Source organism: Micromonospora sp. CPCC 206060 (assembly GCF_036906895.1).
Taxonomy (GTDB): domain Bacteria; phylum Actinomycetota; class Actinomycetes; order Mycobacteriales; family Micromonosporaceae; genus Micromonospora.
In genome coordinates this window covers 57,672-115,342 of the sequence record NZ_JBAKHU010000014.1, presented here as the reverse complement: position 1 = coordinate 115,342, position 57,671 = coordinate 57,672, and the positions used below count along the sequence as shown (strand labels likewise).

The 57,671-nt window shown below is 71.7% G+C and carries 47 protein-coding genes (2 of these 47 cut by a window edge); 27 read left to right on the top strand and 20 right to left on the bottom strand.

Annotation, left to right across the window (positions count from 1 at the left end; translation table 11 throughout):
* The 3 genes from V6U90_RS12790 to V6U90_RS12780 all read left to right on the top strand — a co-directional run.
* Positions 1 to 201, top strand: partial view of a sodium:solute symporter family protein gene (locus V6U90_RS12790; RefSeq protein WP_334434885.1) — the 3' portion only. Its footprint begins 1,455 nt before the window's first position; 201 of the gene's 1,656 nt are visible here — the last part of the coding sequence; the start codon falls outside the window, past its left edge; it ends in the stop codon at positions 199 to 201.
* 31 nt (positions 202 to 232) lie between these two features.
* Positions 233 to 592, top strand: a complete 360-nt coding sequence (locus V6U90_RS12785) for a hypothetical protein (protein WP_334434883.1) — start codon at positions 233 to 235, stop codon at positions 590 to 592.
* Between the two features lie 69 nt (positions 593 to 661).
* On the top strand, positions 662 to 1,018 hold the full coding sequence (locus V6U90_RS12780) for a hypothetical protein (protein WP_334434881.1): 357 nt from the start codon (positions 662 to 664) through the stop codon (positions 1,016 to 1,018).
* Positions 1,019 to 1,093: 75 nt separating this feature from the next.
* Here V6U90_RS12780 and V6U90_RS12775 read toward each other — a convergent pair whose 3' ends face one another.
* Positions 1,094 to 2,890, bottom strand: a complete 1,797-nt coding sequence (locus V6U90_RS12775) for a glycoside hydrolase family 6 protein (protein WP_334434879.1) — start codon at positions 2,888 to 2,890, stop codon at positions 1,094 to 1,096.
* A 564-nt stretch (positions 2,891 to 3,454) separates the two neighbouring features.
* Between V6U90_RS12775 and V6U90_RS12770 the strand changes: the two genes are divergently transcribed.
* From V6U90_RS12770 to V6U90_RS12755, 4 genes are all read left to right on the top strand, one after another.
* Positions 3,455 to 4,390 carry a hypothetical protein gene (locus V6U90_RS12770; protein WP_334434877.1) on the top strand — a complete coding sequence of 312 codons (936 nt, stop codon included), beginning with the start codon at positions 3,455 to 3,457 and terminating at the stop codon, positions 4,388 to 4,390.
* A 4-nt stretch (positions 4,391 to 4,394) separates the two neighbouring features.
* Entirely contained in the window at positions 4,395 to 5,087 is a 693-nt protein-coding gene (locus tag V6U90_RS12765) for a class F sortase (protein ID WP_334434875.1), read from the top strand.
* Between the two features lie 262 nt (positions 5,088 to 5,349).
* The gene (locus tag V6U90_RS12760; RefSeq protein ID WP_334434873.1) at positions 5,350 to 6,054 is read left to right on the top strand and encodes a hypothetical protein; all 705 of its coding nucleotides are present in this window, start codon (positions 5,350 to 5,352) and stop codon (positions 6,052 to 6,054) included.
* On the top strand, positions 6,038 to 6,766 hold the full coding sequence (locus tag V6U90_RS12755; protein WP_442933576.1) for a class F sortase: 729 nt from the start codon (positions 6,038 to 6,040) through the stop codon (positions 6,764 to 6,766). The genes V6U90_RS12760 and V6U90_RS12755 overlap by 17 nt, the downstream gene beginning before the upstream one ends.
* Positions 6,767 to 7,179: 413 nt before the next feature.
* Here the strand turns inward: V6U90_RS12755 and V6U90_RS12750 are convergent, their stop codons facing one another.
* On the bottom strand, positions 7,180 to 12,231 hold the full coding sequence (locus V6U90_RS12750) for an NAD-glutamate dehydrogenase (protein WP_334434867.1): 5,052 nt from the start codon (positions 12,229 to 12,231) through the stop codon (positions 7,180 to 7,182).
* A 297-nt stretch (positions 12,232 to 12,528) separates the two neighbouring features.
* On the opposite strand from V6U90_RS12750, the gene V6U90_RS12745 reads away from it, so the two are divergent.
* Positions 12,529 to 14,484, top strand: a complete 1,956-nt coding sequence (locus V6U90_RS12745; protein WP_334434864.1) for a penicillin-binding transpeptidase domain-containing protein — start codon at positions 12,529 to 12,531, stop codon at positions 14,482 to 14,484.
* Positions 14,485 to 14,792: 308 nt separating this feature from the next.
* Here V6U90_RS12745 and V6U90_RS12740 read toward each other — a convergent pair whose 3' ends face one another.
* The 5 genes from V6U90_RS12740 to V6U90_RS12720 all read right to left on the bottom strand — a co-directional run bounded on the left by V6U90_RS12740 (position 14,793) and on the right by V6U90_RS12720 (position 20,373).
* Positions 14,793 to 15,911 carry an arginase family protein gene (locus V6U90_RS12740; protein ID WP_334434861.1) on the bottom strand — a complete coding sequence of 373 codons (1,119 nt, stop codon included), beginning with the start codon at positions 15,909 to 15,911 and terminating at the stop codon, positions 14,793 to 14,795.
* Between the two features lie 99 nt (positions 15,912 to 16,010).
* Positions 16,011 to 16,928, bottom strand: coding sequence for a tetratricopeptide repeat protein (locus V6U90_RS12735; protein WP_334434858.1), 918 nt, complete (start codon positions 16,926 to 16,928; stop codon positions 16,011 to 16,013).
* Positions 16,929 to 17,134: 206 nt separating this feature from the next.
* Positions 17,135 to 18,823: an acyl-CoA mutase large subunit family protein gene (locus V6U90_RS12730; RefSeq protein WP_334434856.1), complete on the bottom strand. Its 1,689-nt coding sequence runs from the start codon at positions 18,821 to 18,823 to the stop codon at positions 17,135 to 17,137.
* A gap of 97 nt (positions 18,824 to 18,920) precedes the next feature.
* The gene (locus tag V6U90_RS12725) at positions 18,921 to 19,334 is read right to left on the bottom strand and encodes an Asp23/Gls24 family envelope stress response protein (RefSeq protein WP_334434854.1); all 414 of its coding nucleotides are present in this window, start codon (positions 19,332 to 19,334) and stop codon (positions 18,921 to 18,923) included.
* Positions 19,335 to 19,356: 22 nt separating this feature from the next.
* Complete coding sequence (locus V6U90_RS12720) at positions 19,357 to 20,373, bottom strand: GlxA family transcriptional regulator (RefSeq protein ID WP_334434851.1); 1,017 nt, start codon at positions 20,371 to 20,373, stop codon at positions 19,357 to 19,359.
* Between the two features lie 142 nt (positions 20,374 to 20,515).
* On the opposite strand from V6U90_RS12720, the gene V6U90_RS12715 reads away from it, so the two are divergent.
* Together V6U90_RS12715 and V6U90_RS12710 are read left to right on the top strand one after the other, a co-directional pair.
* Positions 20,516 to 20,947, top strand: a complete 432-nt coding sequence (locus tag V6U90_RS12715) for a nuclear transport factor 2 family protein (protein ID WP_334434848.1) — start codon at positions 20,516 to 20,518, stop codon at positions 20,945 to 20,947.
* Between the two features lie 27 nt (positions 20,948 to 20,974).
* Positions 20,975 to 21,955 carry an NADPH:quinone reductase gene (locus V6U90_RS12710; RefSeq protein ID WP_334434846.1) on the top strand — a complete coding sequence of 327 codons (981 nt, stop codon included), beginning with the start codon at positions 20,975 to 20,977 and terminating at the stop codon, positions 21,953 to 21,955.
* Between the two features lie 88 nt (positions 21,956 to 22,043).
* Here the strand turns inward: V6U90_RS12710 and meaB are convergent, their stop codons facing one another.
* Both meaB and V6U90_RS12700 read right to left on the bottom strand, forming a co-directional pair.
* Positions 22,044 to 22,979, bottom strand: a complete 936-nt coding sequence (meaB, locus tag V6U90_RS12705; protein WP_334434899.1) for a methylmalonyl Co-A mutase-associated GTPase MeaB — start codon at positions 22,977 to 22,979, stop codon at positions 22,044 to 22,046.
* A 146-nt stretch (positions 22,980 to 23,125) separates the two neighbouring features.
* Entirely contained in the window at positions 23,126 to 24,325 is a 1,200-nt protein-coding gene (locus tag V6U90_RS12700; protein WP_334434843.1) for an acetyl-CoA C-acetyltransferase, read from the bottom strand.
* Between the two features lie 62 nt (positions 24,326 to 24,387).
* On the opposite strand from V6U90_RS12700, the gene mce reads away from it, so the two are divergent.
* The 5 genes from mce to V6U90_RS12675 all read left to right on the top strand — a co-directional run bounded on the left by mce (position 24,388) and on the right by V6U90_RS12675 (position 31,389).
* Positions 24,388 to 24,858 carry a methylmalonyl-CoA epimerase gene (mce, locus tag V6U90_RS12695; RefSeq protein WP_334434840.1) on the top strand — a complete coding sequence of 157 codons (471 nt, stop codon included), beginning with the start codon at positions 24,388 to 24,390 and terminating at the stop codon, positions 24,856 to 24,858.
* A gap of 172 nt (positions 24,859 to 25,030) precedes the next feature.
* Complete coding sequence (locus V6U90_RS12690) at positions 25,031 to 26,005, top strand: TIGR03621 family F420-dependent LLM class oxidoreductase (RefSeq protein ID WP_334434838.1); 975 nt, start codon at positions 25,031 to 25,033, stop codon at positions 26,003 to 26,005.
* A gap of 328 nt (positions 26,006 to 26,333) precedes the next feature.
* Positions 26,334 to 27,689, top strand: coding sequence for a crotonyl-CoA carboxylase/reductase (ccrA, locus tag V6U90_RS12685; RefSeq protein ID WP_334434835.1), 1,356 nt, complete (start codon positions 26,334 to 26,336; stop codon positions 27,687 to 27,689).
* 424 nt (positions 27,690 to 28,113) lie between these two features.
* Positions 28,114 to 29,376 carry a cell division protein DivIVA gene (locus V6U90_RS12680; RefSeq protein WP_334434833.1) on the top strand — a complete coding sequence of 421 codons (1,263 nt, stop codon included), beginning with the start codon at positions 28,114 to 28,116 and terminating at the stop codon, positions 29,374 to 29,376.
* 204 nt (positions 29,377 to 29,580) lie between these two features.
* On the top strand, positions 29,581 to 31,389 hold the full coding sequence (locus tag V6U90_RS12675; RefSeq protein ID WP_334434831.1) for a hypothetical protein: 1,809 nt from the start codon (positions 29,581 to 29,583) through the stop codon (positions 31,387 to 31,389).
* Positions 31,390 to 31,614: 225 nt separating this feature from the next.
* Here V6U90_RS12675 and V6U90_RS12670 read toward each other — a convergent pair whose 3' ends face one another.
* On the bottom strand, positions 31,615 to 31,923 hold the full coding sequence (locus V6U90_RS12670) for a transposase (protein WP_334434829.1): 309 nt from the start codon (positions 31,921 to 31,923) through the stop codon (positions 31,615 to 31,617).
* Between the two features lie 208 nt (positions 31,924 to 32,131).
* Between V6U90_RS12670 and V6U90_RS12665 the strand changes: the two genes are divergently transcribed.
* On the top strand, positions 32,132 to 33,484 hold the full coding sequence (locus V6U90_RS12665; protein ID WP_334434826.1) for a hypothetical protein: 1,353 nt from the start codon (positions 32,132 to 32,134) through the stop codon (positions 33,482 to 33,484).
* A gap of 36 nt (positions 33,485 to 33,520) precedes the next feature.
* Here the strand turns inward: V6U90_RS12665 and V6U90_RS12660 are convergent, their stop codons facing one another.
* Genes V6U90_RS12660 through V6U90_RS12645 form a run of 4 tightly spaced genes read right to left on the bottom strand, consistent with a single transcriptional unit; the run spans position 33,521 to position 37,636 of the window.
* Complete coding sequence (locus V6U90_RS12660; RefSeq protein ID WP_334434823.1) at positions 33,521 to 34,819, bottom strand: polysaccharide pyruvyl transferase family protein; 1,299 nt, start codon at positions 34,817 to 34,819, stop codon at positions 33,521 to 33,523.
* 17 nt (positions 34,820 to 34,836) lie between these two features.
* Entirely contained in the window at positions 34,837 to 35,472 is a 636-nt protein-coding gene (locus tag V6U90_RS12655) for a PIG-L family deacetylase (protein ID WP_334434821.1), read from the bottom strand.
* Positions 35,472 to 36,410, bottom strand: coding sequence for a sugar phosphate nucleotidyltransferase (locus V6U90_RS12650; RefSeq protein WP_334434819.1), 939 nt, complete (start codon positions 36,408 to 36,410; stop codon positions 35,472 to 35,474). Before V6U90_RS12650 ends, V6U90_RS12655 begins: the two co-directional genes overlap by 1 nt.
* Entirely contained in the window at positions 36,407 to 37,636 is a 1,230-nt protein-coding gene (locus tag V6U90_RS12645) for a class I SAM-dependent methyltransferase (protein WP_334434817.1), read from the bottom strand. The genes V6U90_RS12650 and V6U90_RS12645 overlap by 4 nt, the downstream gene beginning before the upstream one ends.
* On the opposite strand from V6U90_RS12645, the gene V6U90_RS12640 reads away from it, so the two are divergent.
* From V6U90_RS12640 to V6U90_RS12625, 4 genes are read left to right on the top strand one after another with little or no spacing between them, the layout of a single operon-like run.
* The gene (locus V6U90_RS12640; RefSeq protein WP_334434814.1) at positions 37,630 to 38,886 is read left to right on the top strand and encodes an NAD-dependent epimerase/dehydratase family protein; all 1,257 of its coding nucleotides are present in this window, start codon (positions 37,630 to 37,632) and stop codon (positions 38,884 to 38,886) included. The two genes, V6U90_RS12645 and V6U90_RS12640, sit on opposite strands and share 7 nt — an antisense overlap.
* Positions 38,883 to 40,079: a class I SAM-dependent methyltransferase gene (locus V6U90_RS12635; protein WP_334434812.1), complete on the top strand. Its 1,197-nt coding sequence runs from the start codon at positions 38,883 to 38,885 to the stop codon at positions 40,077 to 40,079. Before V6U90_RS12640 ends, V6U90_RS12635 begins: the two co-directional genes overlap by 4 nt.
* Before the next feature lie 13 nt (positions 40,080 to 40,092).
* The gene (locus V6U90_RS12630; protein WP_334434810.1) at positions 40,093 to 41,007 is read left to right on the top strand and encodes a glycosyltransferase family 2 protein; all 915 of its coding nucleotides are present in this window, start codon (positions 40,093 to 40,095) and stop codon (positions 41,005 to 41,007) included.
* On the top strand, positions 41,004 to 42,608 hold the full coding sequence (locus tag V6U90_RS12625; protein WP_334434808.1) for a lipopolysaccharide biosynthesis protein: 1,605 nt from the start codon (positions 41,004 to 41,006) through the stop codon (positions 42,606 to 42,608). Before V6U90_RS12630 ends, V6U90_RS12625 begins: the two co-directional genes overlap by 4 nt.
* A 21-nt stretch (positions 42,609 to 42,629) precedes the next feature.
* Here the strand turns inward: V6U90_RS12625 and V6U90_RS12620 are convergent, their stop codons facing one another.
* Positions 42,630 to 45,443 (bottom strand): PQQ-dependent sugar dehydrogenase, encoded by a 2,814-nt coding sequence (locus V6U90_RS12620; protein WP_334434805.1) that lies wholly within the window; start codon positions 45,441 to 45,443, stop codon positions 42,630 to 42,632.
* Between the two features lie 478 nt (positions 45,444 to 45,921).
* Between V6U90_RS12620 and V6U90_RS12615 the strand changes: the two genes are divergently transcribed.
* Genes V6U90_RS12615 through V6U90_RS12590 form a run of 6 tightly spaced genes read left to right on the top strand, consistent with a single transcriptional unit; the run spans position 45,922 to position 52,065 of the window.
* Positions 45,922 to 47,223: a glycosyltransferase family 4 protein gene (locus tag V6U90_RS12615; RefSeq protein ID WP_334434802.1), complete on the top strand. Its 1,302-nt coding sequence runs from the start codon at positions 45,922 to 45,924 to the stop codon at positions 47,221 to 47,223.
* Positions 47,202 to 48,047, top strand: coding sequence for a hypothetical protein (locus tag V6U90_RS12610; protein WP_334434799.1), 846 nt, complete (start codon positions 47,202 to 47,204; stop codon positions 48,045 to 48,047). The genes V6U90_RS12615 and V6U90_RS12610 overlap by 22 nt, the downstream gene beginning before the upstream one ends.
* Positions 48,048 to 48,078: 31 nt before the next feature.
* Positions 48,079 to 49,431, top strand: coding sequence for an O-antigen ligase family protein (locus V6U90_RS12605; protein ID WP_334434796.1), 1,353 nt, complete (start codon positions 48,079 to 48,081; stop codon positions 49,429 to 49,431).
* On the top strand, positions 49,428 to 50,264 hold the full coding sequence (locus V6U90_RS12600) for a glycosyltransferase family 2 protein (RefSeq protein WP_334434794.1): 837 nt from the start codon (positions 49,428 to 49,430) through the stop codon (positions 50,262 to 50,264). Before V6U90_RS12605 ends, V6U90_RS12600 begins: the two co-directional genes overlap by 4 nt.
* Positions 50,258 to 51,103, top strand: a complete 846-nt coding sequence (locus V6U90_RS12595; RefSeq protein WP_334434792.1) for a glycosyltransferase family 2 protein — start codon at positions 50,258 to 50,260, stop codon at positions 51,101 to 51,103. Before V6U90_RS12600 ends, V6U90_RS12595 begins: the two co-directional genes overlap by 7 nt.
* Positions 51,100 to 52,065, top strand: a complete 966-nt coding sequence (locus tag V6U90_RS12590) for a glycosyltransferase family 2 protein (protein ID WP_334434790.1) — start codon at positions 51,100 to 51,102, stop codon at positions 52,063 to 52,065. Before V6U90_RS12595 ends, V6U90_RS12590 begins: the two co-directional genes overlap by 4 nt.
* A gap of 62 nt (positions 52,066 to 52,127) precedes the next feature.
* On the opposite strand, the gene V6U90_RS12585 is transcribed toward V6U90_RS12590, so the two are convergent.
* Together V6U90_RS12585 and V6U90_RS12580 are read right to left on the bottom strand one after the other, a co-directional pair.
* The gene (locus V6U90_RS12585; protein ID WP_334434788.1) at positions 52,128 to 52,937 is read right to left on the bottom strand and encodes an alpha/beta hydrolase; all 810 of its coding nucleotides are present in this window, start codon (positions 52,935 to 52,937) and stop codon (positions 52,128 to 52,130) included.
* 77 nt (positions 52,938 to 53,014) lie between these two features.
* Complete coding sequence (locus V6U90_RS12580) at positions 53,015 to 53,338, bottom strand: hypothetical protein (protein ID WP_334434785.1); 324 nt, start codon at positions 53,336 to 53,338, stop codon at positions 53,015 to 53,017.
* Between the two features lie 164 nt (positions 53,339 to 53,502).
* On the opposite strand from V6U90_RS12580, the gene V6U90_RS12575 reads away from it, so the two are divergent.
* Entirely contained in the window at positions 53,503 to 54,387 is an 885-nt protein-coding gene (locus V6U90_RS12575; protein ID WP_334434783.1) for a hypothetical protein, read from the top strand.
* Between the two features lie 62 nt (positions 54,388 to 54,449).
* Here V6U90_RS12575 and V6U90_RS12570 read toward each other — a convergent pair whose 3' ends face one another.
* From V6U90_RS12570 to V6U90_RS12560, 3 genes are all read right to left on the bottom strand, one after another.
* A complete protein-coding gene (locus V6U90_RS12570) occupies positions 54,450 to 56,240 on the bottom strand; it encodes a 3-hydroxyacyl-CoA dehydrogenase family protein (RefSeq protein WP_334434781.1) in 1,791 nt (596 codons plus the stop codon).
* A 47-nt stretch (positions 56,241 to 56,287) separates the two neighbouring features.
* The gene (locus tag V6U90_RS12565) at positions 56,288 to 57,415 is read right to left on the bottom strand and encodes an alpha/beta hydrolase (protein ID WP_334434779.1); all 1,128 of its coding nucleotides are present in this window, start codon (positions 57,413 to 57,415) and stop codon (positions 56,288 to 56,290) included.
* Between the two features lie 140 nt (positions 57,416 to 57,555).
* Positions 57,556 to 57,671: the 3' portion of an FHA domain-containing protein gene (locus V6U90_RS12560; protein ID WP_334434777.1), read on the bottom strand. It continues 400 nt past the right edge of the window; 116 of the gene's 516 nt are visible here — the last part of the coding sequence; its start codon lies beyond the right edge, outside the window — the gene reads right to left on this strand; it ends in the stop codon at positions 57,556 to 57,558.

The following is a 57,671-nucleotide window of genomic DNA, read 5'->3' as shown; positions in this document are numbered from 1 at the left end:
GTGGTGGTGGTCGCGGGGGTGCTCACCCCGTTGACCAGGCCCAAACCCGACCGGGAGTTGCACGGTCTGGTGTACGGGTTGGGTGGGGTGGACCGGGACGGCGACATGCTCACCGGGGACCGGGCCTGGTACCGCTCGCCGGCACTGCTCGGCGGCATCGTGCTGCTGCTCTCCGCACTGCTCTACCTGCCGGTCTTCTGAGACCGGTCGGGTCCGAGGAAGGGGTGGACCGTTGACCGACGAAACCGGGCCGTCGACCGGCAACACCGGGCCGGCACCCGACGAACTCGTCGTCGAGACCGAACAGGAACGCCGGCGGTCGGCTGCGGCCCGGCTGTTCGACATCCGGCGGGTGATCGGTGGGCTCTTCGTGGTGTATGGGCTGATCGTCACCACCGTCGGCTTCCTCGACGGCCGGGCGGCGCTGGACAAGGCCCAGGGGGTACGCATCAACCTCTGGTCCGGTCTCGGGATGCTCGCGCTCGGTCTGCTCTTCCTGCTCTGGCAGTGGCTGCGGCCGGCGGAGCCCCGGTCGGCCGCCCCCGGGGACGGGCCGGACGACGGCGGGCATGGCGCGCCCCATCCCGGGTAGCCAATCCGGAAGGAGAAGCGCGCACCTGCCGGCGCCCGTCGGCGCCCGTACGGACAGGAGGGCGACATCATGACCGAACGTGACCGGCCGCTGGAGGAAAGCCCCGAGGTGGCCGCGGCGGTGGACGACGAGACCACGGTGCCGCAGTTGGTGACCGGCGGCGGGCCGGACGCGGAATCCCCCGCCTTCAGCGAGCCGGGGACGTCGGCCGGTGAGTTCCCGCCCACCGAGGAGATCATCGGCGACCCGTACGGCGCCGGCTCACCGGGCGGCGGGAGCAACATCCGTACCGGCGGGGAGCAGCCCTGGGATCCGGAGGATCTCGCCGCCGCGCGGGGCCAGGACCCCACCCCGGCGAACGTCGAGCGGGCCCGGCAGGACCTGGCCCGGGAGGGGCAGGCCGCGGTGGAGAAGACCGTGCCGTGACCCCGGACGGGACGGGCGCCCCCGGTCCGTGGACCGGGGGCGCCCCTGTGCGGTGCTGGTGGTACGGGGTGCTGCTCAGGAGAGCGGCGGGTACGCGTTCTGCATGAGCTGCGCGAACTGGGCCGGGAACCAGGCGCCGGAGATCGGCGCGTTGGGCAGGGCACCGCTCATGCTGTTGCCGTTACGGGCGTTACCGGTGTAGGTCGGGTCGCACATCCGGTCGAAGCCCTTGCCCTCGTCGTTCGGGATGTACTCGCTGGAGCCGTCCGACTCACCCGGGGGCTTGATCCAGACGTAGGCGTCGATGCCCGGCTCCGGGGCGGCCTTCGGGCGCTCGCCCAGTCCGGCGCCGGACTGGTTGCACCAGTTACCGGCGTGGATCCGCCGGTCGATGCGGCCACCGTTGACGTAGGCGTCCACGCTCGTCAGCGGGCCAGGGCCGGTGGGCCGGGCCGAGCCACCCCAACCGTTGCGGGAGGTGTCGATCAGCATGCCGATCTTGGAGTCGAAGCCCTTGGAGACGAGCTCGTTACGGAACGCCTGGGCGAACGACAGCTCGTCCACGTAGTAGTTCCAGTCGACCCACTTGGACTGACGCACGGTGGTGCCGTTGACGGTGTCGGTGACCTTGAAGTTGGTCTCCTTCAGCGCCGAGTAGTTCGCCGTGTTGACGATGAAGCCGTGCACGTTGTTGACGGTGCTGCCGGAGGCGACAGCGGCGTCCTTCAGGATCTGGGCGGTGGGGCTGAAGTTGCTGTCCCAGCCGATCCAGCCGTGGTGCGCGGCGTCGATGTAGTTGTAGACGTTGCCGATCGCACCGAGCTTGTCCAGCGCGTACCCGATGCCGTTGACGTAGGCACCGTTCGCCTTCACGGTGTCACACATCGCGGTCCCGCCCGGCTGGCCGGAGGTGTTGGTCACCAGGTTCGGCAGCGAGTCGATCTCGATGATGTTGATGATCCGCAGGCTGCGATACTTCGGGTCGCCCTGGATCGCGGCGATCGGGTCGATGTACTCGGCCTTGTAGCGCGGCAGCTCCTCCGGGCGCAGCTCACCGTTGGAGGCCAGCGCGGCGCAGTCCCGGCCGGGCAGGTTGTAGATGACGAACTGGATGTAACCGGCACCCTGGGCCAGGGCCCTGTCCAGGTGGTCCCGGACACCCATCGCGCCGTTGGAGCTGCTGTTGTCGGTGCCGTTGATGGCGGCGATCCGGTCGATCCAGACGGCGGTCGGGTTGTTGGAGACCCGGTTACCGCCGGCCACCGACTCGGCCTTGGCCTTCCACTCCGGGTTCACGTAACCCGGTACCCCGACGTAGGGGTTGTCCACCCGGGTGCCCTGGGTGGGCGTGGGGGTCGGGGTGGTCGGGCTCGGCGTGGGGTCCGTCGGCGTCGGCGTCGGCGTCGGGGTGGTCGGCGTCGGCGACGCGCTGGTCGGCGTGGTGCCACCGTTGCAGACCACACCGTTCAGGGTGAACGAGGCCGGCTTCGGGTTGCTGCCGCTCCACAGGCCGCTGAAACCGATGTTGGTGGAGGCGCCGGAGGCCAACGAACCGTTCCAGCCCAGGTCCTTCGCGGTGACCTGGCTGCCGCTCTGGGCCCAGGTCGCCGACCAGCCACCCTGTACCCGCTGACCGCTGTCGGGGAAGGTGAAGCCGAGGGTCCAGCCGTTGACCGCGTCGCCGAGGTTCTTGATGGTGACGCTGGCGGTGAAGCCGCCCTGCCAGTCGTTCGTCGTGTACTGCACCTCGCAGCCGGCGGCCGCGTGGGCCATGGTGACCGGCAGGGTGACCATACCCCCCGCGACCAGCGCACTCGCGCCGGCGAGCGCGATCGCCCGGCGTCGGCCGGACACGTTTCTCCAGAAACTCATTACCACTGATCTCCTTGGGCGAGACCGGACCCGGAACGGGACCGGCACGACCGCCTGACGGACGTCACTCTGGGGACGGATCCGCGGCGCGTCATCGGGTGTGGTGGGTTGCCCGAGCCCGGACGGGCAGCAGTGATGGGTGGTGCCGGCCGATTGCCCTTCGGCCGTGTGGGACGCCGTCCGGAAGAAACCGGTTGCCCTCGGCGTCGACTGCGCGGTGTGGCTCCCCTACGCAGTGCCCAGATTCTTGCATGGGAGCGCTTCCAAGACAACACCCGATCCGCATCGACCAGGCAGAGATGGCCGTGAACAGCCCAGAAAGGCCTGGTCCGAAGCGAACCGGCAGCCGGGGACCGGGCCGCCCAAAGAGTACCCCGCAGGACGCATTCGACCCGGCCGGTGGGAGACCTCTGCCCCCGGCGCAGAAGGTTCGTACCCGGGCCAAGGTCTTGGACAGGTGAAAACATGGATTAACACGACCGAAACTCACAAAAGCTCTACGCTCGGTGATGGCTCGGCTGCCGTCGAGCCCCACGGCTAGAGGGGATGGAGTGACCCGAAGTCATGTCTAAGAAGTTCCTCAGCAGGGTGATCGCCGGTGCGGCGCTGGGTGGGGTGGCCCTGTTCGCTGCCCCCGCAGCGGCACAGGCGGAGGTAGTACCGCCGCAGACGGATGGCCGGCACCACGAGCACGGCACCCACCAGCGCGGCCACCTCGGTACCTGGCCACCCACGGTCAGCCCCGGTCAACGCGCGAAACTCTTCTTGGTCTGCCACACACCACAGCGGCATCCCTGGGCCTGGTCGTCGGTCACCGGCAAGCTGCGGTTGAAACCACTGCCGACCGGGGGCGACCGGGACTACGAGAACTGGAAGAAGCACTGGCACCCGGACTGGAAGCCGGACTGGAATCCGACGCCCCGACCTCCGGCACCGCCCACCGACGGACCGACCCAGCCACCGGCACCGCCCACCGACGGACCGACCCGACCTCCGGCACCGCCCACCGACGGACCGACCCAGCCACCGGCACCGCCCACCGACTGGCCGACCCAGCCACCGGCACCGCCCACCGACCAGCCCACGGCCCAGCCGGAGCCCACAATCCAGCCGAACGACCAACTGCCGGACACCGAGCAGCCACCCGCACCGGCCGGTGCGGGCGCGGGCGTCATGACGCCCGACCAGCCCACCGCAAACCCGGCTGACTTCGGGCACGACGCGGCGCAGCGGGCCCACGGCGGCTACGTCTACTGGACCAGCTTCGAGGTGCCGAGGCACACGAAGCCGGGGCGCTACGAACTCAAGGGGTCCTGCGGTCGGGGCGAACTGATCGTCGCACCGCTCGGCTGGGTCGACGGCGGTGACGGCGGCTCGACCCGTACCGGGATGGCCAGCGAGACCGGCCTGGCCACGGGTGGGGCCACCCTGCTGGGTGCCGCCGCACTCGGTGGTCTCCTGTTGGTACGTCGCCGCCGTACCGGTGACTACCTCAGCTAACTGGATGACGAGGGGAGCCGGCGGCCGTCACGGATCACCGTGGCGCGCCGCCGGCATCCTGATCGTCATCCTGCTGACCCTGGCCGGGGCGGGCCTCACCGGCCTGGCGCTCACCGCACCCGACCCGGTGACCCCGCCACAGCCGGCCGCCGGAGCCGATCTCGATGCCCCGTTGCCCGCACCGCCGCCGGACGCCGCCGACCCGGACCTCGCCGAGGGCGGGCGATCCGCCGATCCCGGTCTGCCCCGCTCGGCTCCGGTGCTCGTCACCATCGAGCGGATCAAGGTACGGGCCAACGTGCTCCTGCTCGGCGTCCGGGATGACGGCACCGTCGAGGTGCCCCCGATGAGCCAGGCGCACCTGGCCGGCTGGTACGGCCGGGGGCCGAGCCCGGGCGAGATCGGCAATGCGGTGCTGATGGGACACGTCGACTCGGCAGAACTCGGGCCGGCGGTCTTCTTCCGGCTCGGTGAACTGGCCGCCGGGGACCGGATCCTGGTGACCCGCCAGGACCGCAGCGTAGTGGAGTTCCGGGTGGACGCCGTGCGGTCGTACCCGAAGAACGCCTTCCCCACCGCACTGGTGTACGGACCGTCCGACCGGGCGGGGCTTCGCCTGGTCACCTGCGGCGGCACCTTCGACAGACAACAGAACACCTACCTGAACAACGTCATCGTCTTCGCCACCCGGGTCTGACCTGGGCCTTCGCCGGCCGAACCGTGCGGATCCGCCGCACACCGCCGGCAACCCGGCTTACCCGCCAACCGGGCTCGCACCGGCAGATCATCCGCTAACAAACCGCTAAGGGAGGCAACACCCGATATACCCCCTACCACAGCTAACGACCGCCGAGACGAATTCAGGGCAAGTGCCGGAAAAACCTGATGAAAGCTCATGAACTCGTTAACGTCGGTCGTAGCTCGTCAAACGCGAGCAATAGTCACAAGAGGGGGAAGTCATGGCAAAGAAGTTCCTCGGCAAGCTGGTCGTCGGTGCCGCGCTGGGCGGTGCGGCCCTGCTCGTCAGCGCGCCCGGCATCGCGCTCGCCGACCAGGCTCCGGCTCCCCACAAGTGGGGCAAGATCTTCACCGAGCCGGCGACCGTCCACCCGGGCCAGCGCATCGAGATCGTCCAGATCTGCTCCGAGGCGCAGGAGCACGCCAAGGCGTGGTCCAAGGTGACCGGCGAGGTCAAGTTGCACCCGGCACCCCACCACAGGGGGGAGCCGGGCGGCCAGCCCGGTGGCGAGAACGGTGACGACCACAGGGGTGGCCGGCCGGGTAGCGAAAACGGTGACGACCACAAGGGTGGCCGGCCGGGTAGCGAGAACGGTGGCGAGAACGGTCGCGAAAGCGGTGCCGAGAACGGAGACGAGCACAAGGGCGGCAAGGGTGGCAGCGACACCGGGTCCGAGCACCGGAAGTTCGTCTACACCGGTGAGGCCCAGGTCGACCGGCACGCCCGCCCGGGGACGTACGAGCTGAAGGGCTCGTGCGCCGTCGGTGAGATCGTTGTCGCCCCGCGCGGCCACGTCGAGGGTGGTGACGGTGGCGCGACCACCAGCACCGGCATGGCGGCCGGCGGAATCGGCCTGGTGGCGGCGGCTGCGCTCGGCAGCATGCTGGTGCTGCGGCGGCGTCAGGCCGATGGAACTCCGGCCTGATCCGGTGACGAGGGGAGTCGGCGGCCCACGCGGAGTTCCGCGTCGGGCCGTCGGCCTCGCGCTCGTCACCCTCTTCGCGCTGGTGGGGATCTTCGGTGCCGGCCTGGTCGTGGCCGCGTTCACCAGGCCGGCACCCAGACCCCCGCAACCGGTCTCCGAAGCCGCCCCGACCCGGTTCGCGCCGGCACCGGATGCCGGGGGCGCTGGCGCCACGTCGACACCGGCCGTTCCGGCCGCGCCGGCCGCGCCGGTCGGCCTTGATCGGTCCGACCCGACCCGGGTACGGATCCCCCGGATCGGGGTCAACGCCGACATCATGTCGCTCGGGGTGAACCCGGACGGCAGCGTCGAGGTACCGCCGCTCAAGCAGGCGGACCGGGCCGGTTGGTACCAGTTCGGACCGAGCCCGGGCGAGATCGGCAGTGCGGTCATCGTCGGGCACGTCGACTCGAAGGAACTCGGCCCGGCCGTCTTCTTCAAGCTCGGCGCGCTGCGCCCCGGCGACACCATCCAGGTCAGCCGGAAGGACGGAAAGGTGGTGACGTTCACGGTCGACGGGGTGAAGGCGTTCCCGAAGGCGTCCTTCCCCACCGACCTGGTGTACGCCGCCGCACCCAACACGGCACTGCGCCTGGTGACCTGTGGTGGCACCTTCGACAAGAAGAAGCGCACCTACCTCGACAACGTCGTCGTCTTCGCCAGCGTGCGGTGAGCCGCCGCACCGTGAAGCCGCGCACCGTGAGCCGCCGCACGGCGGACCCCGGGCAGGTGCGGGGAAGGGCCCCTTCTTAAGCGCTCGTTGTTAAGAAGGGGCCCTTCCTCTACCGAAAGCGTTAAGCGGGGGCCCTTCCTTACACCCAGTTCGGGTGGTAGAGGTCACTGACCGCCCCGTGGAGCAGGTCGCCCGGTCCTGCGCTTCAGCCCGGCAGCCTGGCGGGCGTTCGTCGCCGCCACCGGGCGCCCCTGACCGACCTCGAGTCCGCTGACGAGCGTGATACCTCCCAGTCATAAAAATGACTGGGAGGTATCACGCTCACCACAACGACACGCCCCCGATCCGGACCGGCCGAGACGGATCCGTGAGCCGGCTGCTATCCGGCGGCCGGATGCGGGTCGGCCGGCCGGTCAGGTGGCGGCGGAGGTCCGGACCAGGGTACGGATCTGTCGCAGCAGCACCGACAGGGCGGCCAGATCAGCCCGGGACTCGTCGAACTCCCCCATCGCCCGGTGCGCCCGGCTGATCGAGGTGGCGTTCGACTGCTCCCACTCGTGCACCCGGTCCGCCGCCGGCAACTCCGCCGGTGTCGAACCGAGCACCTCGGCGGTGAGCGCGGCCAGAGCGGCGTACAGGTCGTACCGCAGGGCCATCCGGGCCAGGGTCTGCCAGCGGTCCTCCCGGGGCAGCAGGGAGATCTTCGACAGCAGGGAGTCCACCCGGAACCGGTCGGAGAGGACGAAGTAGACCGAAGCCACCTCGCCGACGTCCCGCCCGGTCTGAGCTGCGGTCTCCACCACGTCGAGCAGCCCGAAGCTGTACATCAACCGGGTGGACGTCTCGGCCAGCTCCCGGGGCAGCCCCCGCCCGATCATCATCTCGATGTGCTCGGCCAGCGCCTCCCGCTCCGCGCCGTAGAAGAGGTTGCCCAGTTCCGGCAGGAGCCCGGACACACCGTCGCGCAGCCGGGCGATCTCGGCGGGCACGTCGATCGGCGAACGCCGGTTGGTCACCAGCCAGCGCACCGCCCGGTCCAGCAGCCGCCGGCTGTCCAGGTAGACCGTGGTCTGCAACTCCGGCGGCACCCGGTTATCCAGCGCCTCGACCGCGTCCCACAGCTCCCGCAGCCTGAAGACCTCCCGGACCACCACGTACGCCCGGATCACGTCCGCCGCCGAGGCCGCAGTCTCCTCGACCACCCGGTAGATGAAGGTGATCCCGCCCCGGTTGACCGCCTCGTTGACCAGAACCGTGGTCACGATGTCCCGGTTCAACCGGTGCTGGCCCATCCGGCCGGCGTACCGCTCCCGCAGCGGGGTCGGGAAGTAGTTGGTCAGCACCTCCGTCGTCCACGCCTCGTCGGGCAGCCCGTCGGTGAGGATCTCCCGCTCCAGCGCGATCTTGACGTACGCCAACAGCACCGCGAACTCCGGCGCGGTCAGCCCGGTGTCGGTCCGGACCGCCAGCTCCTCGTCCGCCGGCAACGCCTCCAGCTCGCGGTTGAGCACCCCGGACCGTTCCAGATCCGTGATCATCCGCCGGTGCACCGGCAGCAACGACGCCGCCTGGGCCTGCGCGTTGTTGATCGCCCGTGCCTGGTCGTAGTTGTCCCGCAGCACCAGCTCGGCGACCTCGTCGGTCATCTCGGCCAGCAGCTCGTCCCGCTCGGGCACGGTCAGGTCGCCGTCGGCGACCGCCGTACCGAGCAGGATCTTGATGTTGACCTCGTGGTCGGAGCAGTCCACCCCGGCCGCGTTGTCGATGAAGTCGGTGTAGATCCGGCCGCCCGACTGGGCGTACTCGATCCGGCCGACCTGGGTGAAGCCCAGGTTGCCGCCCTCACCGACCACCCGGCAGCGCAGGTCCCGGCCGTCGACCCGGATGGCGTCGTTGGACTTGTCGCCGACCTCGGCGTTCGTCTGGCTGGACGCCTTCACGTAGGTGCCGATGCCGCCGTTCCAGAACAGGTCCACCGGCGCGGTCAGGATGGCCTTCATCAGCTCCGCCGGGGACATGTTCGTCACCCCGTCGTCGAGGCCGAGCACCGCGCGGACCTGCGGCGTGATCGGCACCGACTTGGCGGTACGCGGGAAGACGCCACCCCCGGCGGAGATCAGCTCCTGGTTGTAGTCCCCCCACGACGAGCGCGGCAGGTCGAACAGCCGCTTCCGCTCGGCGTACGAGGTGGCCGCGTCCGGCGACGGGTCCAGGAAGATGTGCCGGTGGTCGAAGGCGGCCACCAGCCGGATGTGCTCCGACAGCAGCATCCCGTTACCGAACACGTCACCGGACATGTCACCCACACCGACCACGGTGAAGTCCTGGGTCTGGGTGTCGTGCCCCAACTCGCGGAAGTGCCGCTTCACCGACTCCCAGGCGCCCCGGGCGGTGATGCCCATCTTCTTGTGGTCGTACCCGGCGGAACCCCCGGAGGCGAACGCGTCCCCCATCCAGAAGTTGTGCGACACCGAGATCTCGTTGGCGATGTCGGAGAAGGTCGCGGTGCCCTTGTCCGCCGCCACCACCAGGTACGGGTCGTCGCCGTCGTGCCGGACCACGTCGACCGGCGGCACGATCTTCCCGCCGACGATGTTGTCGGTGACGTCCAGCAGGCCGGAAATGAAACCCTGGTAACAGGCAACCGCCTCGTCCCGGTCGCCGGGCTTCTGCTTGAGCACGAAGCCACCCTTGGCGCCCACCGGCACGATCACCGCGTTCTTCACCATCTGTGCCTTGACCAGGCCCAGCACCTCGGTACGGAAGTCCTCCCGCCGGTCGGACCAGCGCAGCCCACCCCGGGCCACCGACCCGAACCGCAGGTGCACCCCCTCGAACCGGGGCGAGTACACGAAGATCTCGTACTTCGGGCGGGGCTGCGGCAGATCCGGGATCGCCTGCGGGTCCAGCTTGAACGCCACGTACTCCTTCGGCCGCCCGTCGGAGCGACGCTGGAAGAAGCTGGTCCGCAGGGTGGCCTGGATCAGCGTCAGGTACGACCGCAGGATCCGGTCCTGGTCCAGGCTGGACACGTCGTCGAGCGCCTGCCCGATGCCGTCCACCAGCTCCCGGGCCCGCTGGCTGCGCGCCTCGGCGGCCAGCTCCAGGGTCGGCGAGAACCGCACCTCGAAGAGTTCCACCAGCAACGCCGCGATCGACGGGTACGCGATGAACGTCTGCTCCATGTAGTCCTGGGAGAAGACCGTCCCGGCCTGCCGCAGGTACTTCGCGTACGCCCGCAGCACCACCACCTGCCGCCAGGTCAGCCCGCCGCGCAGCACCAGCTCGTTGAAGCCGTCCACCTCGGCCTCGCCCCGCCAGGCCGCCGCGAAGGCGTTCTCCACGTGCGGGCGTACCTCGGCCAGGTCCTGGTGTCCCTCGGGCAGCCGCAGACCGAAGTCGTACAGCCAGATCCGGCCGTCGACCCGGTCCACCTCGTACGGGTGCTCGTCGACCACCCGTACGCCGAGCGAGTGCAGCACCGGCAGCACCGCGGAGAGCATCATCGGCTCGCCGTACCGGTACACCTTGAACCGGACGTTCAGCCCGTCGGTCTCCGGGATCCGGCCCGGCCGGGGCGCCTGCTGCCGGCGGAACAGGTGCATCTCCAGCTGGCCCGGCTCCTCCAGCAGCTCCAGCTTGGCCAAGTCCTTCATCGCCTCGTACGGCGTGTGACCGTCCTTGTAGCCCTCCGGGAAGGCGTCCGCGTACCGGGTGAACAGGTGCTTGGCCTGCTCGTCGCCGAGCTTGCGTTCCAGCACCAGCCGGTAGTCGTCGTCCCAGAGCCGGGTCGCGTCGGCCAGTTCCTCGGCCAGCAGGTCGGCGTCCACCTCGCCGGGCGGGCTGGCCGGATCGGTCCGCACGATGAAGTGCACCCGGGCCAGCATCGACTCGGTCACCCGGGTGGTGTAGTCCACCCCGACCCCGTTCAGCTCGCGGAGCAGGATCTCCTGCATCCGCAGCCGGTTCTGCGTGGTGAACCGGTCCCGGGGCAGGTAGATCAGGCAGGAGATGAACCGGCCGTAGCCGTCCCGGCGCAGGAACAGCCGCAACTGCCGGCGCCCGGCCATCCGTAGCACACCGACCGCCGCGTGGTACAGGTCGTCGGTCTTGATCTGGAACAGCTCGTCACGCGGGTACGTCTCCAGGATCTGGAGCAGGTCCTTGCCCGAGTGGCTGCGCTCGCTGAGCCCGGACCGTTCCATCACCTCGGCGACCTTCCGGCGCACGACCGGCAGTTCGCGTACGCTGGTCCGGTAGGCGGCGGTGGAGAACAGCCCCAGGAAACGCCGCTCGCCGACCACCTCCCCGGCCTCGTTGAAGACCTTGAAGCCGATGTAGTCGAGATAGGCCGACCGGTGCACGGTGGCCCGCGAGTTCGCCTTGGTGATGATGAGCAGGCGCTTCTCCAGCGCCTTCTGGTACGCCTCCGGAGTCATCGAGGACAGCGCCCGCGCCTCCGGACGGTCCTGCCGCAGGATGCCCAGCCCGGTACCGAGCACCGCCTCCAGCGCCTGCTCGCCACGCTCGTCGGCGGCCAGCCGGTACTCCCGGTAGCCGAGGAAGGTGAAGTGTTCGTTGGCCAGCCAGCGCAGCAGCTCGACCGAGTCGGTGATGTCCTTCTCCGGCACCGGGGGACGGTTCTCCGAGGTACGCGCCGCCGCCAGGTCGTCGGCGAGGGAGAGGGCCTGCTGGCGCATCTTCGGCCAGTCCTCGACCGCCTCCCGGACGTCGGTGAGCACCCGCTGCAACTCGCGGCGCAGCCCGTCCCGCTCCTTCGGGTCCCGGACCGGGTCGATCTCGATCCGCATCCAGCTCTCGACGATGTCCCCGTCGATCGCGTCGTCCGGTTCGACGTCGGCGGCCACCTCGGTCAGCCGGCCCAGCGGCTCCCGACGGACCACCACCAGCGGGTGCACCAGCAGGTGCAGGTCCAGGTGGTGGGCGGTGAGCAGGGCGGTGACCGAGTCCACCAGGAACGGCATGTCGTCGGTGACGATCTCGATGACCGTGTGCTGCTGCTCGGCGTCCGGTTCGTGGATGTGCAGCTTCAACTCGCCCGGTACCCGCTGCTGGGCCAGGTCCCGGTGCTCCCGGGCGGCGGCGAGCATCTCCTCGGCGGTGAAGCCGATCAGCTCCTCGTCCGGCGCGAACCGCCAGAACCGGTCCACCAGGGTCGCCGCGTCATGATCGTCCCCGGCCAACGCAACCGCCTGGGCGACCAGGCGCTCGGCGTTCGGTACCGGCTCGTCGAGCTCGGCGTCCTCCGCGTCGTCGGCGAGCGCCTCGGGCGGCAGGCCGAGATCGTACAGAGTGTCCAGGCTCGCACCGGAAACTCCGGTCACGCCACTGTGCAGGCGACTGCCGACGCCGTCGCCGTCGGTCGCCGAATCGAAGCTGTCGTCCCGGCTGGTGTCAACCTGCCGGAGATCGGGTCCCGGTTTGACTGCCGGACGCCGGTCCATCGGTGCCACTCCCCTCGACCCACCACGTTGTGGGTCACTCGCCGCTCAGCCTAGGCCCTCCCGATCACTTCGCCCCTCGGCGGACCACCAGCCGAGACGTCCGGACCCGGACTCTGGCCGTTCTCCCGTTGTGATACGGGGCCGGGGCAGGACGGGAGTACCCCTACCGGGCAGTTTCCTCACCTGATGGCGGGACACGGTTTCGTCGCACCCCTGGTCCGACCCGGGACAGCGGGCGGTCGTCGACCCGTACTACCGTCGGTTCCGGCCCGTACCGAAACGAAGGGATGGCCGAGCATGCGTCATGCGTACCCGATCCGTCGCCACCGCCCACCGCGGCTGCGCGCGGCGCTGGCGTGCCTCGCGCTGGCCGGTGCGGCGCTGGTCGGCTGCTCCAGCGGGGACGGGCCGGAGGACAGCGTGGACGCGTTCCTGTCCGGCTGGCGCTCCGGGAACCTGAACGCGGTCGGGTTCCGCAACCCGGCCGGCGACCGGGTCTCCGCCGACGAGGTGACCGGGCAGCTCCGTGAACTCACCGGCGGGCTGCCGAAGAGCCCACCGACGCTGAAACGGACCGGCGGTGCCACGGTCACCGGGAACACCGCGAACGCCACCATCCGGGTCGAGTGGGCGCTCCCCGGCGACGTGACCTGGGGGTACGACCGACCGGTCCGGCTGGTCCGGGGCGGCGACGACCGGTGGCAGGTCATCTGGGAGCCGCAACTGGTGCACGAGGGTCTGACCAGCGGGGACCGGCTGGCGGTCCGCCGGGACCCGGCACCCCGGGCGGCGGTGCTCGACGCCGCCGGTACCCCGATCGTGGCACCCCGACCGGTGGTGGTGGTCGGCGTCCAGCCCAACCAGGTCGAGGATCCCGGCGCCCTGGTCAAGAGCCTGAACTCGGCGTTCCGGGCGATCCGCCCCGCGCTGAACCCGCCGGTCGACCTGACCGACCTGCCGAAGCGGCTGGCGGCGGCCGGGCGGGGCGACTTCGTCGAGGTGGTCACCCTCCGTCGCGAGGCGTACCTTCAGATCAAACCCCGGATCTACGACCTGGCGGGAACCAAGTTCCGTGAGGAGCAACGGGACCTCGCCCCGACCCGCGAGTTCGCCCGGGCCGTGCTCGGCTCGGTCGACCCCGCGTTCAAGGAGGATCTGGCGGCGAAGCCGGACCGCTACGCGGCCGGTGACCTGGTGGGTCACGGCGGGTTGCAGGGCCGGTACGACGAGCGCCTACGCGGCCGGCCCGGGCTCAGCGTGGTGGTCAACCGCAAGGGACCGGAGGGGGCGGTGGCCCCGACCGGGGACGAGCTGTTCCGGGCCGAACCGAAGCCCGGTGAGCCGGTGCGCACCACCCTCGACGTGGCGACGCAGAACGCGGCCGACAGTGCGCTGCGCGCCGAGCGTCGGCGGGCCGCCCTGGTCGCGGTCCGGATCAGTGACGGGGCCGTCCTCGCCGCCGCCAACGGCCCCGGTCCGGCCGGCGAGAACCTGGCCTTCACCGCGCAGGTGCCGCCCGGGTCCACCTTCAAGATGGTCAGCGCGCTGGGCCTGCTGGACGCCGGGGCGGTCACCCTGGACGGGCCGGTCGCCTGCCCGGGGACCGTCACCGTAGACGGTCGGTCGTTCAAGAACTCCGACAACTTCGCCCTCGGTACCGTGCCCTTCCGGGTCGACTTCGCGAAGTCCTGCAACACCGCCTTCGCCGCTCTCGCGCCGAAGCTCGGGCCGGACGGACTGGCCGAGACGGGCCGTTCGCTCGGGCTGGAGGGCAAATGGGACCTCGGCCTGGACGCCTTCACCGGCCGGGTCTCCACCGGCGGGTCGGCCGCCGAACGGGCCGCCGCCGCGTTCGGGCAGGGCACCACCCAGGTCAGCCCGCTGGCCATGGCGTCGGCCACCGCGGCGGTCGCGCGTGGCCAGTGGCAGCAGCCGAAGCTCGTGCTGGATCCGGGGCCGGCTCAGCCGGCCCCGGCCGGGCCTCAGCTCAAGGCCGGCTCGGTCGACCTGCTGCGCACAATGATGCGCGAGGTGGTCACCCGGGGCACCGCGACGGCCCTGGCCGACGTGCCGGGCGGGCCGGTGCACGGCAAGACCGGCACCGCCGAGTACGACGACAACCCGGCCCACACCCACTCCTGGTTCGTGGGCTGGCAGGGCGATGTGGCCTTCGCGGTCTTCGTGGAGCAGGGCGGATCGAGTGCGGCGAGCGCGGTCCCGGCCATCGAGCGTTTCCTGCGCGCCCTGCGCTGATCCCACGGGTCGGCGCGCCACCCCGGCAGCGCTGCACCCCGGCAGCGCTGCACCCCGGCAGCGTGGCGGCCCGGCAGCGTGGCGGCCCGGCAGCGTGGCGGCCCGGCAGCGTGGCGGCCCGGCAGCGTGGCGGCCCGGCAGCGTGGCGGCCCGGCAGCGTGGCGGCCCGGCAGCGTGGCGGCGGGCCCGCTCGAAGATCGCCCTACTTACCGGAAGTAGGCCCTTCGGCGTCCACCGGAGAGCCCTCTTTCGGTGAAGTAGCGGGATCATCAAGTGGCGCAACCGTGAGCTGACCGGACACTGCCGGGTCAGCTCGCCACGATGCCGTCGAGCCCGGCTGGCGCGGTCGACCCCTCAACCGCACCGGGCTGGGTCGGCAGCAACGGGTGGGTCGGCCCGGTCCACCCGGTCGGCCGGTCCATCGGCCGGTCCATCGACGGGTTCGTCGGCCGGTCTGCCGACGGGTCCGTCGGCTGGTCGGCGCCACCGGCACCGGCCGGCGGCACGGCCCCCGGGGCGGAGACCGGGGCGAGCCCGGCCACCAGGGTCTCCACGATCTCGGCGGCGTACGCCCCGTCCGGGTCGTAGTCCGGGTCGAAGACGGTCAGCTCGACGCCGAGGCAGTGCGGGGTGTCCACCAGCCCGGCCAACAGGATCTCCAGCTCGGCGAAGGCGATCCCACCCGGGTCGGGCGCGTCGACGGCCGGCATCACCGCCGGGTCGAGCACGTCCACGTCGACGTGCACCCAGTAGCCGACACAGTCGGTGATCTGGTCGAGGGCCCACTGCGCGGTCCGGGCCGCACCCTCGGCGCGGAGCAGGGGTACCGGCCGGTTGATGATGCCGGCTGCCTGGAGGTCCAGCCGGTATTCGTCCTGTGCCCGGATGCCGAGCACCACCACGTCGATGTCCCGGAAGTACGGCCGGCGACCCTCGATCGCGGCCAGGTCGGCCTGCCCCCGGCCGGTCACCAGGGCCAGGTCCTCCCCCGCCGCCGCGCCCACGTACGACGCGTTGCCCGGGTGCCGGAAGTCGGAGTGCCCGTCGACGAAGACCAGCCCGATCCGGCCGCCCACCGCCTCACCGAGCCGGTGCATGGCCAGCGCCGACCCGAGCAGCACCGAGCAGTCCCCGCCGAGCACCAGGGGAAACTCCCCCCGGTCGATGATCCCGCCGATCCGTTCGGCCAGCGCCGTGGAGTAGGCGGCGATCTCCCGGGCGTGGCAGACGCCGTCGCCGGGGCGCCAGTCACCCGGGTCGTACCGGGGCGGCGTCAGACAGCCGGCGTCCCGGGCGCCGAGCCGGGTGAGCAGATCGTGGTCACGCAGGGCTCCCGGTGCCTTCGCGCAGCCCGGAACCGAGGTGGACGTCGGCGGCCGTAGGCCGAGGTTGGTCGGTGCGTCGAGGACGGCGATCCGGCGCGTCATGGGCTCCCGTCCTCGTGGTCCGGGCGGGCCGGCCGGGCCGGCCCGCGCAGTCGTCTAGGTCAAGGTCGCTACTGCCGGCTGGGTCAGGATCGCCGCTGCTCAGAAGAGTGCACTGGCGAGTGCCCGACGGGCGCCGGCCACGGCCGGATCGTCCGGGCCGGCGATGGTGAAGAGCGAGACGAGGTGCTGCCGGGTCCGCTCCCGCTCGTCGCCGGCGGTCCGTCGGACCACGGCGACCAGTCGGGCGTACGCCTGCTCGGCCTGGCCACTGAGCACCTCGATGTCGGCGGCGAGTAGTTGGGCGTCGACATCGTCCGGGTTCGCCTCGGCGGCGGCCAGCGCGCTGCCCGGATCGGCCCCGCTCACCCGCCGGGCCAGCGTGACATGGGCCAGGCCCGCCTCGGCCGCCTTGTCCGCCGGTGCCTCGGCGAGGATCTTCCGGTACGCCTGCTCGGCGGCGTCCAGGTCGCCGACCATCAGGGCGTCGTCCGCCTCGGCCATCCGCGGGTCCTCGGACGTGCTGACCTCGACCCCGCCGGCCTTGAGTACGGCGTCGAGCCACTGGCGGAGCTGGGCCTCCGGCACCACGCCGGAGAAGGCGTCGACCGGCTGACCGCCGACCACCGCGTAGACCATCGGGATGCCCTGTACGCGGAACATCTGCGCGAGACGCGGGTTGGCATCAACGTCGATCTTGGCGAGTACCCAGGCGCCGCCGCCCTCGATGGCGAGCCGCTCCAGGACCGGGGAGAGCTGCTTGCAGGGCTGGCACCACTCGGCCCAGAAGTCGACCACGACCGGTGTGGTCAGCGAGCGTTCGAGCACCTCGGACTGGAATGTCGCCTCGGTGACGTCGATCACCGTGACCGCTCCGCCGCCGCCCGGCACGGGGGCGGCGGGTGTACCGGCGGGAGCGCCGGTGGCGGGTCGGGCGGGGGTCGGTGCCGCGCTACGCAGCGCGCCGAGGTCTACCGCGCCGCGGGTGAAGATCGACGGGGTGATCCGTGGGTCGCTCATGGTTGTCTAGTCTCGCACGCGCGACGCCCAACGCAGACCAACCGTGGCAGCCACAAATGTGACTCTCGCGGCTGGTCGGAGCCGGTACCCCCGCACAGCGGACAGGTCGACGCAGCCCGCCCGGCAACGCCCGGGAGGGCTGCGGTGTTAAGCAGGGCCCCTTCCTATACCGGAAGCGTTAAGAAGGGGCCCTTCCTTTACGGTGGTCAGAAGCGGGCGGGCTCGCGGTAGACGCCCCACTCGGCGCGCAGCGCGTTGCAGATCTCGCCGAGGGTGGCCTCGGCGCGGACCGCGTCGAGCATCGCCGGGATCATGTTCCCCCCGGTCCGGCTCACCTCGACCATGCGCGTGACGGCGGCCTGCACCGCGGCCTCGTCCCGGCCGGCCTTCCGCTCGGCGAGCACCCGGCGCTGCTCCACCTCCACCTCGTGCGAGATGCGCAGGATCTCCAGCTCCTTGGCGACCGTGCCGGTGTGGCAGTTCACCCCGACGATCTTCTTGTCGCCCTTCTCCAGCGCCTGCTGGTAGACGAAGGCCGACTCGGCGATGTGGCCGGTGAACCAGCCGTCCTCGATGCCACGCAGGATGCCGGAGGTCATCGGGCCGATCTCGTGCGGGCCCTCACCGCCGAGCTGCCGGATCCGGGCGAAGATCTCCTCCGCCTCGGCCTCGATCTTGTCGGTGAGCGCCTCGACGTACCACGAGCCGCCCAGCGGGTCGGCCACGTTGGTCACCCCGGTCTCCTCCATCAGCACCTGCTGGGTACGCAGGGCGATCTCGGCGGACTCGTCGGTGGGCAGGGCGAGGGTCTCGTCGAGGGCGTTGGTGTGCAGCGAGTTGGTCCCGCCGAGCACCGCCGCCAGGGCCTCCACGGCGGTGCGTACCACGTTGTTGACCGGCTGCTGGGCGGTCAGCGAGACCCCGGCGGTCTGGGTGTGGAACCGCAGCCAGAGCGCCTTCTCGCTGGTCGCGCCGTAAACCTCCTTCAGCCAGCGGGCCCAGATCCGCCGGGCGGCCCGGAACTTGGCGATCTCCTCGAAGAAGTCCACGTGCGAGTCGAAGAAGAAGCTCAGGCCGGGGGCGAAGACGTTCACGTCGAGGCCCCGGGACAGGCCCAGTTCGACGTAGCCGAACCCGTCGGCAAGGGTGTACGCCAACTCCTGCGCGGCGGTCGCGCCGGCCTCCCGGATGTGGTACCCGGAGACCGACAGCGGCTTGTAGCGCGGGATCTCGGCGGCGCAGTACTCCATCAGGTCACCGATCAGGCGCAGGTGCGGCTCGGGGTCGAAGAGCCACTCCTTCTGGGCGATGTACTCCTTGAAGATGTCGGTCTGCAACGTCCCGTCCAGGGTGGACAGATCGGCGCCCTGCCGCTCGGCGGCCACCAGGTACATGCAGAACACCGGCACCGCCGGGCCGGAGATGGTCATCGAGGTGGTCACGCCGGCCAGGTCGATGCCGTCGAAGAGCATCTCCATGTCGGCGGCGGAGTCGATCGCCACCCCGCAGTGCCCGACCTCACCGAGCGCCTGCGGATCGTCGGAGTCCCGTCCCATCAGGGTCGGCATGTCGAAGGCGACGGAGAGCCCGCCGCCACCGGCGCCGAGGATCATCTTGTAGCGCTCGTTGGTCTGCTGGGCGTTGCCGAACCCGGCGAACTGCCGGATCGTCCAGGTCCGGCCGCGGTAGCCGGTCGGGTAGAGGCCCCGGGTGTACGGGTACTCGCCCGGCCAGCCGATCCGGTCGAACCCCGGGTAGGCCACCCCCTCCGGTGGCCCGTAGACCGGGTCGACCGTCATCCCCGACAGCGTGGTGAAGTCGGCTTCCCGCTTGCGGGCGGCATCGTACCGGGCCTGCCAGCGCGCCCGGCCGGCAGCGATCTCGTCGGCGTTCATCCGGGGGGCTCCTCCTCGAGTCCTCGTCTGCCTGTCGAGTCTAGAGCCCCCCCCTGAACGATCGCTAAGGAACTTCGTACCAGCCGGTAACCGCTGGTCAGGCCGACGGGACGGCGGGATCGCCGAGCGCCACGTCGTCGACCCGGATGTTGATCTCGTCGACCCGCAGCCCGTACGCCTCGACCGCCTCGGTCACCCGGACCCGCACCGCGCCGGTCACCTCGGGCACCGACCGGCCCGCCTCGATCACCAGCACCAGGTTGATCACCGCAGCGGCCCCGGTGACATGGGCGGACACGCCCCGCCGGGCGTCACCCACCCGGTCCAGCCCGACCCGGTCCAGCACGGCGTTGAAGAACCGGGCCACGTCTCCGCCGAGGTCGGCGACACCGGGCACCGACCGGGCGGCCAGCACGGCGATCTTCTCGACCACCTCGTCGGAGACCAGGGTCGCCCCACCGGCCACCGCGTCCGGCGTGACCGACATCTCCTGCGTCGCCTCGTCGCTCATTTTCCCGCCCCCAACCGTCGCGTCACCCTGCCGCGCCGGCAGGGCCGTGCGAGCCTACTAGCTGGCCCTGCCGCGCGGGGGCGTTGCCACGGTAGGTGTGCCGGTAGGTGCCCGGCGCGACGCCGACCGCGGCGTGGAGATGCTGGCGCAGGTTGGCTGCGGTACCGAACCCGGCCCGGCGGGCGACGTGGTGCATCGGCAGATCGCTCGTCTCCAGCAGGCGCCGGGCCAGCTCCACGCGCTCCCGGGTCAACCACTGCACCGGCGTCATACCCACCTCCTCCCGGAACCGCCGGCTGAAGGTACGGACGCTGGTCCGGGCGTGCGCGGCCAGTTGGGCGAGGGTGAGCTGCTGATCGAGCCGTTCGAGCGCCCAGGCCCGGGTGTGGCTGGTGGTGGCGGTCGACGGCGCGGGCACCGGACGCTCGATGTACTGCGCCTGGCCGCCGTCCCGCCACGGGGGCACGACACAGCGGCGGGCCACCTGGTTCGCGATCTCGCTGCCGTGGTCCTGGCGGACGAGGTGCAGGCACAGGTCCAGCCCGGCGGCGACACCGGCCGACGTGAGCACGTCGCCGTCGTCGACGAAGAGCACGTCGGCGTTGACCTGCACCCGGGGGAACAGATCCTGGAAGTGCTGCGCACTGCGCCAGTGGGTGGTCGCCGGACGGCCGTCGAGCAGTCCCGCCGCAGCGAGCACGTAGGCGGCGTTGCACACCGAGACGATCCGGGTACCGGGACGGATCAGCGCCAGCGCGGCGGCCAGCGGCGGCGGCAGGATGCCCTGTTCATAGATCGGCCCCTGTGGTGTGGCAGCCGGGATAACGACGGTGTCCGCAGTGGCCAGCACCCGGGCGTCGTGCGCGACCGACACCTCGAAGTCGGCGTCGGTACGCACCGGCCGGCCGTCGACGGTGCAGGTGAGCACGGAATAGAGCGGCTCGTCCCGCGCGTCGCGGGCCACGGTGAAGATCCGTGCCGGGATACCCAGCTCGAACGGGATGACTCCGGGCAGGGCGAGGACGACGACGAGATGCATGGCCAGATTCTTGCACATGTTGGCGATCGGGCCACTTTTCGGCGGTCATTCCCGAACGCATGCTGGTCAGGTGCCCACCGGAGATCACCGCTCCGGAGAACGGCCCGGCCGGGCCGAGCGCCGACAACCAAGGAGAACCCTCATGACCATCACCGATTCCACCACCACCGCCAGCCCGGTCGACGTGCTGAACACCTTCTTCGAGAAGTTGGGCGCCGGTGACCTTCCGGGCCTGCTCGACGTGATCGACGAGAACGTCGACTGGAAGGCCGCTGGTGATCCCCGCGTGCCGTGGACCGGCCAGCGGCACGGCAGGGCGGCGGCCGGCGACTTCCTCGCCTCGCTCGGCCAGTACACCGAACCGGTCTCCTTCACGGTCGACCGTGTCCTCGGCGACGCGGACACCGCCGTGGCCGTGGGCGCATTCGCCCATCGGGTCCTCGGGACCGGCAAGACGTTCGAGAGCGAGTTCGTCATCCAGATCGGCGTCGTCGACGGATGCATCGTCCGGTACCGGATCTTCGAGGACAGCTACGCCGTCGGGCAGGCATTCCTTCCCGACAACCAGGGCTGACGGCGCCCACCGACGCAGGAGGCTGCCATGCACGCTGCCCTCTACCGCCGCCTCGGCGCTGCCCGGGAGGTGCTCACCGTCGAGGAGCTGGACGATCCGGTGCCCGGCGCCGGCGAAGTACGCGTACGGGTGCACGTCTCGGGAGTGAATCCGTCCGACTGGCGCGCCCGCAGACATGGCCGGGGCGGACCCCTCCCGTTTCCGTACCAGGTACCGCACTCCGACGGCGCAGGCGTCATCGACGCGGTCGGTGCGGGGGTCGACGCGGCCCGGGTGGGTCAACGCGTGTGGCTGTGGAACGCCGCGTGGCAACGCCCACACGGTACGGCGGCGCAGTACGTGTGCCTGCCCGCCCGACAGGCGGTGGCCCTGCCCGACCAGGTCAGCTTCACGCAGGCCGCCGGGCTGGGCATCCCCTTCATGACCGCCTGGCACTGCCTGTTCGGCGACGGCCCGATCACCGGCCTACCGGTACTGATCGCGGGTGGTGCCGGGGCGGTGGGCAACGCCGCGGTCCAGCTCGCGCACGCGGCCGGCGCCTTCGTGATCGCCACGGTCAGTTCGCCGGACAAGGCGGCGCTGGCCCGAGCGGCCGGCGCGGACGTGACGGTGGACTACCGGGACGAACGCGCTGTCACGGAGATCCGCGCCGCCGCACCTGACGGGGTGGCCCGGATCGTCGAACTGGCCCTGGGACGGAACATCGCGCTGGATCTCGCCGCCGTGGCGCCTCGCGGAACCATCGTCACCTATGCCCCGGAGTCCGACGGTGAACCATCCGTGCCGGTGCAGCGGTTGATGTGGGACAACATCACCCTGCGGTTCATGCTGGTCTACGCACTTTCCGCCGCCGCGCAGGACGCTGCGGTCCGGGGCGTCAGCCAGGCGATCGAAACCATGCCACCCAGTCCGCTGCCGATCGCCCGCTATCCACTGACCGAAATCGCCACGGCACACGAAGCGGTCGAGGGCGGCATCACCGGCAAGGTACTGATCGACCTTTCCTGAGGGACGATCCGGCGGAACCTGGCCGGTGACGGGTACGGGGTCGACGGTCGACGGTGGCCGGCCTTCGACCCCGCCCACCCGCACGAGGTCAGGAGCCGAGCTGGGACAGGAGTTCCCGGGCTGCCGCGTACGGGTCGAGGCTCCCCTCGGCCACCCGGGCGGCGAGCGCCGGCAGCTCCGTACCGTCGCGCAGCGAGCCGATCCGGCTGCGCAGCTCGCCGAGCGCGATCGCCTCGACCTCGGCGGCGGCCCGCGCCTCCCGGCGGCGGCGCAGCTCGCCGTGCTCGGCCAGCCAGCCCCGGTGCTTGTCGATCGCGGCGGCGATGTCGTCGATCCCCTCGCCCCGGGCGGCGATGGCCCGGACCACCTGCGGGCGCCACTGCCCCGGGCCGCGCTCGCCGAGCGCGATCATGCCCTGGATGTCCCGTACGGTGGCGTCGACCCCGTCCCGGTCGGCCTTGTTGATCACGAAGATGTCGGCGATCTCCAGGATGCCGGCCTTGACCGCCTGGATCGCGTCGCCCATTCCCGGGGCGAGCAGCACCAGCGTGGTGTCGGCCAGCGAGGCGACCTCCACCTCGGCCTGGCCCACCCCGACGGTCTCCACCAGGACGACGTCGCAGCCGGCCCCCTCCAGTACCCGGACCGCCTGCGGGGTGGCTGCGGCGAGCCCGCCGAGGTGGCCCCGGCTGGACATGGACCGGATGTAGACCCCCGGGTCGGTGGCGTGGTCCTGCATCCGGACCCGGTCACCGAGGATCGCCCCACCGGTGAACGGGCTGGACGGGTCGACCGCCAGCACGCCGACCCGGTGTCCGCGTACCCGCAGCGCCCGGACCAGCTCGTTGGTGGTGGTGGACTTACCCACCCCGGGCGAACCGGTCAGACCCACCACCTGGGCCCGCCCGGTGTGCGGGGCGAGCGCCGCCGCCACCTCCGGCAGGATCTCGTCACCCGACTCGACCAGGGTGATCAGCCGGGCCACCGCGCGGGGGTCACCCGCGCGGGCCCGCTCCACCAGCATGGGTACGTCCCGACTGCGCCGGACCGGCACCGCCGCCGGCTCCGGGGCCCGCCGGCCCTCCGGCGTCGCCCGGTCCCCCGCTGCCGCGTCCGGGGCTGCCCCGTCCGGGGCGCGCCGGTCGTCCGGCGCGCCCGTGCCGACCTCGCTCACTGCTCGCCTTCGCCGCCGCCCGGAACATGGATGATCAGGGCGTCACCCTGGCCGCCACCACCGCAGAGCGCCGCCGCACCCGTGCCGCCGCCCCGCCGCTTCAGCTCGAAGGCCAGGCTGAGCACCAGCCGCGCACCGGACATGCCGATCGGGTGGCCGAGCGCGATCGCCCCGCCGTTGACGTTCACGATGTCCGGGCTGACACCGAGGTCCCGGGTGGACTGGATGCCGACCTGGGCGAACGCCTCGTTGATCTCGATCAGGTCGAGATCGGAGAGGCTCAGCCCGCCCTTGCGCAGGGCGTGCTGGATGGCGTTGGCCGGCTGCGAGTGCAGCGAGTTGTCCGGCCCGGCCACGTTGCCGTGTGCGCCGATCTCCGCCAGCCAGGCCAGCCCCAACTCCTTGGCCTTGGCCTTGCTCATCACCACCACGGCGGCGGCGCCGTCGGAGATCGGCGAGGAGGTGCCGGCGGTGATCGTCCCGTCCTTCGCGAACGCCGGACGCAGCCTGGCCAGCGACTCCGGCGTGGTGTCCGGCCGGATCCCCTCGTCCTCCGCGATGACCAGCGGGTCACCCTTGCGCTGCGGGATGACCACCGGGGTGATCTCGTCGGCGAACGCGCCGTTCTTCTGCGCGGCGGCGGCCCGCTGGTGGCTGGTCGCCGCGAAGATGTCCTGCTCCTGACGGGTGATGCCCAGGGTGGCGCCGTGCCGCTCGGTGGACTCCCCCATCGAGCAGCAGTCCCACGCGTCGGTGAGCCCGTCCAGCGCCATGTGGTCCTTGATGACCACGTCGCCGTACTTGTAGCCGGCCCGCTGGCCGAGCAGCAGGTGCGGGGCGTTGGTCATCGACTCCATGCCGCCGGCCACCACGATGTCGAACTCGCCAGCCCGGATGAGTTGGTCGGCCAGGGCGATCGCATCCAGGCCGGAGAGGCAGACCTTGTTGATGGTCAGCGCCGGCACGGACATCGGGACACCGGCCTCGACCGCCGCCTGCCGGGCCGGAATCTGACCGGCACCGGCCTGGAGCACCTGGCCCATGATCACGTACTGCACCTGGTCCGGTGCGACGCCGGCCCGCTCCAGGGCGGCGGCGATCGCCACCCCGCCGAGCTTGGTCGCCGGGAGGTCCTTGAGGTTGCCCAGCAGGCGCCCCATCGGGGTCCGTGCGCCGCTGACGATCACCGAAGCCATGTACCTGCCTCCGAGGGGGTGCCGACCGTACGCCTTAACGATTGTTCGGTCAGACTAGCGCCATGGCTGACAACTCCCCCGCGGAGCCCGCTGCCGACTTCGTCACAGGCATCGGGCTGCGCCGCATCGACCACGTCGGGATCGCGGTCGCCGACCTGGACGCCGCCATCGAGTTCTACCAGCGGGTGTTCGGGATGCGCTGCGTACACACCGAGACCAACACCGAGCAGGGCGTCCGGGAGGCGATGCTGGCCGTCGGGCCGACCGCCGAGGGCGGCTGCGTGCAACTGCTCGCCCCGCTGGATTCCGGGTCGACCATCGCGAAGTTCCTCGACCGCAACGGGCCGGGGGTGCAACAGGTGGCGTACACCGTCGAGGACATCGACGCGGCGTGCGCGGCGCTGCGGGAGCGGGGCATGCGGCTGCTCTACGAGACCCCCAAGCGGGGCACCGCCGACTCCCGGATCAACTTCGTGCACCCGAAGGACGCCGGCGGTGTCCTGGTCGAACTGGTCGAACCCGCCAAGGCGTAAGGAAGGGGTGCAAGGAAGGGCCCCCGCTTAACGCTTTCGGTAGAGGAAGGGCCCCCGCTTAACACCTCCGACCGGGCGGAGCAGGCGGTCGACGACGGGGTGGACAGGTACACCTGTCGGAGATCCGACCACGAGGAGTCACCGGCCGGACACGGATGCGTACAGTCGCCGGGTGTTGATCGAGTCGCACACCGCCGACCGGCCGCATCCGTTCCGGTTCACCACGTCGCTGCCACCCCTGGACCGGCCGCCGTCCCGGTGGCGCGACGAGATCCGCCGGATCGAGCAGCTCGGGTTCGACTCGGTCTCCGTCTCGGATCACCTGACCGGCGGCTGGGCGATCGATCCGCTGATCGCACTGACCGTCGCCGCCGAGGTGACCTCCCGGCTGCGGCTACTGACCCTGGTGCTCTGCAACGACTTCCGGCACCCGGTCACGCTGCACCGCTCCCTGGCCAACCTGGAGATCCTCTCCGGCGGCCGGCTGGAGGTCGGCCTCGGGGCCGGCTGGCTACGCGCCGACCACGACGCGGCGGGGCTGCCGTTCGATCCGCCCGGCACCCGGATCGAACGGCTCGGCGAGACGGTGGAGGTGCTGCGCCGCCTCTTCGGACCGGCGCCCGTGACGTTCGCCGGCCGCCACTACCGCCTCTCCGACCTGGACGGCCTGCCGAAGCCGCTCCGCCCCGGCGGGCCACCACTGCTGATCGGGGGCGGCGGTCGGCGGGTCCTGGAGCTGGCCGGACGGAGCGCCGACATCGTCGGCATCAACCCGCGTCTCGGCGCCGGCGTCGACCCGCGTACCGCGATCGCCGAGCTCAGCCCGGAGCGCCTGGAGCAGAAACTGACCTGGGCCCGCGACGCCGCGCGGTCCGCCGGCCGCGCGCCCGACCGGCTGGAGTTCCAACTACGGATGTACGACGTACGGGTCCGGCACGGTGGGGTGGAACATCGCGCCTCGTCCAGTCTCGCCGCGCAGCTCCCCCCGGCGGCGCTGGCCTCCTCCCCCTGCGTACTGCACGGGGACGTCGAGGAGTGCGTGGCCAAACTGCGCGCGCTACGCGACCGGTACGGGGTGAGCTACCTGCACCTGGGCGGGAACGTCGATGCCGCCGCGCCGATCGTGGCCCGGCTCGCCGGCCGGTGAGGTGTTAACAGGGGGCCCTTCCTATACCGAAAACGTTAAGCGGGGGCCCTTCCTTACACCTCAGCGAGCGTGAACGGGTCCGGGAGGTGAGCTGCGCGGACACCTTCACGCACCGGTCAATGCAGTTTTTCACAGAGGGCTTCCACCCTATAACTACCGTTCAGTAACGTCCGGCTCCACGGGCGCCCGGTCGGCGCGGTTGGGTCGGCGCGGTTGTGTCGGCCGCCGACATGGCGGTGGGCCGGCGGGCGCCCCACGATGACGGGCAGCCGCGCACCACCCGGGTGCCGGCCGGCCCGCCTCTGGCGCCCACGAACGGGAGGTCACCGTGCAGGACATCCTTGACGCGATCATGGGGGCGGAGGGGTCCGCGGACCCCGCTCGGGAACTCGCCCGCATCGCCGGGTTGCCGGTTCCCCGGACGTACCGGGGGGTGGTGGTCCGGGCCGAGGACACCGCGATGTTCGACGGGGTGGCCACCCGGGACCGCGATCCCCGCAGGTCACTGCACCTGGCGGAGGTGACGACCCCGGAACTCGGCCCCGGTGAGGCGCTGGTCGCGGTGATGGCCAGCGCGATCAACTACAACACCGTCTGGACGAGCATCTTCGAGCCGCTGCCCACCTTCAAGTTCCTCCAGCGCTACGGGCGGATCTCCGAGCTGACCCGGCGGCACGACCTGCCGTACCACGTGGTCGGCTCGGACGCGGCCGGCGTGGTGCTCCGGGTCGGTCCGGGGGTGACCCGCTGGCAGGCCGGTGACGAGGTGGTGGCGCACTGCCTCTCCGTCGAGTTGGAGGACGCGGCCGGGCACGACGACACCATGCTCGACCCGCAGCAACGGATCTGGGGATTCGAGACCAACTTCGGCGGCCTGGCCGAGCTGGCCGTGGTCAAGGCCAACCAGCTGATGCCGAAGCCCCGCCACCTGAGCTGGGAGGAGGCGGCAAGCCCCGGGCTGGTCAACTCCACCGCGTACCGGCAGCTCGTCTCGCACCACGGGGCGAACATGAAGCAGGGTGACGTCGTCCTCATCTGGGGGGCGTCCGGTGGGCTCGGCAGCTACGCCACACAGATGGCCTTGAACGGCGGGGCCATCCCGGTCTGTGTGGTCTCCTCCCCGGACAAGGCCGAGCTGTGCCGGCGGATGGGCGCCGAACTGGTCATCGACCGGGTTGCGGAGGGCTTCCGGTTCTGGTCGGACGAGGAGACCCAGAACCCGGACGAGTGGCGCCGCTTCGGTGAGCGGATCCGGGAGCTGACCGGCGGCGAGGACCCGGACATCGTCTTCGAGCACCCGGGCCGGGAGACCTTCGGCGCCAGTGTCTACGTCGCCAAGCGTGGCGGCACCATCGTCACCTGCGCCTCCACCAGCGGTTACCTGCACCAGTACGACAACCGGTACCTCTGGATGCACCTGAAGCGGATCGTCGGCAGCCACTTCGCCAACTACCGGGAGGCATGGGAGGCCAACCGGCTGGTGGCCCTCGGCCGGGTCCACCCGACCGTCTCCCGCACCTATCCACTGGAGCAGACCGGTCAGGCCGCCTACGAGGTGCACCGCAACGCCCACCAGGGCAAGGTGGGCGTCCGCTGCCTGGCCCCCGACGACGGCCTCGGGGTACGCGATCCGGAGTTGCGGGCCCGGCACAAGTCGGCGATCAACCGGTTCCGCGGGCAGTAACCCGACCGACGCCAGTCGCCCGACGCCCGGCGCCAGGTGCCCGACGCCGGGCACCCATGCCGGACGCCAGACGCCCAGCCGGACGCCAGGTGCCCGACGCCCGGCGCCAGGTGCTCCGCCGACCGTCCGGGCCGGACGCCCGGATCATCACCGTCAGCGATCCTTTCCGCTGATGTGGCAATGCCTTTCAGCCGGACCATTCAGGGGTATTTCCGGCCCGGTGCGACGTACCAGGAAAGGGCTGCGGGATGCCCCCCGCAGCCCTTTTCCCGGCCTGGTGGAGCGCCGGCTCCGGCGGGTCGGAGCTGCCAAGATCGCCGGCCGGGTAGACCGCCGGCAGGCCGAGAGTTGACCATGTAAAGAGGACGCGAAAGCCACGTACCGCTCTTGCGAAGCACCCCGGTGTGTCTGCAAGTATGTGCCAATGCCCCAGCAGCAGTCCTCCCCTCTTGCGTTCTTCGATAACGCGAACACGCAGCCGGACTTCACCGTCGCCCTGCGCGGATACGACCGCGAGCAGGTCAACAGCCACCTCGGTCGACTGACCGCCGCACTCACCCAGTCCGAGCAGGCCCGCGCCGAGGCTGAGCAGCGGATGAACGACGCCCAGCGTCGGCTCCGTCAGGCCGAGCAGCGGCTCGCCGCGGTGGAGCAGAAGCTCGCCGACACCAACAAGCAGCTCGAAGAGAACAACCGGCCCACCCTCTCCGGCCTGGGTACCCGGGTCGAGCAGATCCTGCGGTTGGCCGAGGAGCAGGCCAACGACCACCGCAACGAGGCCAAGCGCGAGTCCGAGGGCATCCTCTCCGCCGCCCGGCTGGAGGCCCGCGAGATCACCGACAAGGCCCGGGCCGAGGCAGCAGCGATGAAGGCCACCGCCGAGCGGGAGGCCGGCTCGGTGCGTACCGCCGCCGAGCGGGAGGCCGCCGAGGTCCGGGTGCAGGCCCGCCGCGAGGCGGACACCCTCCGGGCCGACGCCGAGCGCGAGACCAAGCAGCTCCGTACGGTCACCGCGCACGAGGTGGCCGAGTTGAAGTCGACCGTCGAGCGGGAGGTCGCCACGCTGCGTGCCACCGCCGAGCGGGAGATCACCCAGCAGCGCGCCAAGGCGGCCCGGGAGGCCGAGGAGAAGCGCGCCGAGGCGACGAAGCTGCTCACCGACGCCCGGGACAAGCGCGACAAGGATCTCCAGGCGCTGGAGTTGCAGCTCGCCGAGCGGCGGGAGAAGGCCGAGCGCGAGGAGTCCGAGCGGCACGCCGCCCAGGTGGCCCAGACGCAGAAGCTGGTCGGTGAGGCCGAGCAGCGGGCCCGCGCCGCGCAGGAGCGCGCGAAGGAGATCGAGCAGCGCGCCGAGGCCCGCCGGGTGGAGTCGGAGCGCAACGCCACCGAGACCATTGAGAAGGCCAAGGCCCTCGCCGAGAAGACCCTCGCCGAGGCGAAGGCCGAGTCGCAGCGCCTGCTCAACGAGGCGCGCACCGAGGCTGAACTGACCACCAACGCCGCCCGGCGTGAGGTGGAGGATCTGACCCGCCAGAAGGACGCGGTCACCTCGCAGCTCGGTCAGATGCTCTCCGGGCTGGCCGGGATCGTGCCGGGCGTGCCCAGTTCGGCACCGGCCGCCAAGCCGGAGGCGAAGAAGTCCGAGGGCGACGGCTCGGAGGACCGGGTCGGCGCCGACGCAAGCTGATCGGGACATCGACGGATCCGGTTCAGATCAGGGCCGGAGGGGCAGGTAGTGACGAGGGCGCGGGGCCGCACCGGGACACCGGGGCGGCCCTGCCTCGTACCGGGGGCTGAGAGGCCGTTAGCGATCTGTCCCGATGGTGAGTAAGGTCCCATCAGCACCTTCCGTATTGCCGCACAAGTGCCGGATGCGTGTGAGGATGGGGACATGTCGCACGGCGAGGAACTGTTCGCCCTTGGTGGAGAAGTGAGCACGGAGCCCAGCTTCGAGTCTGCTCTGCGGGGGTACGAGAAACGGCAGGTGGACCGGTACGTCGCTCGGGCGGAGCACGAGATCGCCACGTTGGCGGCGGAGCGTGAGCAGGCGTACACGCAGATCCACAAGCTGGCCGGGCAGGTCGAGGTGCTGCAACGCGACCTGGCCAACCTGCGCCGCCAGGCGGGCGTGAAGGACCGGGCGTCCTTCCGCCACCTCGGCCCCCGGGTCGAGCAGATCTTGACCCTCGCCGAGGAGCAGGCCGAGGCGATCCAGGCCTCGGCGAACGAGGAGATCGAGGCGCGCCGGGCCGCTGCCGAGCACATCGTCGACGAGGCCCGCGAGCAGGCCGCCAAGGCGTTGCGCGACTTCGAGCTCGCGTTGGCCGCGCGGCGGGCCGAGGAGGAGAAGTTCAGTGCCGCCCGACGGGCGGAGGCCGAGGCAGCCGTGGCCGCCGCTGCGGATGAGGCGTCCCGGCTGCGCGAGGCCGGCGAGGCCGCCCGGGCCAAGGCGCTGGAGGAGGCCACCCGGCTGCGGGAGGCCGGCGAGGCCGCGCACACCAAGGCCCAGCAGGAGGCGAAGCAACTCGCCGAGGCGGCCCGGACCGCGCACACCAAGGCCCAGCAGGAGGTCACCCGGCTGCGGGAGGCCGGCGAGGCCGCCCACGCCAAGGCGGTCCAGGAGGCGAAGCGGATCACCGAGCAGGCCACCGACGCGGCCAAGCGGACCCGGACCGAGACCGAGGCGTTCGTCCAGCGGATGCGCACCGAGACCGAGGCGTACGTGCAGCAGGCCCGCGCGCAGACCCAGCAGGAGTTGGGCTCCTGGCGGGACGGCGTGGAGAAGGAGATCACCGAACGGCGCAACGCCGTGGAGCGGGAGCTGACCGAGCAGCGGACCGCAGCCGAGCAGGAGCTGGCCCGGCAGCGCGCCGAGCTGGAGCAGCAGTCCGCCGACGAGCGGAGCCGGATCGAGCAGGAGGCGGCGCAGATCCGGCGCAGTGCCGAGGAGGAGGCCACCCGGGTCCGCGCCGAGGTTGAGGCGGCTGCGGTGGAACTGCGGAGGCAGGCCGAGCACGACGCCGGGGAGCTGCGCCGGCAGGCCGACGAGCATGTCGCGGCCTCGAAGCGCCAGTTCGAGGAGTACGCGGCAGCGGCGCAGCAGCACCTGGCCACCACCCAGCAGCATCTCGCCGCCACCCAGCAGGAGGCGGCGGCCAGCCGGCAGCAGCTGGCCGAGGTGATGTTGCAGATCGCCCAGGCCCAGCAGCAGCTCGCCGACCTGCGGCAGGAGACCTGGACGTCCCGGCAGGAGTCCGACGAGGTCCAGCGGGCGCTGGCGGAGGCACGTCGCGAGCTTGCCGGCGCCGAGGCTGCGGCGATCACCCCACCGGCTCCGGCCGGTACGGCCGGGCCCACCCCACCGGCGCCTGCCGGTGCGGCCGGGCCCACCCCACCGACGCCCGCCGGTGCGGCCGAATCACCGGCGCCCACCGTCGGGGCGGACAAACCGGGAGGTACCGACCAGCCGTCCGGGTCGGACCGGCCGGCGACCCGACCCGTCGCGGAGCCGGTGACCGCCGGGGAGCCCGCCGGGCTGGAGGACGGCGAACCGACCGTGGCCGCCGTACCCGGTACGGGTGGCCGCAAGCCGGTGCCGACCAGGATCACCAGCACCGGTGACACCGGCAAGAAGCCGACCAAGCCGACGAGTGACGAGCGGAGCAGCAAGCCGAAGAAGGTCGCCGTCGAATCGGATTGACGTCCTCTCCGCCTAAAGGACGGAGATTCCCTCCACGCTGCGCGTGGACCGCGCGGCGTGGAGGGTGGGTTACCGCTTCGCCGCGCGGTGCCGGGACGAGTCCCGGTCTTACCTGCGCTCCACGGTCGTGTGAGTTGTCCGCCTGCCCGGCGGCCAACACGTTGACGGCGGCGTTGACGTCCCGGTCGTGGGCGGCTGCGCAGGGGCAGTCCCACGCTCGGACGTTCAGGCCATCTTCTCGTCGATCCGGCCACATGCCGAGCACATGCGGGTGGACGGGAAGAACCGGTCCACCCGGGCGAAGGTGCGGCCGTATCGGGCCGCCTTGTACTCCAACATGCTGGTGAAACTGGCCCAGCCCGCATCGTGCACGGACTTCGCGAGCCGGGTCCGACCGAGACCGGTCACGCCCAGGTCCTCGACATGGATCGCTTGGTTGTCGCGAACTACCCGCGTGGACAGCTTGTGCTGCCAGTCCCGCCGGGCGCGGGTCAGCCGTCGCCCTCCGGGCCGGCCAGCGGAGACCCGATCCACGCCATGTGTCCATAATGCGTCAGATCAATAACTGTAGTGCTATCTATGGATACTTGTAGGATTTCATCTAAAAGGTGGCAACCTAAGTACCAATCGGACGACTGAACCGGACGAGGCGCCGGGCCGGGAGCACCCGGCAGATCGAGGCGGGGGCCAGACGGATCGATCGCCGACCGTACCCCGCCTACGCAGATCGCAGGGGGAAACGATGACCGACCACACTCTCTCCCCATCCGCTGCTCACCTGCCCGGCCCGACGCCACCATCCGCACGCCCGCCGCGCCGCCACCCGGCCGCGCTGGTCGCCGGCGCCTGCCTGTTCGTGCTCGCGGTGACCAGTTACCTGGTCGTGGTCGGGACCAACGCCGCGCACGCCGACCGGCTCGTGCTCGACGATGCCGACGCGGTGATCTGGGGGCAGACGATCCGGCGACCGGTGGAGATCGCCGCCGACCGGGTCACCCTGCGCCGGGTCAGCGTGCAGGCCGGCGGCGGGGTGGCCATCCGGATCCGGCCCGGGGTGACCGGCACGGTCATCGAGGACAGCGAGATCCGCTGCATCAGCCGGGGCACCGACGGCATCGCCTCGGGCAACTACTCCGCCATCCGGGTCCGGACCTTCGGCTGCCGGGAGCCCTTCCGGGGCAGCCCGGACACACCCGCCTCGGTGGTCGGCTCCACCCGCGACGGCGCGCCCTATCCGGATCGCTCGCCCGGCTCGGAACCGGCGGGCACCCCGGTCGCACCCGGACCGATCGGCAGCAGCGAGGCGGCCGTAGCGCCAGCGCCGCCGGCGGTGCAGGTGGCACCGACGCCGATCACCTACTGGCCCGGCCCCACCACCACCGGCGTACCGGCCGGCACGGTGCTGCGCGCCTCCGGCTCGTTGAACCTGGTCACCCCGGGCCAGGTCATCAGCGGCCTCGACATCACCGGATGCGTGGCGGTCCGGGCGAGCAACGTGATCATCCGTCGCTCGAAGATCACCTGCAACAGCACCACCTACGCCATCCGGGTCTACGCACCGGCGATCAACCTGGTGGTCGAGGATGTGGAGATCAACGGCACCGGCCGCACCTCGGCAACCGTCTGCTGTGGCGAGTACACCCTGCGCCGGGTCAACATCCACAACACCATCGACGGTCCACGTGTGGGCAACCGGACGAACATCCTCGACTCCTGGATCCACGACCTGGCCCGGGTCACCGGCTCGCACAACGATGCGTTGCAGACCACCGGGGCCAGCAACATCGTGATCCGACACAACCGGCTGGACGCGTACAAGCCCAGCACCGCCGACCCGATGAACGCCTGCCTGATGATCGGGTCCGAGATCGGTCCCTCGGTGACCAACCTGCTCTTCGAGAACAACTACTGCAACGGCGGCAACTACTCGATCGGGGTACGCACCGACCTGGTCGCCTCGAACGTCCGGTTCCGGGTCAACAAGTTCGGCCGCAACTACCGCTACGGCATCATCTCCCGGCCCAACCAGGCTGGCATCATCTGGGAACGGTCCACCAACGTCTGGTTCGACAACGGACTACCGGTGATTCCGTGAGCCGCCGGTGCGGCGGGCCGGTACGCGGGCCCGGCATCAACGCTCCCCCAGCCGCTGTCCGGCATCCGCGCCGACCGCCCACGCGAGAATCTCGTCCACCTGCGCACCGGCCCGCCGGACCACCTCGGGGGTACCCACGGCCAGTTCGGCGGCGGCGACGGCCCGGTCCCGCCAGGACGTCAGCAGCACGTCCAGCAGTTCGTCGTCGCCGAGCCGGCGGGCGTCGGCGACGTGCCGCTGCTGCCCCAGGCAGGCGAACACCCCACGGGCCTTGCGGCTGTACGCGACGACCGCCGCCGGTACCGCCGAGGAGAGCGCGGCGATCGTGGCGTGCATCCGCATCCCGCAGAACCACGAGGTGCGGGCGATCACCCACTTGGTCTGGTGCGGATCCAGCCCGCGCGGCAGCAGCAGGACCCGTCCGGGGTGGCGGGTGGCGAGCGCGGCGTACAACTGGGCGCTGGCGGCCGTGTCGTCGTCCGGCCCACCCGGGGTCCGCACGTGCGGCACGATCACCACCCGGGTGTCCGCCTCGGCGAGCAGCCGCTCCCCCAGCCGCCGGGCCACCCGGCCGGGGTCGGCCACCAGGCCGAACCGGGCCCGACCCTCGGGGCGGGTCAGCAGGCCACTGACGTTGACACCGGCCACCGGGCCGTCGGCAGCGGCGAACCAGCCGGCCAGCCGGTGCCGGAGCGGGCCGCCCGGTGGGCGGCTGGCCAGGGCGAACGCGACGTCGACCCCCTCCCGGTGCCGGGCCGGGTCGACATCGGCGCCGAGCAGGTCGACCAACGCGGCGTAGCTGTCCGGATCCCGCGCCCAGGCCATCGCCGCGCCCCGGGTGAGCGCGGCGGCCTGGGCCCGTGCCCGGGGATGGCGGAACGGCCCGTAGGTCTGCGGGAGCAGCACCAGCGGCCGGCCGCGCAGCAGTGCAAGCCGCTTCGGCCAGGTCACCGACCGGAACCGGTGCGCGCCGTAGAGGTCGCTGAAACTGTCCCCACCGCTCGCGTCGAGTACCACGTCGGCGGCGTCGATCCGGGCCAGCCCGACGTTGCCGAGCCCACCGAGGGCGGCACTCACCCGCATGTTCAGGTAGGACTCGGGCCGGTGGTAGCGGCGGGAGTGCCGGGCCCCCACCAGTTCGATCGGCACCGGGTGGCCGGCCACGAAGGCGTGCCCGGCCCGCTCGCCCCAGCCGTCGTCGAAGACGGTGACCCGGGCCTGCGGTACCCGGGCGAGCACCGCACCCAGGGTGGCCGCGCGCAACGCCCCCACACCGAGGTTGAGGTGCGCGCCGGGTACCCCGAACAGGCACACCGACAAAGCCCGGTCGGTCACCGGGGAGGTCTGACTGGTCAAATCCGGACCACCGCTTTCTCACAGCGGTACGCCTCGGCGTACCGGGATCGGCATTCCACGCCACGTAGCCGGGCCAGCCCGAGGAAGACCTCGTCGTCCCACCAGTCCCGGCCGGACTGGGACGGGAAGTGCTTGTGCAGCAGTTCGACCTTCCGCCGGGCCTGCGCCTCGGTCAGCGGCAGGTACACGTTGCGCCGGCCCAGGTCCCCGTCCCACTTCGGGATCTCGTAGTGCAGCACGGTGCCGGACCGGAACGCGGTGGGCACCAGCGCCGCGACGGTGCGGTGGTCCTGGTGGGCGTCGCCGGGGTCGGGGGCGACGACCAGATCGGCGGGACGGGCCCGGGCCACCGCCTCGATGGCGGCCTTCGCCTCGGCCCAGTACGCCGGCAGCCGGCCGTCGGGCAGGCCGTGCAGGGTGAAGGTGACCTCGGCACCGGCGAGGAAGGCGGTGGCGGCGGCCCGCGCCTCGGCGTGCCGGTGCGGCGTACCGGTCAGCAGGACGTAGTGCACCCGCAGCCCGGCGGTCGCGGCGAGGGCGAGCAGCAGGCCGCCGGCCCCGATCTCGATGTCGTCCGGGTGGGCGCCGAGCAGCACCACGTCGCGTACCCCGGTCAGCTGCAACGCCGGCATCAACCGCTCAATGCCGGGGAGTCGGGCCGGGGTGCGGCCGACGGCGCGACGGGCACGGTGGCGGCCGACGGCGCGACGAGGGGCACGCTGCCGGCCGACGGCGCGGCGAGGGGCACGGTCGCGGCCCGTCCGTCGTCCGGTCGGCGTACGGCGCCGGACCGGCCGACATCCCAGAGCATCCATGGGCAGCGCGCGGAACGGTAGAGCTCCTCCAACTCCGCGCGGTCCTTGAAGGTGTCCGCGGCCCGCCAGAAGCCGGTGTACCGCTGGGCCAGCAACCGCCCGTGCGGCAGCAGCCGGGCGAACGCATGCGGGACCAGGTCCTCACCTGCCCGCAGGACCGAGAAGATCTCCGGGCGGAGGATGAAGTAACCACCGTTCTCCCACTGCATCAGTTCCCGGATCGGGCGGATCCGGGCCACCCGGTCCCCGGTGCCGATGTCGACGACGTGGTGGGTGGACTGGACCGGTACGGCCAGCAGGCTGGCGGTGGCACCGGCGGCGGCGAACCGGTCCACCAGTTCGGGCAGCGGGGCGTCGGTGAGCGTGTCGGCGTAGTTGGCCAGGAACATCGGCTCGTCCTGCACGTACCGGCGGACCTGGGCCAGGCGCTCGCCGACGCTCGTGTCCAGTCCGGTGTCGATGAACGTGATCTGCCAGTCGGTGATGTCGGTGGAGAAGAGCCGGATGTCCCGTCCACCCATGGCCAGGGTGAAGTCGTTCGACAGCGTCTCGTCGTAGTGCAGGAAGTAGTCCTTGACCGCCGCCGCCCCGTAGCCGAGGCAGAGGATGAAGTCGGTGTGCCCGAAGTGGGCGTAGTAGCGCATCACGTGCCAGAGCAGCGGTCGGTCCCCGATCATCGCCATCGGCTTCGGCGCCGAGGTGGTGCCCTCGCGCATCCGCATGCCGAGCCCGCCGCAGAACAGCACCACCTTCACGGCGCGATCTCCAGCCGGGGGATCGGGAAGACCAGCCGGCCGCCCCACTGCCGGACGTACGCCAACTGCCCGGTCAACTCGGCGCGCAGGTTCCAGGGCAGCACCAGCACGTAGTCGGGGCGGTCGGCGGCGATCCGCTCCGGCGGATGGACCGGGATGTGCGTACCGGGGAGGAACCGGCCCTGCTTGTGCGGGCTGCGGTCCACCGTGTAGGCCAGCAGGTCGGACCGGATGCCGCAGTGGTTGAGCAGGGTGTTGCCCTTGCCCGGGGCGCCGTAGCCGACCACCCGTCGGCCGGCGGCCCGGGCGGCCAGCAGGAACTCCAGCAACTCCCGCTTGATGGTGAAGACCGCCTCGGCGAACCCGGCGTGCCCGGCGAGGCGGTGCAGGCCGGCGTCGGCCTCGGCGGCGAGCACCGCCTTGACGTTCGTCGACGCCTCGCCGGTGGCGCCGGGCCGGGCGTGCAACCGCAGCGATCCGCCGTGGGTGGACAGTTCCTCGACGTCCACCACGCCCAGCCCGGCGGTGGCCAGGGCCCGCCGGGCGGTGGCCAGGGAGAGGTACTGGTAGTGCTCGTGGTAGATGGTGTCGAACTGGCGGCCCTCGATCAGCCGGAGCAGGTGCGGGAACTCCAGCGTCACCAGGCCGGTCGGTTTCACCAGCGCGGCCAGTCCGGCGGTGAAGCCGAGCAGGTCCGGCACGTGGGCGTAGACGTTGTTGGCCACCACCAGGTCGGCCCGGCCGTACCGGTCGGCCAGGGCGGCGCCGGTCCGCGCGCCGAGGAAGCAGGTCTCGGTGCGTACGCCGGCCGTCCGGGCCACCTCGGCGATGTTGGCCGCCGGCTCCACCCCGAGCACCGGGACACCGGCCGCCACGAAGTGCCGCAGCAGGTAGCCGTCGTTGCTGGCGACCTCGGTGACCAGGTGCTCCGGCCCGAGCCCGAGGGAGGCGACCATCGACTCGGCGTACCGGCGGGCATGCGCGACCCAGGAATCCGAATACGACGAGAAATACGCGTAGTCCGAGAATATCTCGCTGCCGGACACGTACTCCGGCAATTGCACGAGGAGGCAGGACGGACAGATCCTGACATGCAGCGGATAGAAATTCTCCGGCCCGTCCAGCGACTCGGCAGACAAATAACTCTCACATAACGGAGACATGCCGAGATCAACGAAAGTCTCCGTGGCCGGCGCGCCACAGAGTCGGCATCTGACATGTGCCATGCCGGTCCTCTCGGAAGAATCAGCAGCTCAGCGCAGCAGCCCCGGCGCGCTCCGGTCACGCTAGCCAGCCGGAAAGAGCCTCGGCGGCTAGAGTAGAAAATCTGACAGTCAACCGATTGATCTGTACCCCGATCCTAAACTCGCCTTCTCACTCCGCCGACTTACCGGAGCCCCGCGTGCGCGTTCTCGTGACCGGCCACCACGGCTATATCGGAACTGTTCTCATGGAACTTCTACGGGCGGAAGGTCATGAGGTGACGGGCCTGGACACCGGTCTCTACGCCGAGTGTCTGCTCGGCCCGGCCCCGGCCGGGGTGCCGGAGCTGCGGGTCGACCTGCGGGACGTCCGCCCGGAGCACTGCGCCGGCTTCGACGCCGTCTGCCACCTCGCGGCACTCTGCAACGACCCGGTCGGCAACCTGAACCCCGAACTGACCTACGAGATCAACCACTGGGCCACGGTCCGGCTGGCCGGTGCGGCGAAGACCGCCGGAGTGACCCGGTTCCTCTTCTCCTCCTCGTGCAGCCTCTACGGTGCCGGGGCCGACGACCAGCCGCTCACCGAGACCGCCCCGTTCGCCCCGGTCACCCCGTACGGCGAGTCGAAGATCGGCGCCGAGCGCAGTCTCATCGCGCTCGCCGACGACGACTTCTCCCCGGTGTTCCTGCGCAACGCCACCGCCTACGGCTACTCCCCCCGGCTCCGGGGGGACCTGGTGGTCAACGACCTCACCGGGCACGCCCTGCTCACCGGCGAGGTGCGGCTGCGCTCCGACGGCTCCGCATGGCGGCCCCTGGTGCACGTACAGGACATCGCCGGGGCGTTCCTCGCCCTGCTCACCGCGCCCCGCGAGCAGGTACACGCGCGGGCGTACAACATCGGCTCGACCAGCGAGAACTACCTGATCCGCCAGGTCGCCGAACTGGTCTCCGACGTGGTGGTGGGTTCCCGGATCACCTATCTGGGCGCCGCCTCGGCGGACCTGCGCAACTACCGGGTGAACTGCGACCGGATCGCCGCCGAGGTACCCGACTTCCGCCCCCGCTGGACGTTACGCAAGGGCATCGAGGAGCTGGTCGAGGCGTACCAGCGGTACGGGCTGACGCTGGCCGACCTGACCGGCGAGCGGTACCAGCGGCTGCACCGGCTGCGCGCCCTGCGGGCGGCCGGCCGGCTCGACAGCGGGCTGCGGTGGACCGACGGGCCGGCGGTGAGCGGCGGACTGCGCTGGGCCGAGGGGGTCCGGTGAACGAGGGCACCACCATCGGTCCCGCTCCGGTGACCGGTTGCGCCGCCTGCGGAGGCGGTCCACTGGTGCGCTTCGCCGACCTGGGGGCGATCCCGGTGCAGTGCGGGGTGCACCTCGCCAGCCGGGCGGAGGCGACCGCCGCACCGCTGGGCCGGATGACGCTCGGCCACTGCCCGGGCTGCGGGTACGTCCGCAACCTCGACTTCGACCCGGACCTGCTGGTCTACGACACCGCGATGGACACCAACCTGCACCACTCGCCGGCCTTCCAGGCGTTCTCCACCGAACTCGTCAAGCGGCTGGTCGAGCGGTACCCGCTGGCCGGCGCGACGGTGCTGGACATCGGCTGCGGGCAGGGCGAGTTCCTCCGCGAACTGTGCCACGCGGCCGGCGCCCGGGGCCTCGGCTACGACGCCATGTACGCCGGGCCGCCCGGTCCGGACCCGTCCGGCGCGGTCCTCCACACCGGGCACGCCCCGCTGGACGGCGATCTGCCCCCGTTCGACCTGGTCACCTCGCGGCACTGGTTCGAGCACCTGGCCGACCCGTACGGCTTCCTGGTGCGGCTGCGCGAGCTGGCCGGCGACCGGCCGGTGTACGGCTACCTGGAGGTACCGGACGCCGGGTACGACCTGGCCACCGCCGGCTGGGAGGTGATCTACCCGCACGTCTCCTACTTCGACGGGTACGCGCTCTGCCGGATCGTCGAGCGGGCCGGTTGGACGGTACTGGACACCGGGCTGCTCTTCGCCGGAATGTTCCGGTACGTGGAGATCGGGGTGAACACCGACACCGGCCCGGCGACCCGGCGACCGGGTGCCGCCGACCGGGACCGGCACCTCGCCGCGATCGCCGGTTTCGCCGACCGGCACGACGCGGAACGGCGCCGGTGGGTCGACGAGTTGGACCGGCGGATCGCCGGTGGGGACCGGCCGGTGCTCTGGGGCGCCGGTTCGCGGGGGGTGCAGTTCCTGCACCTGGCCGACCCGGACCGCCGGCTCGGCGCGGTGGTCGACGTGAACCCCCGCAAGTGGGGCCGGTACCTGCCGGTGACCGGGCACCAGGTGACCGCCCCGGACACCCTCGGCACGCTCCGACCGCGCACCGTGATCATCACCAACCCGGCGTACCGGTCGGAGATCGGTACCGCGCTGCGCCAGCTCGGCGTCACCGCCGAACTGCTGGTCGCCTGAGCGGGGCCGGCCGATGCCCGACACGCCCCGGGTGAGTCTCGGTGTACCGCTCTACAACGCCGAGCGCTACCTCGAATGCTGCCTGGACGCCCTGCTCGCCCAGGACCATCCGGACTTCGAGATCGTCATCAGCGACAACGCGTCCACCGACCGGACCTGGCGGATCTGCCAGGAGTACGCGGCCCGCGACGACCGGATCCGGTTGTACCGCAACCCCCGGAACCTCGGCGGCCACGTCAACTACACCCGGGTGGTCGAGCTGGCCCGGGGCGAGCTGTTCAAGTGGGTCGCCTACGACGACATCTGCCTCCCGGGGTACGTCAGCGCCTGCGTGGCCGCCCTCGACGCCGCCGGCCCCCGGACGGTGCTCGCCTATCCCCGCACCCTGCTCATCGACGGGTCCGGCGAGCCGATCGGCGCGTACCCCGACCGGCTGGGCTGCCCCGACCCCCGGCCGTGGCGACGGGTCGCGCAGGTGGCCCGCTACATCAGCCTCTGCCACGCCCACTTCGGGCTGTTCCGGATCGCCACGCTGCGCCGTACCCGGCTGATCCGCCCGTTCCTCTCCTCCGACTACTCCTTCCTCGCCGAGGTGGCCGCCCTCGGTGAGATCCACGAGGTGCCGCAGCAGTTGTTCCTGCGCCGGCTGCACGGTGCCTCCACCCGGCAGTCCCCCACCGGCACCCTGGCCGACGCGGTCAGCTGGTTCGCCCCGGAAGGGCGGTGGGTGCTGGCCCCCCGGCTCCGGATGCTGGCCGAGACGCTGCGCATCCTCGCCACCGCCGACGTCGACGCGGGTACCCGGCTGAGCTGCACGCTCGCCTTCGCCGCCACCTGGGGCACCCGGCGGGTCCGGGTCTACACCGGCCGGTGGCGGCGGCAGCTCACCGGGCGCCCCACCTCGGCCCCGCTCGGCGGTGGCCGGTGACCGCGGGCACGACCGGAGCGGTCGACCCGACCGACACGACCCGGACCGCCGGGGCGACCGGGACCGCCGACACGACCGGGACCGCCGGGGCGGTCGACCCGACCGGCAGGACCGACACCTCGTCCGCACCGGCAGGCCGGTCCCGGGTCCGGGCTGCGATCGGCTGGTCGTACCTGCTCACCGCCGGCCGGGTCGGCTCGTCGATCCTGGTCACCTTCCTGCTGGCCAGGCTGCTCGGGCCGACGGAGTTCGGGCTGCTCGCGATGGCCCTGGTGTTCATCACCATCGCCCAGACCCTCATCCAGCAGGGGCTGGTGTCAGCGATCGTGCAACGCGACGTACTCACCCCGGCGCACCTGGACGCGGCCTTCGGGGTGCTCGTCCTCGCCGGGATCGGGATCGGCCTGCTCACCGCCGCCGCCAGCCCGCTCTGGGCGCTCCTCAACGGCACCCCCGAGCTGACCGCCATCTGTCTCGCACTCACCCCGCTGGTACTGGTGCAGGCCCTGGCGATCGTGCCGGAGGCACTGCTCCGCCGGGAACTGCGCTTCCGGGCGGTGGCCCAGCGCACCCTGCTGGCCGCCGTGCTCAGCGGGGTGGTCGGGGTGGCCCTGGCGCTGGCCGGGGCCGGGGTGTGGGCGCTGGTCGGGCAGCAGTTGGTCAACGGCCTGGTCAGCATGGTGGTGGTCTGGCTGGTCTGCCCGTGGCGGCCGGGCCGGCGGCTGCGGCTGGGCGCCATCCGGGAGCTGTGGGCGTTCTCCGCCCACTCGGCGAGCGCCGGGCTGGGCATCCTGCTCAGCAACCGCGCGGACGTCATCGTCACCGGCATCTTCTTCGGTCCCGTCGCCACCGGCATCTACCGGCTCGCCGCCCGGTTGCCGGACCTGCTGGTCGACGTCACGGTCCGCTCGCTGCAACAGGTGGCGCTGCCGTCGCTGTCCCGGTTGCAGCGGGAACGGGTCGCCTTCGCCGCCCACCTGACCGGATTGCAGCACCTCGGTGCGGTTGCCGGACTGCCGGTGCTCGGGGTACTCGCGGCGACCGCCGGGCCGCTGGTCGCGCTGCTCGGACCGCAGTGGGCCGGTACCGAGACGCCGCTACGGCTGCTCTGCCTGTACGGCGCGGTCAACGTCTACGGGGTGCTGCTCGGCCCGGCGTTGCAGGCGGTCGGCGAGCCCGGCCGGCTCGCCCTGGTCACCTGGATCCGGGCGGTCCTCGGCGTGGCCGTGCTGGTCGCCCTCGGCCTGCTGCTGACCGGTCTCGACGACGTCCGCCAGGCCACCGCAGTCGCGCTGGCCGGCATCGGCCTACAGATCATGGTCAACGCGCTGGCCATCTGGTTGACCGTGCGCCACACCGTCGGCACCTCCGTGGTCCGCTTTCTCGCGCCCACCGTGCCGGCCGCGCTGGCCGCGTCCGCCACCGCCCTGCTCGCCCCGCCCCTCGCCGACCGGCTCGCCATCGACGCGCTACCTCCCCTGGTCGCCACCGGACTGGTCGGTGGCGGCGCCGCACTGCTCACCGCCGCACTGCTGGCCGCCACCGACCGCCGCCTCCGCCGGCTGGTAAGGAAGGGCCCCTTCTTATCGCATTCGGTATAGGAAGGGCCCCTTCCTAACAGCTCAGGAGACTGGATGGAACATGATCGCGGTGCCGTTGGCCAGGGCCGCCCGGTTCACCGAGTGGACCACGGCCCCGGTACCCGTGTCGTTCTCCAGGCCCACCGTGGCGCTGTCCCCCCGCTCCCGGGGCTTGGTCAGGCTCAGGTCGGTGTAGTGGAAGGTGATCGTGCCGGTCTCGGCGAACACCGCGGAGAAACTGATCCGTGCCGACGTCGAGCCGTACAGGCCGATGTTGTGCCACTCGACGACGAACCGGCGCTGCCCGACGGCGTCGGACCATCCGGTACGGACCGCGGAGTCGGCGCGGACCACCAGGTCGTCCCAGAACGGCGCGACCATGGCGTTGGGCGGGGCCGGATCGGGCAGCGGTCCGTTGATCGGCTGCGATCCACCGGGGTCGGCGAACGCGAGGAACCCGTTGCTGGAGACCCAGGCGGCGGTCCGGGTCAGGCCGTGGAACGGTACCGGGAAGGGCAGCGCGACCGGGACCACCACGTCGTCCCCGGTCAACGGCAGCACGGTGGCGTCGGCTCCGACGTACGGCTGACCGGTCTCGGTGGTCAGCCGGTACCCGGTGCTCCCACATCCGGTGCCGGTGAAGGTCGCCGTCCAGGTGCCGCCGGCTGCGGGCGCGACCAGCGCGTGGGTCTGGGCACCGCCGTCCGACCAGCGGGCGAAGACGCAGTCACCCTGCGGGCTGGGCGCGCTCAGGGTGGTGGTCGCGCCGATGATCACCCGGGCCACCGCCGGGGTGGTCAGCTCGGTGCCGTTGACGTTGACCCGCAGCCCGGACGGGACCGTGGTGAACGCAAGGTCGACGGTGGCGGGGTCGAGCCGGAGCGTCGTGCTCCCGGTGAGACCGGCGCTGTCGGTCGCGGTCAGGGTCAGTTCCAGGTACGACGGGTACTCGTGGTCGGGGCCGGGGAAGGAACCGCCGGTCACGCCGGTGAGTTCCTGCATGACGTGACTGTGGCAGTCACCATCGGTGGTGCAGTGCCGGTTGACCAGCCGCCAGTGCAGCGCCGACGCCGGCAGTGGCCCGTCCTGCGGGTCGGTGGCGTGCCCGGCGAAGGTGACGGGTTGCCCGACCCGCCAGCGCAGCCCGGGATCCGGCAGGTCGATCACCGGAACCGGGGCGCCGATCCCGACCAGGATCTGCACGCTGTCCGTGTCGGCCAGACCGCCGGGGTCGGTGACCCGCAGCCGGGCGGGGTACGTCCCGACCGTCGGGTAGGTGTGACTCACCCGTACCCCGGTGGCGTCCCAGGTCCCGTCGCCGGTGAAGTCCCACTGGTAGCCGAGCACGTCACCGGGGTCCGGGTCGGTCGAGCCGGACGCGTCGAAGGTGACGGTCAGTGGTGCCGCGCCGGAGACCGGGGTGGCCCGGATCTCGGCGACCGGTGGCTGGTTGCCGGAGGTGTGGTGGAACCGGCGGACCGTACCGCCGGGCAGGTCGACGTAGTAGACGTCGCCGTCCGCTCCCACCTGGAGGTCCACCGCGAACGCGGTGGCGGAGAACCCGGTGATCCGCGCCGGGTCGGGCAGCCCGTCGGCACCGGCCCGCATCACCCAGACGCAGCGCCGGGAGTAGTCGGCGAAGAAGAGCGCCCCCGCGTACTCGGCCGGGTAGGCCCCGCCGCTGCGCGGATAGAAGGCCACTCCACTCGGCGACGACCCGCCGGTGGGGCAGCCGTCACCGGGGGCGACCACCTGGTTGTGCGCATAGGTGTGGTACGGGGCGGTCACCGTGCCGGCGGGTGCCCGGTAGAGGCTCTCGCAGAGATCGAGGTTGGCCGCGTCGAAGCCGCTCTGCCGGCTGTTCCCCTCGTAGCAGGGCCAGCCGTAGTTGGGTACCGGCCGGGCGAGCGGGTCGGGCAGCCGGTTGATCTCCTCCCAGTTGCGCCAACCCACGTCGCCGAGCCAGACCTCCCGGGTGCCGGGCCGGAAGGTCCACCGGTACGCGTTGCGCAGCCCGTGGGCGACGATCCGGCGGGTGTTCGGGTCGGTACTGCCGGCCAGTGGGTTGTCCGGTCGGGCCGCGCCGGTGACCGGGTCGACCCGGATCAGGGTGCCGCTCAGGCCGGTCGGGTCACCGGTGGTACGCAGGTCCTGCGAGCGCAGCGCGCCCCCTTCGGCGGTGGGCGGGGTGGGCACGGTCCCGGCGGGCACCGGCGGGTCGCCGCACGGGTTGGGTGGGCTACCGCCCTGCCCGTAGTCGGTGTAGGAGGCGGCGGCACCGTCGCCACCGGTGACGTAGAGGGCGCCGTCCGGGCCGAAGTGCAGGTCGCCGACGGAGTGGGTGTCGCTCTGGGTGCACCAGTCGTGCAGCAGCACCTGCTCGGCCCCGGTCATCACGTCCCCGGCGGCCCGCAGTCGGCTGACCCGGGCGCTGGAGCGGCAGTTCCCGAGCCTCGGGCAGGTGTCGTGGTACGTCGGCGCGCTGCCGCCGACCACCCCGTCGTAGCTGTAGCTGACGTAGACGTACGGGTTGGCCGGGAAGGTGGGGGCGAGGGCGAGACCGAGCAGGCCCAGGTCGGTGTAGTCGTACACCTGCGGGCGCAGATCGGCGAAGACGACGGGGGTCGGATCGCCGGGGTGGTCGAAGACCTTGATGAGTCCGCCCTTCTCGGCGACGAAGATCCGCCCGTCGGGCGAGAAGGCCAGCTTGGTGGGTCGGGTGAGCCCGGCGAGCACGATCTGGTCGGTGAAACCGCCCGGCAGGGCCGCAGCGGCCGGTGGCTGCCCGGGCGGCATTCCGATGGCGACCGGCAGGAGCAGGACGAGGGTCGCCAACAGGGACGAAGAACGGATCATGAAACGTGACACAACTGCCCTCCTAATTGTTTCGTCGGACCATTGGCCCGACCCGGCAGTTGTTCATCAGAATGACGCGCAGCGCGCCCACGTGGTGTCACGAGGCCGACCCTCGCCGGTCCACCCATCGGCGCGGGCTTAACGACCGATCAGGCAATCCGGGCCAGCCCATCCGACCCGATCTGGCGACCAGAGTCGCAGCTCAGGATGGCACAGAGCCCTTCAGAGGTGAATGATCATCGGATCACCTGAGTGGCTGGACAGTTTTCCGAAAAACCCTCCAATGAATCACATTCATTTCCCGACTGTCACCGGAACAGCAATCCTCCGATCAGTTCTATCCACTGCCTGAAACTGGACACCGCGCATTGGGCACGCCTTCTTGCCGACGGTCATTTCATCCAGCAGGGTCGGAAACGGTACGGGAATAAACCAGTCTTCAGCGGTGCGAGTCGGTGCCGGACGATGGGAGTGACTGATGGCGGACCGACAGCCGCACGTGGTGATCGTGGTCGTCAACCTGCCCGCCGAGCGGGACCGCCGGGTGATCCGGGAGTGCCGGGCGCTCGAATCGGCCGGCTACCGGGCCACGGTGATCTGCCCCCGGGGGCCGGCCCGGCCCGGCGTCCTGCTCGGTACGACCGGCACGGCGATCCGGTCCTTCCCGCAACCGTTGGCCGGCACCGGGGTGCTCTCCTTCGCCCTGGAGTTCGCCTGGGCCCTGACCGCGGTCACCGTACGGCTGCTCGCCCTCATGCTGCGGACCCGGGTCGACGCCGTGCAGGTCTGCAACCCGCCGGACATCTTCTGGCCGCTCGCCCTGGTGGTCCGTGCCGTCGGCCGGCCCTTCGTCTTCGACCACCACGACCTCTCCCCCGAGCTGTACGAGTGCAAGACCGACCGGCCGCATCCGGTGGTGCTGCGGGTCCTCCGGCTGTGCGAACGGCTCTCCTGGCGCTGCGCCTCGGCGGTGGTCGCCACCAACGAGTCCTACCGGCGGCTGGCCATCTCCCGGGGTGGCTGCGACCCGGACCGGGTGGTGGTGGTCCGCAACGGTCCCACCCTCGCCGAAGTCGGGTCGGGTCCGCCGGGGCACACCGATCCCGCCGACTCCGGTGCCGGCCGGATCCCGACGCCGCGCACCGGGCCGGACCGGGTACGCCGGACCATCGTCTACCTCGGAGTGATCAACCCGCAGGACCACGTCGAGACCGCGGTCCTGGCCGCCGAGGAACTCGCCCGGCGACGCGGCCGGACCGACTGGCGGCTGGTGGTGGCCGGGGACGGCGAGAGCCTGCCGGAGCTGCGCCGACTGAGCGTCGAGCGGGGCATCGACGACGTCGTGGAGTTCACCGGCTGGCTGGAGGCCGACGAGGTGGACGGGCTGCTGCACGCGGCGACCCTGGCGGTCCAGCCAGACCCGCCGACCCGGATGGCCCAGCTCTCCACCATGGCCAAGACGGTGGAGTACGTCGCCCGGGGCCTGCCGGTGGTGGCGGTGGACCTGCTGGAGACCCGGCGGACCGCCGGCGAGGCGGCCCGGTACGTACCGAACGGCACCCCGGACGAGCTGGCCGGGGCGTTGGACGCCCTGCTCGACGACGATCCGGCCCGGGCCGAGATGAGCCGGGTGGCCCGGGACCGGTTCACCGGCAGCCTGGCCTGGGACCACCAGGAGCGGGCCTATCTCGCGCTGTGGCGGCGGCTGCTGCCCGGTACCGCCGCCGCGCCGACGACGACCGACCGAAAGGCCACCCGATGGACCTCCTCGACCTCCTGAGACTGATGTTCCGGCGGTGGTACGTCACGGTTCCGGTCCTGCTCGGCGCGCTCGGTGCGGCAACCGGCCTCGGCATCTCCATCCAGCCGGAGTACAAGACGAGCGCCGCCGTCCTGCTGGTGCCGCCCACCACCGCGGTACCCGCACCGGCCCCGGGGGCCAGTCCGCAGCCGGGCAACCCCTGGCTGCGGGTCGGCGAGAACGCGATGGCCCAGGCGGTGCAGATCTCCGCCTCCTCCCACGACTTCCGCACCCGCGTCGAGGCCGCCGGCGGCGACCCCGACTACGAGGTCGGACTGGTCACCCGCAGTTCGATCCTGACCATCGAGGTGACGGCGGCGACCCGGGCTGAGGCCGCCGCCACGGTCGCCGCGGTGACCCGGCTGATCAGCGACGAGGTGGCCGGCCGGCAGGCGGAGTACCGGCCACGCGCCGGTGAGCAGATCACCACCGAGGTGCTCGACCCGGGCCGCAACGTCGTACCGTCCCGGTCCAACGTGCTGCGGGCCCAGATCGTGGTGGCCGGCGTCGGTGCGCTGCTCGCGGCGGCCCTCGCCGTGGCCTTCGACGCGTTGGCCCGCAGGCGGTCCGGTACCGGGCAGCGCCGTCGACGCGATGCCCGGACCACCGGCGACACCGGTCAGGCCCGGGTGGTGCCGCAGCGGCCACAGCCGACGGCCGGCCCGACCGGGACCGTGTCACCGGCAGCGGTACGCCCGCCGCTCAGCCCGGCCGGCCGACCGCAACCGACCGGCCGACCGCAGCCGGACGACACGGAACTGCTCACCGTCGTACGACCCGTGACCGACGATCCGACCCGATGAGCACACCGACACCCCTGCTGACGGAATGACCGTGCGGACCTACCTCTCGGCGCGCCGGTCGACCACCGTCTACGACGGGGTCACCGGTGCGGTACGACCCTTCCCCGACGCGACCGCCGGGATCGTCCTCGCGCTGCTGCTGTCGTACCTGCTCCCGGCGCGACTGATCTTTCCGCCGCTGACCACCCTGGGCCGGCCGGGCGTGCTGCTCGGGCTCGGGCTGTTCGTCTGGTGGGCGCTGAGCCGGCTGCACCCGGTGCTGGCCACCCGGAACCGGCAGCCGATGCGCTGGGCACTCGCCGGCTACCTGGCCACCCTGGCCCTCTCCTACGCCGCCGGTCAGGCCCGGGGGCTGCCGGCGTTGGAGGCCAACGGCGCGGACCGCACGGTACTGATGGCCCTCGCCGGAGCCGGGATCCTGCTGGCTGCCGCGGACGGGGTACTCACCCGGCAGCGGATCGACACCGTGCTGCGCTGGCTCTGCTGGTGCACCACGCTGATGGCGCTGGTCGCGCTGAGCCAGTTCGCCCTGCGCCTGGATCTGACCGTCTACCTGAAACTGCCGCCGGTGCTGGTCTTCCAGCGGGACCTGGTGGGCTTCGACGACCGGGGCGGCGGCGGACTGGTCCGGGTGGCCGGCACCGCCGGGCACTACATCGAGTTCAGCGTGCTGATGGTGATCGGGCTGGTGGTGGCGATCCACTACGCCCGGTTCCCGACGTCCCGCCATAGCCGGCAGATCTACACCACCCTGGCGATCGTCCAGGCCGGCGTCATCCCGATCTCGCTGTCCCGCACCGGGGTGCTCGCACTCGGCGCGGCGGTCGGGTTGTTCGCCCTGCTCTGGCCGCTACGGACCACCCTCAACGTGCTGGCCGTCGGCGTCGGCCTCGCCGCGTTGATCCAGGTCGTCCGGCCAGGGCTGCTGGCCACCCTCCGGGCGCTGCTGCTCGCCGGCGAGCGGGACCCGAGCGTGCAGGGACGGCTGGAGGACTACGACTTCGTGGCCCCGTTCATCCGGGAGCGTCCCTGGCTGGGTCGGGGCGTGGGGACCTGGCTACCGGAGACCTACCAACTGCTCGACAACCAGTGGCTGGTCAGCCTGGTCAGTACCGGCGTGGTCGGGGTGGCCGGGCTGGTCGGGCTCCTCGGGACCGGGGTGGTGCTCGCCAGCCGGATGTTCCGGTTGACCACCGACCGCCGGGACCGCGATCTGGCTGCCGTACTGGCGGTGACCCTCGCGGTCGCGGCCAGCTCGGCGTTCACCTTCGACGCGCTCTACTTCTCCACCTACCTCATCACCATCCACCTGCTGCTCGGGCTCGTCGGCGCGCTCTGGCGGGTCACCCGGGCGGACCGGACCAACCAGGACGGCAATCCATGATCGACATCCTGATGATCACCTACAACCGGCCGGAGTACGTCCGGCTGTCCCTGCCCCGACTGCTCGACGTCTGCCCAACCGACGCGCGGGTCTGGGTCTGGCACAACGGCACCGACCGGGCCACCCTGGAGGCTGTCGGGCAGGTCCGCGACCATCCCCGGCTGCACCGGTTCCATCACAGCCCGACCAACGCGGGGCTTCGCGAGCCGACCAACTGGCTCTGGGCGGAGGCGTCCGGCGAGTACCTCAGCAAGGTCGACGACGACTGTCTGGAGGACCCGGCCTGGCTGCCCACCCTGCGTCGGGCGCACACCGACGTGGCCGACTTCGGGGTGATCGCCGCCTGGCGTTTCCCGGACTGCGACGTCGACCCGGAGCTGATGGCCCCCAAGCTGGCCGACTTCCCCGGCGGGCACCGGCTGCTGCGCAACCACTGGGTGCAGGGCAGCGGCTACCTGGTCAAGCGGGAGGTGATCCGTCAGGTCGGGCCGATCGCCGCAGACGAGTCGTTCACCACCTGGTGCCTGCGGGCCGCCCGGCTCGGCTGGGTCAACGGCTGGTACCACCCGTTCATCCGGGAGGACCACATGGACGACCCGCGCAGTCCGCACACCATCTACCGGACCGACGCGGACCTGGCCGCCCGGCTGCCCCTGTCGGCCCGCAGCACCGGGGTACGCACCGTCGAGGAATGGACCGAACACATGCGGCACTCCGCCCGGCTCGTCCAGGCCGCCTCCCTCGACCTGCGGCACTACCAGGGCTGGCGGCTGCGCCGGCAGATCGTCACCCGGCGCATCCGGCGGGCGTTCACCGGACGGGCGCCATGGTGACCAGCTTGGTGATCGCCGCGCACAACGAGGCAGGGGTACTCGGTCGCGGCCTGCACCGGCTGCTCGGCGACGCCCGGCCCGGCGAGTTCGAGGTGATCGTGGTGGCGAACGGCTGCACCGACGGCACGGCCGAGCTGGCGCGGAGCGTACCCGGGGTGCGGGTGCTGGAACTGCCGGCGGCCGGTAAGCCGGCCGCGTTGAACGCCGGCGACGCGGCGGCGACCGGCTTCCCCCGGCTCTACCTGGACGCGGACGTCGAACTGGACACCGACGGGGTCCGGGCGCTGGCCGCCGCGGTCAGCGGGCCCGCCGCGCTGGCCGCCGCGCCCCGCCGGGTGCTCGACACCGCCGGTCGTCCGCTGCTGGTCCGGGCCTACTTCGCGGTACACGGGCGGCTGCCGGTCTTCCGGGGCGCCCTCTTCGGCCGGGGTGCGGTGGCCGTCTCCCGGGCCGGCCGCGCCCGGTTCGACCGGTTCCCCGACCAGGTGGCCGACGACCTCTTCCTCGACTCGCTCTTCCTGCCCGGCGAACGGCGTGAGCTGGACGACGTGGACTGTGTGGTGGCCACCCCACGCCGGACCGCCGACCTGTTGCGCCGGCTGGTCCGGGTCAGGGCCGGCAACACCGCGCTGCGGCGCAGCGGCATCTCCGGGGTACGCCGGTCCCGGCGGGCGTCCTGGCTGGTGGACGTGGTCCTCCCCCGCCCCTGGCTGCTCCCGGCCGGGGCCTGCTACGCGGCGCTGAGCGTGCTCGCCGGGCTGGCCGCCCGCCGCAGCGGTGGCCGGGTCGCCTGGGGTCGGGACGAGTCCAGCCGTACCCCGGAGGGGGCGGTGCGGTGACCCCACTGGTCTCGGTGATCATGGTCTCGTACCAGACCCGGCGGCTGATCCTGCGGGCGCTGGCCACCCTGCGGGACTCGGCCCCGGCGGTCCCGTACGAGGTGATCGTGGTCGACAACGCCTCCACCGACGGCTCCGCGCACGCGGTACGCGCCGAGCATCCCGACGTCCAGGTGATCCGGCTGGCCCGGAACATCGGCTTCGGTCGGGCGGTCAACGTCGGGGCGGCCCGGGCCCGGGGCGGGTACCTGCTGCTGCTCAACCCGGACACCGAGCCGGTCGGTGACCCGGTCGGTGCCCTCGTCGGGTACGCCCGCGACCACCCGGGGCACCGGATCTACGCCGGCCGGACGCTGCACACCGACGGCACCGACGACGGCCGCTCGGTCTTCGGTCTTCCGTCGCTGCGGGGGCACGTCTGCTACGCCACCGGCCTGTCCAGCGTGTTCCGCCGCGCCCGGTGGGCCAATCCGGAGGAGCTGCCGGGGCTGGACCGGCGGGTCGGCGGACCGGTACCCGCTGCCTCCGGCTGCCTGCTGCTGATCGACCGCGCGCTCTTCACCGGGCTTGGTGGCTTCACCCCGGACTACTTCATGTACAGCGAGGATGTCGACCTCTGCCACCGGGCGGTGGCGCACGGCGCGCAGCCGGTGCTGGTACCGGCCGCCCAGGTGGTGCACGTCAACGGGGCCGCCTCCACCGGCGTGCGGAAACGGGTGATGCTGCTCCGGGGCCGGATCACCTACCTGCGGTTACGCTGGCCCACCCGGCGGGCCCGGACCGCCGTCCGGCTGCTGGTCGCCGGGGTGGCGTTACGTGCCCTGGCCGCCCGACTCAGCAGACGGGACAGCCCGGTACGCGAGGTGTGGCGGCAGCGGGCCGACTGGCGGGCCGGCTGGCCCCCGGCCGCGTCGCTCGGCCCGGTGGAGATCCTCGACGCTGATCCGGCCCAGCCGGTCTGAGCAGCCGGGCGCCGGTCACCGGCCAACGCCGCGCGCCCCGCTCCGCCCCCGCTCCGGGCAGCTCAGCCCGCGCTGCCGGCCTGCGGTCCGGGCACCGGGAGGTCGGCGAAGGCCGCCACCGTCCGGTCGGCGTACGCGCTGACGTCCCCGGTCTCCATCGGACCGTCCCAGGTGGTCGGCAACGGCACGGTCACCCCGGGGGCCACCCGCCGGACGATCTCGTCGAGCACCTTCGCCGCGTCACCGACCCAGAGGTGCTTGGCGCCGGCCATCCCGACCACCTCGGCCTGCGGTACGGCGGCGAACCGTTGCCGGGCCTCGTCCGGGCGCAGGTAGTCGTCGAACTCCGGGACCAGGGCGGTCAGCGGCTTGCCGGTCTCCGCCCAGACCGCCAGGTCCTCCGGGGTGGAGAAGCGTAGCGGTGGGGAGAGCAGGATCGCCCCGGTCACCGCCGGGTCGCAGCCGTACTTGAGGGCCAGGTCGGTACCGAACGACCAGCCGAGCAGCCACTGGTTGGGCAGTTCGGCGAACTCGGCGTACTCGATCGCGGCGGCCACGTCGTAGCGCTCGCCGACCGCGCCGTCGAAGCTGCCCTCACTGGTGCCCCGGACGCTGCTGGTGCCCCGGGTGTTGAACCGGAGCACGGCCAGGTCGGCCAGCGCGGGCAACCGCCAGGCGGCCTTACGGAAGATGTGGCTGTCCATCATCCCGCCGTGCGTGGGCAGCGGATGAAGGCAGATCAGGGTGCCGACCGGCGCCCGGTCGGCCGGGCGGGCCAACTCGCCCACCAGCCGCAGTCCGTCGGCGGTGTGCAGCTCGATCTCCTCCCGGTGGCCGGGCAGGATCGACGACGCGCGGATGGGTGCACTCACCCGACCAGTTTCGCCGGTCACCCGGCGGGCCCGCCCGCCGGGGCCGAAACCGGGTGACGCAGATCGCCGCCCGCCGGTCAGCCGTACCGGGGTCCCCGGCCACGCTGGATGTTCGGTCCACGCCGTTCCCGGGCCCGCCAGCACCCGCTGTGCCAGTGCCGCCGGTCGCTGAGGTCGCCGCGCCCGTCGGCCGGCCAGGCCACCAGGTGCGCGACCCCGGGACGGATCTCCTGGTCGCAGCCGGGGCAGCGGTACGTCTTCGTCGCCGCGCCGCCGGGAATGCCGCGTACCTGCCACTCGCCGTCCCGCCAGCCCTGCACCGACTCGACACCGTGCCGGGCCCGGTCGGCGTCGAGCCGGGCCGTCTGCTCGGGACGGGGGCGGTTGCGACGTGGACTCACCCGTCGAGGGTACGCAGCGCCCACCGCACCGCCGAAGAGTGATCAACCAGGTGGGACATCCCCGGATCAGCTGTCAGATCACGGTCAACACCTGGCCAAATCCGGCAAAGCCGGTCTAACGTCCGGATAGGAAGCCGAAGCGCGTCCGTCGAGGAGGTCGGGACATGAAAAATGGCATCCGGGGCGCGGGGACCGTCGTCCTGTTCACCACGAGCACCCTGCTGGCGGTGTGCCTGTGGGCACCGGCCGCGTCAGCCGGCGGACCTGGTGACCCGATCGTGGCCGATGTCACCGGCGACGACTACGAGGACCTGGCCATCCTGACCGAAAGGGTCCTGCCGGAGGTGGGTGCCGCGGCCCGCCAACGGGTCTGCGAGATCGTGGTCCAACCCGGCCTGCCCGACGGTGGCTTCGGCGACCCACAGGTCTACCCGTACCTCACCCTGCCCGTTGACGAAACCTACTGCCCGGACATGGGCACCTCGACCGACATCGAGAGGGACCCGGAGGACGAACTCGTGGTCGCCTGGTTCGCCGGCCGGCCACCACTGGTCGACTACGACCTGATCACCGTGGACAACTTCCGCGCCACCGACTTCTCCAAGGGGCTGGAGCAGCCGAGCTTCATCGGTACCGGCAACTTCGACGGCCAGGGGGTACTCGACATCTACGAGTGGAGCGACCAGGGCGACGGTTTCGCCACGTTCCTCAACGACGGGTTCGGCAGGTTCCTCCCCGGCCCGATGCGCTGGTGCGCCAACCCACGCAGCGTAGAGCTGGCCGACTTCGACGCCGACCGGGTGCAGAGCGCGGTGATCAGCTACTTCGAGCGGTGCGACGACTTCTCCAGCGGGGTGGTGGTGGTGCTGGAGGACGGCAGCGTACGACACCTCGAACGGGACCCCGACGGCTTTGAGACCTGGACCGTGACGGTGCGGGACTTCGACGACGACGGGCGGCTCGACGTACGTACCGTCAACGACGTCACCGGCCAGGTCCACATCTTCCCCGGTCTGGGCGACAATACTTTCGGCGAGTCGCAGCCCTAGGCCCGCAGGGCGCCCGAGGGCCGGGAGGCGCGGCGGGCCCACCCGGGCCCGCCGCGCGCGGCTCAGCGGTTGGTGTGGTCGCGGAAGCCCCGGCCGGACTTGCGGCCCAGGTAACCGGCGGTCACCAGGTGCTCCAGCAGCGGTGCCGGGGCGAAGCCAGGCTCCCGCAGCTCCAGGTACAGCTCCCGCTGGATGGCCAGCGACACGTCCAGGCCGACCACGTCGAGCAGCTCGAACGGGCCCATCGGGTAGCCGCAGCCGAGCTTCATCGCGTAGTCGATGTCGTCGGCGGTGGAGTAGCTCGCCTCCAGCATCTTCACCGCGTCGTTGAGGTACGGGAAGAGCAGCGCGTTCACGATGAACCCGGACCGGTCACCGCAGACCACCCCGGTCTTGCCGAGCGTGGCGCAGACCGCCTGGGCGGTCGCCACGGTCTCCGAAGAGGTACGGATCGTGCGCACGATCTCCACCAGCGGCATCACCGGCGCCGGGTTGAAGAAGTGCAGCCCGACCACGTCCGCCGGCCGGTGGGTGGCCATCGCCACGTCGATCACCGGCAGGGAGGAGGTGGTGGTGGCGAGCACGACGCCCGGCTTGCAGATCTCGTCGAGGCTGGCGAACAGGGCCTTCTTGACGCTCAGCTCCTCGATTACCGCCTCCACCACCAGGTCGACGTCGGCCAGGTGCTCCAGCACCGCCGACCAGGTGATCCGGCCGAGCGCGGCGTCCCGGTCGGTCTCGCTGAGCTTGCCCCGCACGACGCCCTTGTTGAGTGAGGTCTTGACCGCCTCGCAGACCTTGGCCGACTTCTCCGCGCCCCGGGTGACCGAGACGACCTCGTAACCGGCCTTCGCGAAGACCTCGATGATGCCGGTGGCCATCGTGCCCGAGCCGACCACGCCGACCTTCGAGATCCCCCGGGCACCGTCGGCGACCGCCGCGCCCGCCGGGGCCGGGGTCTGCTCGTCGGGTACGACCACCGGGGAGCCCGGCCGCTCGTAGGTGTAGAAGCCCCGGCCGGACTTCCGGCCGAGCAGCCCGGCGGTGACCATCTGCTTGATCAGCGGTACCGGGGCGTGCCGGCGGTCCCGCCCGCCCCGGCGGTACATGGTGTCCAGGATCTCGTACGCGGTGTCCAGACCGATCAGGTCCATCAGCGCCAGCGGGCCCATCGGCAGGCCGCAGCCGAGCTTCATCGCCGCGTCGATGTCCTCCCGGGTCGCGTAGTGCGACTCGACCATCCCGACGGCGTGGTTCAGGTAACCGAAGAGCAGGGCGTTGGCGATGAAGCCGGCCCGGTCGCTGATGGTCACGTCGACCTTGCCGAGCCGGACGCAGAGCGCCTCGACGTCAGCCACCACGTCCGACGAGGTGACCACGGTCCGGACCACCTCGACCAGCTTCATCACCGGTGCCGGGTTGAAGAAGTGGATGCCGATGACCTGGTTGGGCCGGCTGGTGGCCACCGAAATCTCGGTGACGCTGAGTGAGGATGTGTTGGTGGCCAGGATCGCCGCCGGCTTGCACACCCGGTCCAGTTCGCCGAAGATGCGCTGCTTGAGGTCGAGATGCTCGGGAACCGCCTCGATGACCAGGTCGACGGAGTGCAGTGCGTCCAGGCCGACGGCGAAGGTGACCCGGGACAGCAGGGCGTCCCGGTCGGTGGGGTCGAGCTTGCCCTTGGCCACCGCCCGGTCGGTGGAGCGGGTCAACGTGGTCCGGCCACGTTCCAGGGCGGCCTCGGAGATCTCGACGGCCACCGCGTCGATGCCGTTACGCGCGAACACCTCGACGATGCCGGCACCCATGGTGCCCAGTCCGACGACGCCGATGCTGGTGAACTCGCGTGCCACGGTCCGCCTCCACTCGCTCGGGCCGCCGTCTGAACGGCCGCTAAGGTCTATGCGCGCGAGTCTGCCACGTCACGCTCCGTTGTCGACACCGCGTGGGAAATGTCACCGGGCGTCGTCAGGTCGAGCAGTTCGGCGACGAACTCGACCGGCCGTTCCAGGTGCGGGCAGTGCCCACAGCCGGCCAGGACCACCTCCCGGTAGCGCCCACCGGCCGCCGCGTACCGGTCCAGCACCGCCCGGGTCTGGCCGACCATCGGCTGCGGCGGGTACGCCTCGGCACCCGGCCAGCCGGGCACCATGCCGAGCGAGCCGAGGTACGCCAGGTCGAGCAGGGCGGAGTCGGAGACGATCGCGTCGGCGTCGCCGCGTACCCAGACCACCGGCGGCTTGGCGGCGACGGCGACCAGGTCGTCGGCGATCCGGAAGTGGGCCGGGGAGAGCGCGTTGAGCACGCCCCGGTCCCCCGGGGCGGTACCCGGCCAGTTCGGCGAGGCGACCGCCGTACCCGGGTAGTTGTCGTCCCCGGTGGCGGTGGTGAGCATGCTGTCCAGCAGCAGTTCCTCGTCGTCACCGAGGGTGGCCGGATCGGCCACGTAGAGCGTCCGGAGCACGTTGCGGGGGCTGGTCGGCGCGTCCCCGCCCCGGTCACCGACGGCCAGCCGGTGGACCAGGTCGGGGTTGGCGGTGCCGCCACCGGTACCGGCGAAGTCGGCGCTGAGCGGGGTGCCCTCGGGGCCGGCGGTACCGCCGTAGCCGTACGGCGACACCGGTGCCGCCAGCAGCAGGCCACCGACCCGGTCCGGGTGGTCGACCAGCAACCGCATCGCCACTCCCCCGCCGAGCGAGTGCCCGACCACGATCGGGCGGACCGGACCACCACCGGGCGCCGCCGCGCCGAACAGCTCCGGTTCGTCGAGCAACGCGGCCAGGTCGTCGGCGAAGTCGGCCAGGCCCCGGGTCGCGTCCACCGGTGCGGTCTCCGTCTCGCCGTACCCGCGCAGGTCGGGGGCGACGATCCGCAGTGTCTCCGGCAGCCGTCGGATCAGTGGCAGCCAGAACGCCGCCGACGAACAGTTCCCGTGGACGAGCAGGACCGGGGTCCCATCCGCCGGGCCGGCGACGAGCACCGACTGCCGGATGCCCCCGGCCTGCACACTGATCCGCTCGGTCTCCATCCGCCGGATGCTGCCACCGTCGCCCGGCCGGTTCAATGGCGGTGTCCACCACCCGGGCGACGGCCGGGGCGGGTCCGGGCCACACCGCACCGCCCGGCGGTGGGAACGGTTCCGGCCCAACTACTGGAACACCGGCCCAACTACTGGAACATCAGGTAGGCGCTGGTGATGCCGCCGGCCGCGGCGATCCCCGCGCCGAGGGCGAGCAGCACCCGGCGGGGGCGGGTCGCGGGGCCGGTGACGATGGCGTCGGTCG

Bases quoted from the DNA above. Each gene is read 5' to 3' on its own strand.
- V6U90_RS12675 (WP_334434831.1), top strand. From the start codon at position 29,581: ATGTCGCACGGCGAGGAACTGTTCGCCCTTGGTGGAGAAGTGAGCACG.
- V6U90_RS12655 (WP_334434821.1), bottom strand. From the start codon at position 35,472: ATGCCGGCGTTGCAGCTGACCGGGGTACGCGACGTGGTGCTGCTCGGC.
- V6U90_RS12755 (WP_442933576.1), top strand. From the start codon at position 6,038: ATGGAACTCCGGCCTGATCCGGTGACGAGGGGAGTCGGCGGCCCACGC.
- meaB (WP_334434899.1), bottom strand. From the start codon at position 22,979: ATGCTGGTGGAGCGGGCCCGCGCGGGTGACCCCCGCGCGGTGGCCCGG.
- V6U90_RS12710 (WP_334434846.1), top strand. From the start codon at position 20,975: ATGCACGCTGCCCTCTACCGCCGCCTCGGCGCTGCCCGGGAGGTGCTC.
- V6U90_RS12725 (WP_334434854.1), bottom strand. From the start codon at position 19,334: ATGAGCGACGAGGCGACGCAGGAGATGTCGGTCACGCCGGACGCGGTG.
- V6U90_RS12750 (WP_334434867.1), bottom strand. From the start codon at position 12,231: ATGGACCGGCGTCCGGCAGTCAAACCGGGACCCGATCTCCGGCAGGTT.
- V6U90_RS12740 (WP_334434861.1), bottom strand. From the start codon at position 15,911: ATGACGCGCCGGATCGCCGTCCTCGACGCACCGACCAACCTCGGCCTA.
- V6U90_RS12630 (WP_334434810.1), top strand. From the start codon at position 40,093: ATGCCCGACACGCCCCGGGTGAGTCTCGGTGTACCGCTCTACAACGCC.
- V6U90_RS12600 (WP_334434794.1), top strand. From the start codon at position 49,428: ATGATCGACATCCTGATGATCACCTACAACCGGCCGGAGTACGTCCGG.
- V6U90_RS12735 (WP_334434858.1), bottom strand. From the start codon at position 16,928: ATGAGCGACCCACGGATCACCCCGTCGATCTTCACCCGCGGCGCGGTA.
- V6U90_RS12645 (WP_334434817.1), bottom strand. From the start codon at position 37,636: ATGGCACATGTCAGATGCCGACTCTGTGGCGCGCCGGCCACGGAGACT.
- V6U90_RS12595 (WP_334434792.1), top strand. From the start codon at position 50,258: ATGGTGACCAGCTTGGTGATCGCCGCGCACAACGAGGCAGGGGTACTC.
- V6U90_RS12615 (WP_334434802.1), top strand. From the start codon at position 45,922: ATGGCGGACCGACAGCCGCACGTGGTGATCGTGGTCGTCAACCTGCCC.
- V6U90_RS12770 (WP_334434877.1), top strand. From the start codon at position 3,455: ATGTCTAAGAAGTTCCTCAGCAGGGTGATCGCCGGTGCGGCGCTGGGT.
- V6U90_RS12760 (WP_334434873.1), top strand. From the start codon at position 5,350: ATGGCAAAGAAGTTCCTCGGCAAGCTGGTCGTCGGTGCCGCGCTGGGC.
- V6U90_RS12575 (WP_334434783.1), top strand. From the start codon at position 53,503: ATGAAAAATGGCATCCGGGGCGCGGGGACCGTCGTCCTGTTCACCACG.
- V6U90_RS12715 (WP_334434848.1), top strand. From the start codon at position 20,516: ATGACCATCACCGATTCCACCACCACCGCCAGCCCGGTCGACGTGCTG.
- V6U90_RS12565 (WP_334434779.1), bottom strand. From the start codon at position 57,415: ATGGAGACCGAGCGGATCAGTGTGCAGGCCGGGGGCATCCGGCAGTCG.
- V6U90_RS12610 (WP_334434799.1), top strand. From the start codon at position 47,202: ATGGACCTCCTCGACCTCCTGAGACTGATGTTCCGGCGGTGGTACGTC.
- V6U90_RS12745 (WP_334434864.1), top strand. From the start codon at position 12,529: ATGCGTCATGCGTACCCGATCCGTCGCCACCGCCCACCGCGGCTGCGC.
- V6U90_RS12765 (WP_334434875.1), top strand. From the start codon at position 4,395: ATGACGAGGGGAGCCGGCGGCCGTCACGGATCACCGTGGCGCGCCGCC.
- V6U90_RS12680 (WP_334434833.1), top strand. From the start codon at position 28,114: ATGCCCCAGCAGCAGTCCTCCCCTCTTGCGTTCTTCGATAACGCGAAC.
- V6U90_RS12720 (WP_334434851.1), bottom strand. From the start codon at position 20,373: ATGCATCTCGTCGTCGTCCTCGCCCTGCCCGGAGTCATCCCGTTCGAG.
- V6U90_RS12665 (WP_334434826.1), top strand. From the start codon at position 32,132: ATGACCGACCACACTCTCTCCCCATCCGCTGCTCACCTGCCCGGCCCG.
- V6U90_RS12620 (WP_334434805.1), bottom strand. From the start codon at position 45,443: ATGATCCGTTCTTCGTCCCTGTTGGCGACCCTCGTCCTGCTCCTGCCG.
- V6U90_RS12780 (WP_334434881.1), top strand. From the start codon at position 662: ATGACCGAACGTGACCGGCCGCTGGAGGAAAGCCCCGAGGTGGCCGCG.
- mce (WP_334434840.1), top strand. From the start codon at position 24,388: ATGGCTGACAACTCCCCCGCGGAGCCCGCTGCCGACTTCGTCACAGGC.
- V6U90_RS12775 (WP_334434879.1), bottom strand. From the start codon at position 2,890: ATGAGTTTCTGGAGAAACGTGTCCGGCCGACGCCGGGCGATCGCGCTC.
- V6U90_RS12700 (WP_334434843.1), bottom strand. From the start codon at position 24,325: ATGGCTTCGGTGATCGTCAGCGGCGCACGGACCCCGATGGGGCGCCTG.
- V6U90_RS12730 (WP_334434856.1), bottom strand. From the start codon at position 18,823: ATGAACGCCGACGAGATCGCTGCCGGCCGGGCGCGCTGGCAGGCCCGG.